Below are 51389 nucleotides of genomic sequence, written 5' to 3'. Positions count from 1 at the left end.
CGCCCCCGCCCGTTGCTCCGCTGATGCGCAGATGAACGATGCGTCAGCGCCTCCGCAAGAAGCGCCGGTTGCGCAAAGCGATACCCGATCCGCTTCTGCAGACTCTCCAGCACATCCTGTCCCACGATTTCCCCGACTGTCACGATGGTTCAGTGCACGACATGGAAAATCCGGGCCCACCGGATTTCTGTCGGCCAGGACCAGAATTGCCAGATGGGATGCGTCATATCCACCGAGAAAAAGATCATGCCAGCCCGTCCGACAAGATTTTCCATCGGCACGAAGCCCAGATCCTCATCGCCCGTGCCCATGAAACGGCTGTCCGCGCTATGGTCGCGGTTATCGCCCATGGCAAAGAAATATCCCTCTGGCACGACGTAATCCGGCGTATCGTTTCGCAAGCCGTCCTGAGGGAAGCGAAGAACCTGATGCTCGACGGGAGGCGCTCCGGCGCTTCCGGGCAACGTCTCGCGGCACAGACTGCCGGGACGATTCAGGTGATTCTCGTCTTCCTCGATATACTCGCCTTCGGGATCGCAGTTCACTGCCACGCCGTTCAGGTAGAGCTGCCCGCCACGCATCTGAACGTGATCACCCGGCAAACCGATGATGCGCTTCACGTAATCGATGGACGGGTCTTTCGTGAAACGGAAAACCGCCACGTCGCCCCGATGCGGTTCGGCACCCCAGACACGCCCGCTGAAAAGATTGGGCGAAAGCGGCAGGGAGTATTTCGAATAGCCGTAACTGTATTTCGAGACCCAGAGATAATCACCAACCTGAAGCGTGGGAATCATGGACCCTGAAGGGATGTTGAATGGCTCATAAAAAAAGGTCCGGACAACCAGAACCAGCACAACCACGCTGACGAGCCAGCGGATGAAATCGAGCGCACTTTCCTTCTTCGGAGGCGCATTATCCTGCGCTTCTTCGTCAGTCTTCTCGTCGATCCAGTTCATTCCGTCTCCTGTGCGCCGGTTTTCAACCCACCACAGGGTCGGGGCTGGCGGGTGACGGCGGATGAAGCCGCTGCGCCCCCACCCTGTCAAGCGAAAGCATCAGATCAGAGGTAATGCTTCGATCAGAACCTGCGACAGGGCATAGGGCGTATCGTCCGTCATCGACAGGTGCACGCGCGCTGTCATTCCCGCCGGGACCAGAACCTGCAATCGCGCCTGAGCCCCGCCGAGGAGGGTCAGAACCGGCTGCCCCGAAGGCAGATTGCTCACACCGATCGTACTGTGAAACACACCCGCAGAAAAACCTGTTCCAAGCGCCTTGGCGCAGGCCTCCTTGGCAGCCCAGCGCTTGGCGTAGGTGCCGATACGGGCCTGTCCGCTTCGCCGTTCGGCGCTTCGACGCTCGGTTTCCGTAAAGACCCTGTTCAGGAAGCGCTCTCCAAACCGTTCGATGGAACGCTCGATGCGGCGCATGTCGCACAGATCCATCCCCGTGCCGATGATCATGAACGTGCTCTCTCCACCTGCGAAATCCCTTCGGCAGAGCGCAGGCCGCCGATCACACTGGAAAGATGCTTCAGATCACGGACCTCGATATCGACCAGCACTTCCATGAAGTCGAGTTGCCGATGCACGATCTTCAGATTGACGATGGATCCGTGCTGCTTGGACACGGCATTGGTGATCGTCGCCAGAGCAGCCGGTTCATTCGCGGCGATTACGGTTACACGCCCGATAAACGGCTCCGCTGGTGTGCCCGTTCCACCCGCGCTTAGTGCGGCATAATCCCAGTCGACATCAAGGAAACGCTCGGGTGTGTCCGCGAAGGACTCCAGCGTCTGGCAGGTTGCCGTGTGGATGGTCACGCCTTTTCCAGTCGCCACCACACCCACGATCCGGTCACCGGGAAGCGGGTGACAGCAACCGGCGAAATGCACTGCGATTCCGGCACCAAGCCCCACCAGAGGCGCACTGCCAGCGCCACCTTTCGGTTTGGCGACAGGCGCACGTGCGACGAAACCGGGCACCATGCGCGGACCGCGCGGAGTACGACGCAGTTCCGGGTAGGCCGTATAGACCACGTCGCGCGGGCCGATATTGCCCGTACCCACGGCGACATAAAGGTCTTCGACGGAAGCCTGCTTCAGGTCTTTCAGCAGCGTTTCCAGCACCTTTTCAGCGCCATCCACGCCTTCCTGACGGAAGGCCTTGGCCAACGCCGCCTTGCCGGAGTCGAGCGAGACCTGCCGCTGCTGCTGCGCCACATAACGCCGGATACGCGCGCGCGCCTTGCCGGTAACGACGAACCGTTCCCACGAGGGAGAAGGCGCCCCTCCGCGGGCGGTCATGATCTCGACCTGATCGCCGTTCTGAAGTTCGTAACGCAGCGGCACCAGCCGCCCATTCACCTTCGCGCCGACGCATGAATCGCCCACCTGACTGTGGACGGCATAGGCGAAATCCACAGGCGTCGCGCCAGCCGGAAGAGGAATCAGCTGCCCTTTCGGCGTGAAGCAGAAGACCTGATCCTGATAGAGTTCGAGCTTGGTGTTTTCGAGGAACTCGTCCGGCGCAGCCGAATCTTCCAGAATTTCAAGCAGATCCTGCACCCAGCGCGGGCGCTTCATCTTGCCGACAACCTCGTCCGGTGCCACGCCGGTAGGAAGCTGCTTGTAGGCCCAGTGCGCCGCCACGCCGTTTTCGGCGATGTCGTTCATCTCCTCGGTGCGGATTTGAACTTCAATTTTCTGGTTACGCGGATGACGCAGCGTCACGCCCGTATGCAGGCTCTGATAACCGTTGGCCTTCGGCGTGGAAATATAGTCCTTGAAACGCCCCGCGATCATCGGAAACGCGCCGTGAATCGCGCCCAACGCGGCATAACAGGCTTCGCGCGTATCAACGATGATGCGGAATGCCATGATATCGGAGAGCTGTTCGAACGCCACATTCCGGCGCTGCATCTTTTCCCAGATCGAGTAAGGCGACTTCTCGCGCCCCTTTACCTCGACATGCTCGATGCCCGATTCGTGGCAAAGGCGCGTCAACTCCTGCTTGACGTCCTCAATGATGTCCGCACCCTGCCCGCGCAGATAGTTGAGACGCGCGCGGATGGTTGCATCCGCCTCCGGCTCAAGCTGCGCGAACGCCAGATTCTGCAACTCGGTCTTGACCCGATCCATACCAATGCGACCGGCCAGCGGCGCATAGATATCCATCGTTTCACGGGCGATACGGCGGCGGCGGTCCTCGCGCTGCACGAAATGCAGCGTCCGCATATTGTGCAGTCGGTCGGCCAGCTTGACGATGAGGACGCGAATATCCCGCGACATCGCCAGCACGAGCTTGCGGAAATTCTCGGCTTGTTTGGTGCGATCGGACTGGAGCTCCAGACGCGTCAGCTTGGTGACGCCATCGACCAGTTCGGCAATCGTCGGGCCAAACTGCTCACGCAGGGTCTCGACCGTGATGCCGGTATCTTCGATCGTATCGTGAAGGAGAGCCGTCGCAATGGAGGGCACATCCATCCTGAACCGGGCCAGAATCATGGCCACTGCCAAAGGATGGGTAATGTAAGGGTCGCCCGCATCGCGGAACTGACCCTCATGCGCATCCCGGGCCACAGTGAAGGCCCGCCGGATCACCTCGACATTGGCATCCGGATTATAGCGCAGGACACGCTGGATCAGCCGATCCGGCGATATTTCGGAAGGTTCGTCCTCGTGAAACCCTGCGGGAACCATTCCGCCCACAAAGGTTGAGACCCGCTGCGTTTCCTGCCCCGTGCTCATGAATGCTCCACCGGAAAGCCGGGAGAACAGAACAGCGGCACGGGGCGTATCACGGAAATAACGGACCTCCTGAACCTGAGAACTTCAGCAAGCTGCGCTGAAGTTTATGGGGAAGGGATCAAGCCCTTCAGCGTTTGCCACGCCCCGACATTTCGGCCTCGAATGCCGCCTTCATTTCTTCAGGCGACAGATCAGTAACTTCTTCTTCCGCAGAGCTTTCCTGCAGGCCAAAGATGTTCTGTTCGGTCGGAATGAGGTCCATGACCTCTTCATCAGCAGGCTCCGGCTCCGGCGCACGGGCCAGCGAGCGGACGAGGTCGTTACGAAGCGGCTCGAGCTGCACGGTCTGTTCCGCGATCTCGCGAAGCGCGACGACAGGATTCTTGTCGTTGTCGCGATCGATGGTCAGCTCTTCACCACGCGACAGGTTGCGCGCCCGCTGAGCCGCCAGCAGAACCAGCTCGAAGCGGTTCGGCACTCTTTCGACGCAATCCTCGACTGTGACGCGTGCCATGGGGGCAACCTCCAAAATTCTGGTTAAAGAAGTTTTCTACCATTAAGAACCGCCATTGTGAAGGCTTATCGCCGCTCCACCCCTTACTTCGGGAGGCGCCTTATTGCCTGTGGCGGAAGTGCTGCGATGAGTTCATCAAGGGATCGCCCTGATTGAGGATCTTTCCAGTCAGGCATGACATCGCGAAGCGGCAGGAGAACAAAGGCACGACTGACCGCCCTCGGGTGCGGCAAAATAGGCGAACTGTCAGCACGGATCATCCCCCCCATATCGATCAGATCGAGGTCGAGCGGACGCGCCGCGTTCACGACCGTTCTCTGGCGCCCGAAAACAGCCTCAATCCCATGCAAACTGCCAAGAAGCATCTCTGGCGACAAAGAAGACTTGCCCAGTACGACCCCATTTATGTAGGGAGGCTGACCAGAGGGTGGAATCGGCTCACTCTCGTACCAGGCAGAAACTGCATCGATATGTAGACCCACGAGGTTCCGAAGTGCTTCCACGGCTGCTTCACAGGTGGCAGCCGGATCAAGAACCTGTCCGGTGACAGGGTCACGGCCTGCAAGATTTGCGCCCACCGCAATCACGACAAACACCGCCATCCCTCCTTAAACCGTCTCCACTGCAATCCATCTGGAAATTTTATGATTCTCCAAGACGCATAACCAACCCTTAACTTCTGCACCATATACGTTTCGGCATTAAAGGAAGACAAACTTAAATGATCAATCACAACAATGAACGAACCAGCCTTTTTATTGATGGTTCAAGTCTTTATTCAGCGTCACGCGGACTCGGATTTGATGTTGATTACAGGAAACTCCTAGAATACTTCTCCAAGAGATATAATCTACTGCGCGCAAATTACTATGCCGCCATTCTCGATACGGAAGAATATTCTCCCATCAAGCCCCTGACGGACTGGTTGTCCTACAACGGTTACTTTCTCGTCACGAAAACAGCCCGTGAATACACGGACCAGAACGGTCGCCGTCGTATCAAGGGCAACATGGATATCGAGATCGCCGTGGACATGATGGAAGCCGCGCCCCGGATCGACCATGCCATTCTGTTCACAGGCGATTCCGATTTCCGCCGGGTGGTGGAAGCTGTGCAGCGTCAGGGCGTGCGTGTTTCCGTGGTGTCTTCCATGCGGTCATCACCTCCGCTGATCGGTGATGAGCTCCGCCGTCAGACTGACCAGTTCATTGATCTGGCCGATATCGCCGACGAAATCACACGCCGTCAGACCGAACCCCGCACCCGTCAGACCCCCATCCGTCATCCGGCCGATCAACTGAGCGAGCCGGAGGAGTAAAAAGCCCATCGGACCGCCCGCTCATCCCGGCGGCAAGGCGGTCCGGGCTTACATAGGAGCGCCGCAAACAATATGGGAGTCACACTCTCACCCGCTATCGATGCTCCAACTGCCGACCAGCCTGTTGCCGCATGTTCTCTCTGCCCGCGTCTTGTCCGAAGCAGAGAGAAACTCGTCTTTTCTTCTCCTATCGTCCCCCATGGACCTTCGGACGCACCCGTTCTGATCGTTTGTCATGCTCCGGATCACACGCGGTCATCCGCAAAAGGACCGGCGTTTCTCGATCGGGAAGCGGAAACGCTTCTCTACAAGACCCTCGTCGAGTTCGACCTCGCCAAGCGTCACGTCAATGACAACGGAGAAGAGTGCATCATCCCGACAGGGAGCCGGGTTATCAGCGCCGTGCGCTGTCCTGCCCCTGCGGGTCTGCCGCAGCCTTCAGAAATCACGACCTGCAACCAGTTCCTGCGATCAGAACTACAGACAATGCCCAATCTCCGCATTGTCGTGACCCTCGGCGTACTGGCGCATAACGCCACCCTAGCCGCCTGCGGAATCCCCCTCTCCCGTGTCAATTTTCAACATGGGCAGATCACCAGCATGCCCGATGGGTTGAAGATCGCGAATAGCCACCCGCTGTCACGTCATACGTTCGACACGGGACAAGCCACACCAGCCCACTTCCGCAGCCTGATGGCCGCCGTTCGTCAGGAATTGGGAACGGAAGCCTGAAGCAAAAAGCAGCAGCACTCCACCCATTCGTGAGCATTCCCTCACTGGACGAACGCCCGCCAATCGGAAACCTTGGCGCTCATGAATCATTTCGGAGCGTCTGCACATGACCAAACTCACGCCTGAAAACACCCCGCGAATCGGTTTCGTCGGTTTTGGCGCCATGGCCAGCCGGATGGGCACCCATCTACGCAAAGCAGGCTATGTGGTAAGCGCCTATACGCCCTCGGGAAAAAGCCCCGACCCGGCTGTTCATATGCTTCCCTCTGCCCGAACGCTTGCCGAGCAGGCGGACGTCATTATTGCCTGTGTGCCGGATGACGAAGCCCTCGCCGCCTCGATGTATGGCGATGAAGGGGCGCTGGCTGGCATGAAATCCGGGTCAATGCTGATCAACACCTCGTCTGTCTCGCCCGAGGCCACAGAAGAACTGCTGAAAACAGGCAAGAAACACGGCATCACCGTTCTGGATGCGCCCGTCTCGGGCAGCACACCCGAAGCTGATTCGGCATCATTGGTTGTTCTGGCCGGCGGCAATGCGGAAGATATCGCGAATGCCGCACCCATCTTCGACACCATCGGCAAGCTCACCATTCATGCTGGCCCTTCCGGTAGCGGCGCACGGCTCAAGCTCGTCATCAACGGCATCATGGGCGCAGGCCTGACCACGCTGGCCGAAGCCGTGGGATATGGTCTTGCCGCCGGTCTCGACCGCTCCATGCTGTTCGACGCGCTTGATCAGGTTGCAGTCATCTCGCCGCACCACAAACGCAAGCTCAAGGCCGCGAAAGCAGGCAATTTCGAACCGCAGTTTCCGGCACGCCTGATGCAGAAAGATATGCGTCTGCTGCTGGACGCCGCCGCGCGGGAGGCTCTCCCGGTTCCCACGCTTGCCGCAGCCACCCAACAATTGTCACTGACGCGTCGGCTTTCACCAAACGAGGATTATTCCTCCCTGATCCGCGTCATGGAGAAACTCGTCGCCAACGACGTGTAATGGTGAGGATCAGCGGCGTCTGATCCCTGCCCATATCACGGCGCAACGGTCACCAAGTCCGCGCGTCGCATTCACCCCGACAGGGTCGCGCCGCAGATCACGCACCGCAAGGGTGGCCGGCAGCATGGCCAGCCCACCCTTGCGAATCGTCTGACGGTCGGGAAGAAAAGCCACGCCTTCAGCACGCAGACGCTGCACGACACCCGCCAAGCGATTTCCGTCCAGCAGGGACGCGCCGTCCGCGTCATGCGAGAGGCCCGCTTCCATCAGACATTCTTCCGGAAGCGGAAAACGACCACTCAGCAGCACCTGCGGCAGATGCCGTATCAGCACACCAACACCAAAGGCTGTCCCAGCACGTTTCATGGCAAACAGAAGCGCTTCATCCTGCTCGCCAAGCAATGAACCAATCATGCGCTGCATTTCCCCGGCGCTGTCCAGCATCGCTTCACGCCAAGCCTGCCAGTCGGGCAGGCGGCTGAGTTCGGCTTCGCGCGCATCGATCAATGTCAGGAGAGAGGAACTGGACACGCGACCGCTTTCCAGCAGATCGGCAATCGCAATCGCAACATCGTGACGCGCCAGCCTTCCCCGCTGCGGCTCTTCCACAACATCCCGCCACCATTGCAGACGGATCAATCCAGCCATCGGCCCCGTCACCTGTCCTGACACCGGCAGCACCAGCGCCTTCACCAGTTCACAGTTCAGCGCAATCAGGGAAAAGGCCGCCTCCCGCGCCGCAGGGGGCAGGAACATGGCGCAGAAAAAACGGTCCGGATCACATAACCGTGCAATCTCTTCGCAGGCTTTTTCTGTAGTTTGCAAAGCATCCTTTTGCACGGTCAAAGCGTTCCACCTTTCGACAGTGCCATACGCCGCTCATCATGGAAGTGTCTCTTGACGACCATCCTGACGGCACATAGCTGTGAAGGGCGACATTGTTTCGCTCTGCAATCGTGATTGCACTCCAAGGAGATTATCATGGCGTTTGATCTGCCAGCCCTTCCCTATTCCTATAACGCACTTGCTTCCAAGGGAATGTGCCAGGAAACTCTGGAACTTCATCACGACAAACATCATCAGGCCTATGTGACGGCCCTGAACAAGTTCGTCGAGGAAAAGCCGGCCCTTCAGGGCAAGTCGCTTGACGAGATCATCCTTGCCGTCAAGGGTGACGCCTCTCAGGCTCCGGTGTTCAACAATGCCGGTCAGCATTGGAACCACATCCTGTTCTGGGAAAACCTGTCCCCGAACGGTGGCGCAATTCCGCCAGCCCTTGAAGCCAAGATCAAGGAAGATCTCGGCAGCGTCGAGGCGTTCAAGGAAGAATTCAAGAAAGCTGCTGCATCCCAGTTCGGTTCCGGCTGGGCATGGCTTGTTCTGTCCCCGAGCGGCAAGCTCACGGTCACCAAGACGGCAAACGGCTCCAACCCGCTGGCCGAAGGTCAGGGCAAGGCGCTTCTCGGCCTCGACGTGTGGGAGCACGCTTACTATCTCGACTTCCGCAACCGTCGTCCGGACTACATCACCAACTACCTCGACAAGCTCGCCAACTACGAGTTCGCCGAAGCACAGCTGAAAGCCGGCTGATCAGCAGGTTTGACGCAAAAGGGGCCGGAATAATGTTCCGGCCCCTTTCACATTGGAAAACAACTTTTTAAAATTAGCAGTCTCAACCGGGACGGTTTTCAATATAAAGCTTAAAAGTCTTGTCCGGAACCCTGCAATATCAGGTTCCGCAATAACCTCGGGACTTGAACAGCCCATCAAATAAAAACAAAAATCATTTACTGTAATGACTGCCGCGCAATGCGGCGTTGTAGTGATTTTGCATCACTACCAAAGTAGAGTTAAAATGTATCAGCCCTTGGCGCCCCATGCCGCCAGTTGGTCAACAATGGCCTGAGACGTCATCTGCTTCGCCTGCGACAGAGCCAGAACGTTATCGCTGTTCAGAAGTTTTCCGGCGGAAGACAGCACCAGAACGGTAGGCACCCCCTCGACAGTGACGCCATAGGTTTTGGCGATATCCATGTTCGTATTGAGCCGCCCGACATTGACCAGCGCCACCTCGAAATTCTGCGCTACCCACGCAGCCACGGAGGGAAGAGCCAGCACACCCGCCAGCGCCCAGCAATCGGGAGACCAGTTTCCGCCGAAGATCAGAAGAACCGGCCGCCCACTGGTTTTCGCACGCGCGAGGGCGGCGTTCACAGTCACGGTTGCCGTCTCCGATGCCGCGTAGGGCACGACGGAGGGCGTAACCGGATCTTTCGTCAGTGTAGGCGTTGCCGTCATCGTCCGCGCCTGTGCCGAGACAGTGACGAAGCCAGACAGAATCAGACAACTTGCAGAATAAACAAGAAAATTACGCAACCGCATCACAGCTCCTCTCTCCGTGGTCCGTGATGTCGTCTTTTCTCTGTCACAACCGGGTCATGCAACGATATAATTGCAGGATTCAGAAAATTCCGTTCTCCGCCCAGAAGAACGTCACTTCATGCTTGTTGTTGAACAGGTGCGCCAGATGCGCGCCGGGAATGGCGGCAAACTGATCCAGAATTGCGAAATCCGTTTCACCCTGAAACTTTACGCTCAGAACAATCCGCGCAGCTTTTTCCGCTTCAATCCAGCGCCGGACCAATGCCAGCAGGCGATCCGGATATGCGATCACATCGGAAAAAAGCCAGTCCACACGCGGCTCATTGCGAGCTTCAAGTCCGAATGCACTCTCCTGTCTGAAGGAAACACCGGGAAGAGCCGCAACCGATGGTGCCAACGGAGCACGGTCCACGGCCGTTACGGACGCCCCAAGCTGCGCGATGGCCCATGTCCATCCCCCGGGCGTTGCTCCCAGATCCAGGCAGGTTTCATTCGGCATCGGCCAGCGACCAAGATGCGTGCAGGCCTCCCACAATTTCAGATAAGCGCGTGAAGGTGGCCCTTCACGATCTTCCACGAACTTCACTTCTCCCATTGGAAAAGGGCTGGTTTTTGCAGGAGAAAATAAAATGCGGTCAGGAGCCAGCAGTGTCCATGCGCCCAGTGGACTGGATGGTGGCTGCTGCGGAAAGACCAGCGGCGCTGCTTTTACAGGCGGCAACTTGTCGACAATTAGAGCGGCGCGCCGAAAAAACTCGACCGGAACAGCAGACCAGTTGCGTTGGTAACTTCGTAAAAGCCGTGCTGCGTCACCGATCGATGCAATCGTGCGTATTTCCGGCGCTGTCCATATGTCGAGCGCCCAGATACTGGCCACGGGAGGGGATGCGCAGAGCGCCAACCGCCCCCACCATTCAATCGAGGTTACGCCAAGGCGCTCCAGTTCCTTATGCAGCACAGCCTCATAACCGGGAGGCGCAACGTAGACGCTGCCAATCATTTTATCGGCCTCAGTCATGGTCGAATACACACGCGATACTCAGCACCAGCCACGACAGGATCAACAGAGAGCCACCCGTAGGTGCTATCGCCCCCAGATGGCGACCGGAAAAGGCAGTGACGTAGAGCGCCCCACAAAACAGCAGAGCACCGGGCAGCATCATGCTGCCTGCCAGAGCCTGCACACGGGACGGACGGCGTAGACCTAGACCAAGCGCCACCAGCGCCAGCCCGTGCCACATCTGCATCTGCACGGCCTCCCGCATGATGTCGCGCCCCTCCGGCAGCCCAAATTTTTCTGCTGGCAGATGAGCGGCGAGCGCTCCCATCACCAGAGCGACGGACGCCATCAAGGCTCCCAGCACCCGCCATATCCGTGCAATGCGCATCTCACTCCCACTCACGCTGTCGTGTCCGGATGCTTTCACGTCTGAGCGTCATAATCACCCCGAAAACATCTCAATTATGCCAAAAACAAAGTTCGTGGTAACCGCGAGACGGGAAACCGGCAAGAAAAGCAAGCAAGACTGGCGGCGGTTTCCACAGACACACCTCTAGCCAAGAGTATGACCATGAAAACATTCAGCAAGATCGTAGCCATCGCTGCGCTGTCGAGCGTCGCAGCCTGCGCCACTACGCCGCCGCCGCCGCCGCCGCCGCCAGCTCCTGTCGCTCTGGCTGCAACGGATTCCTCTTTCGTGCAGAGTATTGCCCAGATGAATCTGGCGGAAACCGCTCTGGCCAAACTGGCGGTGAACAATTCCTCGACCGCCGGGGTCCGCAGCTACGCCCAGCACATCATTGCCGATCACACCAGTGAGCAGGATCGTCTCAAGACAATCGCTTCCGCCCACGGCATGTCTCTCCCGACAGATCCCAGCGCCGATGATCAAAAAACGATCAAGACATTGGGAGAAGAAAAGGGCCTGAAATTCAATCGCGCCTATATCGCCAATACGATCGACGCCCATAAAAAGGCTATCAAGCTTGCCGCTGATGAAGCGACCAACTCAACCGACGCGGATCTGAAATCCTTCGCCAGCGATTTCCAGAAGACGGCACAGGCCCATCTGGAATCAGCCAAGAAGCTCCAGGGCCACAAGGAACATTCCGGCATGTATCGTGGTCGGCGTCATCCGCACACGCATCCTCATTCACAGGCCAACTGACGATACCAAGGCGGGAGAACATCCCGCCTTTCCATTATTCCGCTTTTTCACTGGATATTTTGTCATTCAAGAGATGCGTTGAACATAGTCTCTCAGAGCAATAACTCTTCGAGCATATATTGATTTCCGCAATTCTTTCTGGAACAGAAAAGACTTTTCAGACGAGATTCAAACACTGATTTCAGAAAGTTTTTTCAACGCGCACGCCTCGGCGACAAGTGCTGGAACAAGGCACACACCCAGCGGAAAACCTATGACAGCAGTAGCAGCCATGTGAAAAATCAGAGTAGCCCAGACAGAAGATTTCATAGGCCGCTCAACGCCCGCAACGAACGTCACCAATCCAGCGACCACGAGCAGCACCGGCACATAGCGGGAAAGTACCACCTGCCAGAATGAGTGTGTGCCGACAGCATCTCCCAGTCCGGTCATTGCCGCTTCAATATGGCGTCCGGTTGTCAGCCATACGGCCAGATCGAACAGCAGCCTGAAAGGAAGAAACAGAGCTTCCAGCACAGTCTGAAGGAGCAGAAGAAAACCGGAGACCATTCCAGGGACAAGAAGAACAGCAATAGTAAAGGCGCAGGAAAGAACAACAACAAGGCGAAAAAGCCTTACGCTCTTCACCACATTCGTCTTCTCAGGCCCAGATGGAAAGACTGTCAGTCTTTCCACCATTTGACCGGCTGCTGTCCCTCTTCATCCTGCTCCAGAGCATCATCGGAAAACTGCAACTGACGTGGGGACTTTTTCGCCTTCTGCCGCAGCTCCCGCATTTCAGCGAGCACCTGCTGCATCGCCGCACGCTCGTTACGAAGTTCGACGTTCCTGTCAGCCAGTTCCATGTCACGCGTTGCCAGAGCCTGTTTCAGTTCAGAAACCAGAACTTCCGCATGCCCCAGACGTGTTTCGAGAGAACGCTGCGCTGCTTCCAGTTCATGCACCTGACGTTCAGCATCCTGCCGCGCGCGCTTTTCATTCTCCAATGTCTTATTTGCAGTTTTCACGCCGTTGTCACCTGACGACGTCAGGGGTGAAGGGCGCGATGGAGAACGGGAGAAGGAATTATGCTCCACCGGAATGTCGCCATCACGGACAAAACGCCGTTTACGCATCTGTCCCGTGGACTCCATCGTCGGCCGGGAGGAGAGACGAAGAGGTTCACTTTCATTACGGCGATTATTACTCGAAGGGGAAGCTGCCTTCTGAGAACCCATCCGGTTCAATGCCCGGAGGGCTGCCTGTTCAACATCGTGATCAATAAGATCGTCCTGCACGGACGTTTTCTCCGTACGGGTCATTTTCAACAATCGTTTTTCCACCAGTATTCTTTCAAAATATTTCCCGTCTCAGCATCCTGACGCGATACGAAAGAATGGCGAATGGCCCAACAGGTTGCTTAAGCCGCACCATACATATTTATGCGCCTGCCGCGCCGGAGACACGGGAATCAACGCTTTTTACCACGGGGTTATCCAGCCGTTAGCATGATACCGGATAGACAGCAAGTAATACGCGCTGCCTTTTTTCTTACATCGCGGAAGGATTCCGCGCTCTGCACCCTATGACAACCACCCGAGCAATCGATCAGTAAAAAGAGGCCTATCCTTCTTGGGAAAAGAACGAATGCCCCGGCTGCCACAGAATATCTTTTCGGCCATCCTCATTCAGATGCCTGCTGACGACAAAGAAGTAATCAGAAAGACGGTTGAGGATCGGCACCAATATCGGATTGATGGCCGTCTTGCGCGACAGAGCGACCAGACTGCGTTCAGCTTTCCTCACTGTCGTGCGTGCAAGATGCGCCCATGATGCCGCCGGAGAGCCGCCGGACAGCACAAAGCTGGTCAGTGGTTCCTGAAACGCACGCAGCCTCTCGATTTCCTTCTCCAGAGCGGGCAGAACCCCTTCACCCACACGTTTCGCGCGTTCGTTCCCCTCCGGCATGCAGAGATCGCCCCCCATGTCGAAGAGAAGATTCTGCACATCTTTCAGCCGCGCCGACAGATCGTTCTCACCTGCATCAAGGTGAGCGCGTAGCGCACCGACAATGGCGTTTGTCTCGTCCAGCATACCAATGGCCTCGATATGCAGATCGGACTTGCTCAGACGCGTTCCATCGCCGAGCGAAGTTTCACCTTTGTCACCGCCCCGCGTGAAAACCCGATCAATTCTGACAACCATGGAACACCTTTATCTCCGGATAGAAAACCATCTGTGTTCAACAGAAGGTTTTCCAATCATCGCCAATTACTTCTTGTCCTTGGCAGGCTTGGTCGGATCGGGCAGCGGTTTTGCGTCACGACTTGAATACCGCGTAATCATTTCTTCAACCGCCCCAGCGGCTTCATCCGCAGCGGCGACAGCCACATCTCCCCACATCTGATCCAGAGAATGAGCGGGAATGTCATGCAACTGGGTGGCAATACCGACTTCCTTGTCGTCCTTGTCGGTCACGCGCCAGTCGATCCGTATGTTCTGCTGGGGATTGTTACGCGATCCCGCCGGTCCATCCGTAATCTTGACCGTGGTGGCCACCATGAAATCCGCATCCTTTTTCGAGGTCTGGATCGTATCCTTCGTGCCCCGAAACGATACTGTAAAAGCGCGCGCCAACGATATGTTCCCGTCGCCGGGCGCACCCGTCACACCCTGAAACCAGATTTTGGCTCCACGATGTTTCAGACTGTGAGGATCTTCCTCCATGTCCTCGGCCATGATGCCGGTAAGGACATTGACCACCTGTCCCGCGCCCTGCTGGGACGCCGTGTGGATCGTCTCCGGACTGGCGGCTTTCCACAGAACCGTCGGCACAGCGGGCCCCTCTTCCGTCGCGCGGATGGCTCCCTGCGGTGTCATGACGGAATAGAGCGGCACAATCATGTCGCCGCGTTCTTCCGTACGCAATTTCAACCACCAGTCTCCCTTGCGGGGTTTCTGTGCAATAGCGGGCACGGACTGGTCGAGAAGTGCCTGCGTCACCTGGTCAGCCCAGATTTTTCTTCCCTCCGGGCTGAGAGATGTGTCCTCCGGCACCGGAACATCCAGTCGGGAAGTCGGCGCATTCGCAACACTTCCCTTGGACATCTTTCCATCATTCTGGAACGGGTGCGGCACGGAAAGGCAGCCCGACAGCAGACACACGGTCGAAAGAGAGAAGATGGGTGTAAAAAGTCGTTTCATCAGCGAAATCCCGCTCCGGTTCCAGCCGCGATCACCGAAATCTGGTGACCGATCGGCCCTCCACCCGCCAGCGTCCGCCGCCGATGGCTGAAAAAGCGCCGCTCGTCCGTCAGCGTGTCGCGCCCGACCGCTGCCCCGGCCACAAGGCCCCCACGACGCAAACGATCCTGACAGTAACCGGCAAGATCGAACTGAAAATGTCCCTCCCTCGCCCCTACGGCGAAGAACGGTTCTGCCTGCGCATCGGCTGACAGCGCCTCGTCACGCATGTCACCGCCTACTTCATAACTTTTCTGCGCAATACAGGGACCGACCACTGCGACGATCTCATCGGCCTTAACAGCCAGCGCGATCATTGCCGCCACTGTCGCTTCCAACACGCCACTAACAGCACCACGCCAACCCGCATGGGCTGCGCCGACCACACGTCCGTCTTTCGAAGCGAACAGCACCGGACCACAGTCCGCCGTGATGACACCGAGCGCCACATCCTCGCGGTCCGTCACCATCGCGTCCGCAGCCGCCCCCTCTCCCGGCTTCCACGGCTCCCGAACTGTAATCACGCCGTCGCCATGCACCTGCGTCACACCGAGCAAAGATTCACCGGACAGACCGAAAAAACCGGCGACACGGGAACGATTTTCCGCAATAGCCGCTGGATCGTCTCCGGATTTCGTCGAGCAGTTCAGGCTGGCATACGGTCCTTCCGACACGCCACCGACCCGTGTGAAGAACCCATGTCGCACAAAGGAAAGATAGGGACTCTGCACAACCGAGTCCGGCACCAGTCCTGCATTCATTCCTGTTCTCCCCATATCTTTTCCGGAAATCCGGGTAACGGCCCGATATCGGCCGACGTCACTGCCAGCGCCTTGAACAGACGCCCCATGCGATCCGGTCCGATCAATCGATCCAGCCCTGCATGGATCACGCCCGTCTGAGCGGGAGCAGCGGCACACAATGCTTTGGCCCGTTGAACCGCACCAAGGGAACGCAGGAGCGCGCCCTGTTCGACAGGGCCGTAACAACATGCCCCAGCCTGCGTCGCCGCACGCGCCATCGACGCAAAATCGACATGGGCCGTCAGATCTGCCGTGCCGGGCTCGACAAGCGCAGACACGGGACGGGCATCGCGGAGAGCCTGAAGGGACTCCCCGACACAGGATGTCGCCGTGCCATAATCGATAAACAGGGCCACACCCGGCGTCTTGCAAAAACGTTTTGTAATGGCACGCACAAATTCGATGGAAGCAGGAGAGATTTCGACAACATCCTCCGGCGCAACGTGCCGTTCCGCGACTTCGGGAGGCACATCGTCGCATGGCAACAGAAGCCATTGTCCATCACGCACGAACCGTTCCGCCCAGCCTGCCTCTGTCCGCACAAACTGTCTGATCGGCAGCGCATCGAGAAACTCGTTGGCCACCAGAAGCATCGGCCCCGGCGGCACTTCCTCGACATGATCGTGCCAACTGACGGAGAAGCCCATTCCGTCGAGCGCCTGTTTCTGTGCCGCCCGCAAACGGGGAGAGGTTTCGACGAGATGCACCGTAAATGCGGCAGAAGAACTGCTGGCGACAAAACGTCTCAGCACACGCAGCATGTCGACCATCAGCGTCCCGCGCCCGGGTCCGACCTCCACCAACCGGACATCGCCGCCGAGCGCCTGCATCACCACCGCGCACCATGCGCCAATCAGTTCGCCAAAGATCTGTGAAATTTCAGGCGCCGTGACAAAATCCGCGAAAGGATCACGGCTGGCGTAATAGGCCACGTTCGCCCGCCCCATGAACGCATCTAGTCGCTCGATGTCCTTTGCTTCTGTCACAGTCAGGCGCTTTTCGATTCCTCGTCCTCCGGCAATCCTGCATAGACCGGCGCATGGAATGCATGAAACATCAATGCGCCTCCAGCGAGGATCATCGGAATGCTCAGGATCTGCCCCATCGTAACACCGAAGGGAAAATAGCCGAGAAACGCGTCCGGCTCCCGGAAACACTCACAGAAGATGCGGGCACAGCCATATCCGGCCAGAAACAGGCCCGCCAGAAAGCCGGGACGCTCACGAAACTTCTGCTGCCGTGTCGCCAGCATCATGACAGTAAACAGCAGCAGACCTTCCGTCAGCGCCTCATAGAGCTGCGAAGGATGCCGGGGACGCCCATCAGTACCGGGAAACACCATCGCCCACGGCAGGCTTGGGTCCGCATAACGCCCCCACAACTCACCATTGATGAAGTTGGCGATACGTCCGAACCCCAGCCCAAGCGGCACGATCGCCGTCACGCGGTCGGCAAAGGCGAGAAAGTTCAGACCATAGCGACGGCTGAATAGGATCATCGCAATAATGACCCCCAGCGCTCCGCCATGAAACGACATGCCGCCATGCCACACCGCGACGATCTCGGTCGGATGCGCGAGAAAATTTTCCGGCTGATAGAACAGCACATAGCCAAGACGACCGCCGAGAACGATGCCAAGCGTCACCCAGACAAGAAAATCATCAGCCAGCAGAGGCGTGGCGGCACGCGGTGTCCATGTCACCAGTTTCTTGAGGACCTGGATGCCGAGGACGATGCCCGCGATGTAGGCCAGCGCATACCAGCGGATGGCAAGTGGCCCGAAATGGATAAGCACCGGGTCGAACTGCGGAAACATGAGGACGGGCAGCATGGATGATCTTTCTGAAGCGAACCGGAGGGTCAGAGGTAAGGATCGGCCTTCGAGAGATGATCGCGGACGTAACGCGCGATTCCGTCTTCAAGACTGGTGAAGGCGTCCGTATAGCCTGCGGCGCGCAGACGGGACATATCGGCCTGCGTGAAGGACTGATACTGCCCACGCAGACTTTCTGGCATATCAACGAACTCGACCGCCCGCTGTACTCCCGCTGCATCGCAGACGGCATAGGCCAGATCGAGATAGCTCCGTGCGACCCCCGTTCCACAGTTGAAGAGCCCGCTCACTTCCGGGTGGTCATAAAGCCAGAGCATGACCTTCACCACGTCGCCCACCCAGATGAAATCGCGCATCTGTTCGCCATCGGCGATATCGGGGCGATCCGAACGGAACAGGCGCGCGGGATGGCCAGCTTTCACTTCGTCGTATTTCACCTTCACGACGGAGATCATGCTGCCTTTGTGATATTCGTTTGGGCCGTAGACGTTGAAGAATTTCAGGCCGGCCCATTGTGGCGGCACTGTTTCCCCACGCTCCTGATGGCGTTTCACATGCAGATCGAAGACCTGCTTGGACCAGCCATAGAGATTCAGTGGCTCCAGCATGGAAAGTCGCGCGGGATCATCCGAGAACTGGTCAGGCCGATCCGCTGCGCCGTAAGTAGCGGCGGAGGAAGCGTAAATGAAACGCACACCGCGCTGGGCGCACCATGTCCAGAGCCGCTCCGACAACGCCACGTTCGTGTTCCAGACCAGATCGCCGTCACGCGCGGTGGTCGCGCTGATCGCACCTAGGTGGAACACGGCGTCCACAGTGATGCCATTATCGGCGAGCAGGGTTTCAAGGTCGTCGGGAGAGATGATCCGGACGGGGATATGGCGACGCAGATTACGCCATTTTCCACTATCGCGGAGCCGATCCACGACAATTACATCCTGCCCTCGGGCACAGAGAGCGGCAACGAGACATGAACCGATGAAGCCGGCGCCGCCGGTGACAATAATCATGGGACCAGCCTTATAACGATGCGTCGTGCGATACGACAGGGGCGATGGGTTGGATTAATCGTCTTTCAACGCTTATAAGCATAACTTCACAACAGGAGCGACGTAGGTCGCTCTGCCACACCGAGGAGCACCGGAATGGCTGACAGACCGCGTATTTTCGACGACCTAGCCGGTGTCGCTGGCGGCGCGATCTCCGCTTTTGCGGGCGTGCGGGAAGAAATCAACGCCATAGTGCGATCACGTGTCGATGAGGTTCTCGGCCAGCTTCAGGTCGTACGCCGCGAGGAATTCGAGGTCATCAAGGAGCTTGCGGCCAATGCCCGCCTTGCGGGAGAGGAAGCCGAGCAGCGCATCGCCGCACTGGAAAAGCGTGTGACGGAGCTGGAAGAAAGCACCACGAAACCGGCGGTTCACGAGACGCAGCCGATATCCAGCGGAAACAACGACCAGAATTTCGGCTGGAGCGGAGACAGCAGCGGTTTCCCGAACTGAGCCGTTCGTGACGAAATCATGTTGCAAAAACAGTCATGGCTCGTCTTGCCGTGAGCGAAACGGGTCCATAGGCTGCCAGAGTGGCGATTCGTTGCACCGTGACGCATAACGCCACTGATTCGCAGACGAAACCATTCTCCGGAATGGGATTCATGGCTTGGGAGGCCAGCATGACAGCTCTGACGATGACCACCTCCACTGCCAACTCCAACCCGCTTGATCTGATGGAACAGATTGTCTGCGGCTATGAATGGGCGTTCGACCGCCGCAATTCTTCCGAAATGGCCGCAGAGGCCCCCGGAAAGTGGTGCGATTACGGCCTCTATTTTTCATGGTCCGCAGAACTGAGCGCCATGCATTTCACATGCACCTTTGATCTGAAGGTGCCTGAAGCGCAGCGCAAAGCCCTGTTCGAACTGATCGCACTCGCCAATGAACGCCTGTGGATCGGTCATTTCGCCATCGACGTGGACAGCGGCACGCCGATGTTCCGTCACGCCGTCCTGCTCCGGGGCGCACCTGGCGCTTCCATGGAGAGCCTGGAAGACATGGTGGATATCGCGATCACGGAATGCGAACGCTTCTATCCTGCTTTCCAGTTCGTTCTCTGGGGTGGCAAAGCGCCGGCGGAAGCGCTGGAAGCCGCGATGCTTGACTGTATGGGCGAAGCCTGATGAGCGAGCCTCTCCCGTCCCTCCTTCTCATCGGCTGCGGCCAGATGGGAGGGGCTCTTCTCGACGCGTGGATGGAGAAGGGTCTCGCGCCGTCGGTTATTGTCGATCGGCATCGGAATTCCCTGCCAGCACCGCATCGTGTCGTCAGGTCTCTGGCCGAAATACCTGCTGATTTCACACCAGCAGCCATCATTCTGGCGGTCAAACCGCAGAAAGCGATGCCTGTTATTGAAGAACTCGCTGCACGGCGGCCAGATCTTGCATCAGTGTCCGTGTTTGTCTCCGTGATGGCGGGCCTGACCACAGCCTCCATGGCCGACGCCGTTCGGAAAAATGTTCCCGCCGCATCTCCGGCGATGGTGCGCGCCATGCCCAATACCCCATCCGCCATCGGACGGGGCATGACAGGGCTTTATGCCGCCCCTGACGTGAATGACGCCCAGAAGTCTCTGTGCAACACGCTGCTTTCCTCTGTCGGTGCCACGGTGTGGGTCGATGAGGAAGATCAGATCAACGCCGTGACAGCCATTTCCGGCAGCGGACCCGCCTATGTTTTCCTGTTCGCGGAACTGCTGGAAGAGGCTGGCGTCAAACTGGGCCTCCCGCAGGATGTGGCACGCCTGCTGGCCCGCAAGACGACGTCCGGCGCGGGCGAACTTCTGGACCACAGTTCGGAAGATGCTGCCGTGCTGCGTCATAACGTCACCAGTCCCGGCGGCACCACCGCTGCCGCGCTTGCCGTTCTGCGCGCACCCGAAAACTGGCCCTCAGATATTCTGGAGGCTGTCACAGCCGCCTTCAAGCGTGCAAGAGAGCTAGCCTCCTGACCCCTCCCTCAATCAAGAGCCCTTTTCCCATGCCTATGGAAGAAGACGACCAGTTCGACTCCACTCTGCTTGATGCAGCCATGTCCCTTGCTGCAACCAAGGGGTGGCAAAATCTGTCCATGCCGGACATCGCCCGTCATGCTGGCCTTGATCTCGGCGAGGTAAGACGACGCTATCCGTTCAAAACGTCGATCCTCCTGCTGCTCGGGCAACTTGCTGACCGCTCAGCCCTCATTGATGATGGCTCGCTCGGCTCCCCGCGTGAAACACTCTTCGATCTTCTGATGCGTCGGTTTGACGTGTTTCAGCAATATCGGGCTGGCGTTCTTGCCGTCCTCAAGACCCTACCATTCGATCCAGCCGTGACGCTCGTTCTTGGTGCCGCCACGCTGGATAGCATGCGCTGGATTGCTGGGGCTGCTGGAATTCGTACCACGGGACTGGAAGGCATTCTCCGCGTGCAGGGTGTCGTCGCGCTGTGGACCTACACGATCCGGGCATGGGAAAAGGATGAGAGCGAAGATCTCGGCACCACCATGGCAGCGCTTGAGCAGGCCCTCGACCGCGCCGAGCGGCTGGGGCTGTTCCGTGGCGCGGAAGAGCGCCTCTCAGACGATACGCATCAGCCATCGAGCCTGCCCGCTCCTGAGGCGCAGGATGCGAACTTCAATGATTTCTCGGATGGTGAATAGAAAAATTGCTCTTTACGCAGCAGTAGAGCCACATTAGAAGGTGGCACATGCGCTGCTGCTTTTGGGGTGTAGCCAAGCGGTAAGGCAGCGGATTTTGATTCCGCCATGCGGAGGTTCGATCCCTCCCACCCCAGCCATATCACGGCATGACGGTTCGCAGCCCGCCATATCCGCTATATTGGGTCAGACAGCCTTTTTCAGATTTGGGCTTGCCTTGAAACGAACGGTCTTACCAGCTTTCACTTTCACCGGCTCACCCGTGCGCGGATTAAGCGCCTTGCGTGCCTTCGTCTTCTTGACGGTGAAGGTGCCAAATGACGGAAGCGTAAAACCACCCTCGCGCTTCAGTTCCTTGATGATCGCATCCATTAGTTCTGCCGCCGCTTTGTTGGCCGCCACACCAGTGCAGTTGATTGAATCCTGGATCACCGCAGCAATAAAAGCTTTACTCATGGGCCTCTCACACTCCTGGAATATGATTCACCACCAAGCCCCCGGACCGGTGCTGTCCACAAGAAGCTCAATGGCTATTAATGCGGCTTTTAACGTGACACATCTAAAGAAACCAGAAAAAAATACTCATACACTTCTTCTATCGATAGAAAACCTTCTTCAAGCTTCGCAAAACAACGAAATGACGGATCAAAATCCTCTATTCATGGCGATCAGAACACACTCTCCCACCGAGAGTCACATTCATGCCTGATTCTGTCTGCCTCTTTGCCGCCTATGCCCCAACGGGGGAATTGCCACCCTATACAGCTTATTATTTGTCCGAATTGATCCAATGCGGCTTTACTGTTCACCTCGCCCTCTCGGGCTGCAAGCAAGCATCAAAAAAAACCACCACATTCTGCAATAAAAAAAACATAATTATTTGGTGCCGATCAAACTCAGGCTACGATTTCGGTGCGTGGAAGGATCTGATCCTTCAAGATTGCACCAAAAATACTTGTCGCGTTCTGCTTGCAAATGACAGTGTTTTTGGCCCTTTTACTTCTCTCTCGCTCATTTTCGACCGTATGGAAAAAGAGAACGGAGACGTCTGGGGACTTGTACACTCACAGTCAGTTATTCCCCATCTACAATCCTGGTTTGTCTGCTTCGAAAATAACAGTTTTCACTTACCAGCAGTGCAACGAACGCTTTTACAGAATTTCGACCATATGACACGTGATGAACTCATCTGGCATGGGGAACTCGGCCTAGCACTCGCCTGTCGGGTAGAAGGATTGAGCACAAAAGCAGCATGGAACGATCCTGGCCTGCTTGATCGCTTGTTCAAGACGAATGCCATGCACTCACAATGGCGGCAGCTCATCCGTTCGGGGAAGGTTCCGTTCATCAAAACGGAACTGCTGCGGGATAACCCGTTTCACCTTCGAAGCACATCCCGCTGGAAGGACATTCTCCCAGCAGAAACAACATTCAATCCAGAGTGGATTACGCACTATCTCAACATGAACGGCCCACGCGCCGGACGACCACAGATAAACAGGAAATGCCGCCTGCTCTATACACTTATCGAAAACATGACTGGATAAAGACAAGTTCAGTCTGAATGAAGAATAGCGGAAGTCGCTTTCCACATGCGTTGCCCCCGTGCCTCAATCATGGCTTCAAAAGCATGACGAATGCGCGCGATACACACTTTTTTATAAGGGAAAACATCTTCAGGATCACGATCATGCACAATCATTGCTGTTTCCACTTCAAACAGCAGCAAAGATCCGTCCTGTAAAACACCGAAGTCCAGACCAAAATACTCCAGCCCCACCCGTTCTGCGATAGCGCTTAATCCATTCATTACCGACAATGGAAAATAGCTTTTCATATCCGCCAAGAAGCGCGCCTCTTCTGCACGCCTCTCCGGAAAATTCTCCATTTTGGCGTTGTAATACCAAATCGCCCAGTCTTCGTGAATCGCCAGATGGACCGGATAAGGCACGCCATCAATAAATACCACCCGATATTTACGGTATAGTCCATCCACGCCCATATAATTCACAAACTGCGTGACATAATAATCAAGTTGAGAGTCATGCGTCTGTATATAATGATTGAAAGCCTCCCTATCATCGACCTTAGCAAGGTCATGTCCGGCATGAGAGGAAACAGGCCTTACCAGCAGGGGAAATGCAGGAAGATTTTCGAACGGGACACACACTTCTTTGCAGGCTGGAACAATAACTTTCGCAATTCCTTTCAATAAGTCAGGAACTCCTGAACGGGTAAGCCCAATGATCTGCGCCGCATTATTAAGCACTGGCGCACCACTGGACCGAGCAATGGCATCCGCCTCAAGAATTGCAGGCAGTTGCCGTTCATCTTCTCCCATTGCCAGAATAACGGCGTCTGGATTCAAATTCTTCACTGCCTGCACCAAGCTCTCACGCTGGTGACGCTTTCCCGATATCCAGACGGTATAAATGGCAACAGCTTCATCCAGTAACATCGCAATGGGTGCATTTGCCTGAAACGTTCCCAGGACATTCAAGACAACCAGGCGCATTCGGGAGGACGATTCTGGCGTAGAAGGCAACTGCACAGGGTCAAGCTGGACGGCAATATCCAGATGCCTGAGGGCCTCGGTCTCTTCACCGCAGGCCTGACACATTTCCCACAAGCGATAATGCAGGCCAGCGCGCTCTGTGGCAGTTGCAGCAGCTTTCAGTCTGGCTAGCAGAGTGTCGCGAGCCAGAACGGGATCATTATTGAATTCGACAAGATCAAGCATATTGGCAGGCTAAGCCAAACGCCTGAAGACCTTGTAAATCTGACAGCAAAAATACCGACGCACACCGCTTCATGGTATGCGTCGGTCAAAACATTCTTCAGTGCGTATTCTCTGAAACCACAGACTGAAGAAACATTTCCAATTCCTTGGCCTGACCTTCAAACGTCGGCAGATGATCCTTCAATGGATTAACGTAATCATCAAATCGGTCCGCCTGCGCAAGGAGCGCTTCGACTGCGGCCTGCAATGGTTCCGGCTGGCCGTTGAGCGGAATGAGCGTGCCGTTGACACCATCGACAATATCTTCTGCCTGTCCACCCGGCGCCGTGGAAATCACCCACACGTCACGAGCCAGCGCTTCACGAACAGTCAGCCCGTAACTTTCCATCCATTGTGAGGGGAAAAGCAGTACGTCGATCGATTCAAAGAATGCATCACGTGTCGTATCGCCATACGCAGGCTGGATAGTGATCTTGCCGTTCACCTTCCAGCCGGAAACATCCATGGAAGCATATCCAAGGTTGATTGTGTTATCGATCAGGACAAGCTCCCAGTCGCCCCGTTCCATCTTTTCGAAAGTCTCGCGCACAAGCGGGAAACCTTTAACCGCCTCCTGCCCACCGACAAATCCAAATCGAAGAGGCGTTCCGGGCACCCGTGGTGCACGTGGTTTTTTCGGCCAACTGAAGCCATTGCGATTCACCTTGACCTTGTCGGGCGCATAGCCATTAGCAAGGTACAATGCGCGATGAGACTCGCTGGGAGACAGCAGAAGCGTCGCCTGATCCAGCATGGATGTCAGCATGTTCTGACGCATTTCCAGATGAATGGCACCCGGCGCACAGGCGCGACAGACTTTCAGATCAATGCGACGCTGGAAACAATAATGCCCGTTTGCTTTCACCATGAACTGCCGCTCACACAGCCACCAGGCATCATGCAGCGTCACGACGAACGGAACACCGTGCTCCACACAGGCCTGTAGCAGCCCCACTCCCAAGCCCTGAATGGAATGGAAATGCACGACATCCGGTTGGTAAGCCTTGAGCCACGAGACGAACTGCGCCGTACATCGCGGATTATCCAGTCCTGCAATCGGATCCATATGAACTGGCAGAGGCGACGCAACCACTGGAATATTCTCAACTTCATAGCGAAGAGAAGATGAAAACAGACCGGGCTGAGGGAGACAGGACGTATAGATGCCTACCTCCACATTTTCCTGAAGAAGATGGCGCGCCATCTCCTCTGCAACCAGCGTGGCTCCTCCGAAAGATCGCGGCATGAAGAAGATATTCACGCCCATCACGCGCAATCGGTCGCGAGACTCTGTCTTCGGGGGAGGAAACCTCTGCGCCACCTGCTTGCGGGCGATCGCTTCCGGCTGGTAACGGGCCAGAACATCCTGTCGAGCCTGTTCACCCAGTCGTTGTCTGAGTGCGGGATCATGCGCCAATGCCAGCAGAGCATCGCGCCAACCCACCGTTCCTTCGGCGAGAAAACCGTTACGCCCTTCTTCCACCACATCCCGAAAAGTCGCGCAGGGCGAGCAGACAGATGGAACGTTCAGGATAGCTGCTTCAAGGAATTTAATATTGCTTTTGGCATCATTGAAAATGGAAGTTTCGAGAGGCGCAATCGCTATATCCGCCTCAGCAAGAACAGCCATGTAACCAGCATAATCCCGACCATCGAGATACTCTACGCGGGCGCCTAGTGCCGCGAACGCCTCAGGCAACGTCAGTTCACCTATAATACGCAGCCTGAGGCGTGGTTCCGCTTCCATAGCGGCTAGTAAACCCGGCGCACATTCGACAAAATCCTTGTCGTGCGTCCGTGTCCCGGAACCGTAAACAATAAAAATATCATCGTCAGACGATTTTTTATTATGGCGGTGTAGAATACTATCAGCTATTGCCAATGTTTCTTTATCAAGAGCGTTTTCAATAACACAGACATCTTTAACGCCTGCCTGCTGCATGATGTCTGCCAGCACTTGCGTGGACGCAATGCCACGACCACATAATTGCAGACAGTCACGATAAAGCTGTGCACCGTGGAGCAGATCTTCCTGCTCGGTTTTGCTCAAAGTCAGCAAATTGCTGTTCTGGCTGTAAAGCTCAAGATCAAAAATCAGATCATCAACTTCCCACCACGGGGAAATTCCAAATCTTGTGGCCTCTTCAATAATATCTTTAATAACCTGCACGGCTGGAACACGGTAGAAAATAACTTCCCATGCCGTCTGCATGGCCGACAAAGCAGCCTGCGGATCATGCCAGTTTATGACCTCAACATTCCAGCCTAATGTTTCCAGCTCTTCCTTCTTCTGCCACACCCTATATTTAGCACATTGTGGAATACTCAATTCCGCAACAATCACTACTTTAGGAGACAGGCCCGCTTCACGGGCGGTCTGTACAGAACGACGATAAGGACTGACTAAAGCCGCTTCCGGATTTTGATTTGCCGGCTGAAGAACGGGCGGCTGTTTTTTCTGACGGCGACGCTCAACATTTGCATCAATCCGTCTACGTACACGTCTATAAAGACTACCCAATCCGTCTTTTTTAACAATTTCTTTGGCACGGCGAACTGCCGTTTGTGCAGAGACGCCGCCAGCTACGTGCCCCCGTCGAAGCAGCCACACTGCCCGCACCATACGGGCCAAACGGGAAAAACCACTTTGATTCCAGTTGAACAACAGATGACGAACACTCTCAGCCTCAGCCGCATGCACATCAGCTCTGATGCTGTGGATGACAGACGTTGCCCGATAACATTCGAGTAATGCTTCAGCGTTCCGAAGACGCTGTTCCAGAATATCGCGGGATAATTTGTCAGTCACAATCGACCTGCTATTTCTGTAAAATCATGTTCTGAGAAAGGCCCAGAAACTAAACTCTGAGCCTTACGCAGAGAGTTGAAATATGTCCATCCATTAAATGACTAAGATTTAAAGCCGCCACATAGACGAAAATATAAAAAACTATCGAAAACAAAAATAATTACGAACCGCAGAAAAATCTAAAAATCAAAAAAAACCGGACCCTTTTGAGCCCGGCTTTTCGCAGTCCAAGATTTTCCAGAAATTACCAGATCTGGAAATCACCCGAGTTCAGAGACGTCACATTATTAAACGTGATTGTCGTATTGTCATCAAGTTTGATCGTTGTATTGCCGTTGGTGGTCGTCTGATTGTTCAGAGCATTCTGAAGGCCATCAGCCGAGTAGTTCAGCAGGGCCACAGAGTTACCAATCGCAGAACCAAAGTCAGTGATGACATAATTGCCACCGGCAATACCATCACGGAAAGCAAAGAGGTTTGCCGCACCCGTGCCACCCGTCATGGTCGCATCGCCAACACCGGCGACCAGAGAGTCTGCGCCCGTGCCACCGATAAACACCTGCGAACCTGACGTGCCCGCAATATTACCAAATGCGTGTACGCCGCTTGCCGATCCGGAAGCATCAAGCGTCTCGTTGCCGCTGTTTGCAACAAAGAGCGTCTCACCCGAACCCGTACCATTAACAACGGCATTCAGATCACCGGCACCAAAGATGGTGCTCTGCGCTGCCGTGATGGTGCTGGTACCCGTGCCACCAATAAAGGTGAGCGAACCGGAAACACTGACATTGGCGTTATCGGAGCGCGCAACCAGCGCATCTTCGCTTGCCGAAATCGTGTCATTCGAACCGCCCAGCACAGTGGAAGATCCACCATTCAGGGAGATCGAGTCGCCTGTGCCACCCATAACGGTGGAACCGCCACCAACGGTAACAGCATTTCCGCCAGCCGACAGGTCATCCACATAGGAGTCCTGACCGATTGTCACGAAAGAGCTACCACCGTACAGCGAGACCACCTGGTTACCTGCGCAGTTGGTGCCATAAATCGTGTCATGACCATACGAGTAGATCGTATTGGTGCCATTGCTGACATTGACGAAGTTATCACCAAGGCCGGTGTTAATGACGTTCTTACCAGCACCCGCAATGACAGTGTCATTACCAGCACCCGTAAAGACGTACCAATCGCCAGCGCCACTCATCTGGTCGCCCGTGAAGGCATTGTTGCCTGCACCAGCAACGAACGTGCCCGAAGAGCTGCCAGCCTGGAACTGAACGCCACCGGTGGAGCCACCTTCAACGCTGACAAAACTGGATGTCACACCAGAAGCGTCAATCTGGAAGTGACCACTCGGCACACCCTGCCCAAGCGCACCACCGAAGGAGATCGCATTCACACCACCGGTAACGGAATAAGCACCGGGGACCGTCGCCACGGCATACCCGAACTGATTTCCACCAAATGCCTGCGTACCCGGAACAAGATTGATACCATCAATGGCATCAATCTGCCCCTCGAGCGTGTTGCTGAAATCTGTTACCAGACTCGCCATCTGATCGCCGATTGCGCCATCAACCGTGACGACTACATGCGCCCCCGAAGATGCGCCCTGAACGGTAACTAATACCATACTCGTCAGTTCCCTTGTTGCACCTACATGATCCGTCGCAGCAAGTCAGGCAGGCAGCATTTCGTTACTTGCCGTTGTATTAAAAAGCCGCCATTCAAGCAACCACGAAATGAGCGGATTATCAAAAAAAAAGCGTGACAATTCCGCGCATCAGATCATTCTTTACCGCTGTGAAACTTATGTGTCACAGCGCTCCAGTCCATGATTCCAGCGCCTGTCACCACCTATGGAGCCTGACCATAAAATAGACAAATAGTTAAATTCGCATAAAGCAAATCCAACACATGTTTCACAAAACCTAGGCGTTTAGATGAATCCCCCACCTTCCGCTGCTTCTTTTTCTTGTAATTCTTTTATTGCTTTATCTTCTGCTGCCTGTAATGCCGCTTTTATTCCACCGTCATTCTGCGGAAGCGATCTCGTCGGTTACGCCCATCTTCCCTTTCTCGCGATGGCTCTCGTAACGGATGCGCCTTCCTGCGCAGCGTTTGTCGCCACAGGCCCCACACCACTCGCGCACGCTCGCACGCTCATTTCCACTCATACGCTCGGCACACAGATACTGGAGTTTCCTGAGGCCAATCTCCCTGAAGACATCAGGCTTCCCATCGATTTCCTCCATGTCGATAGCACCCGCACCACCGATGCGAGTCGCGTGATCCAACATCTCCGCACCTTTCTCAGTCCAGACGCACTCATTCTTCTACACGGAACCGAAACACCTTCGGGGCACGTGCTCTGGCAGGAATTAGCCAGCACCGGATCCACTTTTAGTTTTCCCCATGGAGCGGGATTGGGCATTCTGGCCACGGGACAAATTCCTGACGCCCTGCAACCTTTTTTAGGTACAGAAGAAACTCTTCTCGATCGCTCAGGGCTGATCCGCCTACGTGAACGGTTTGCCCAACTTGGCCTGCTTTGGGCCCGTACAGCCCGTCTGGAAACAGTCGACGCCACTGAAGCCGCGCTGAGGGAAGAATTACGCTCCCTCAAACTGACCCTGACGGAAACACGTCTGGCGCTCTCCAACGCCGAGGAGCATGTCCAGCACCCCCGCCACGAACTCCAAGCGACAACGCCCACACCGGCATCGCAGGCAGTAGATCTGGCACTCAAGGTCACCCAAGAAAACATTGAAGCGAATCGACGCATTACAACGCTTCAGCAGGGACTGAACGCAGCCGAAGAATGGATCAGAAACGCTATAGAAGTCGTTGGGCAGCATAATCAGCAGCAAGCGCAGCTACGTCTGGAGCTTGATGAAGGCACCAAACAGCTGGACAATGTTAAAGCTTATCTTGACCAGCAGGCAGCTGCCTCGGCAGCGTCTCCAGGTTTTCTGCGGACAAGGAAGCAACCTCCAGCACTTCCTGCGTTGCCCCATATATCTTTGACGGCAGCAGATATTACTCTTCCTCCTGTCCCGTCTGTTGAGTCATTATCGCCCGCTGCTCCCGGTTCAATGCCAGCAACGATTCCGACGAGTATCCTGCGCAAAAACATTCTGTTCGTGAGTGGTGAACCGAACACCCCCGGCACGCTCTATCGTTGTGAGAGGAATGCAGCTGCAGCGGCACTCACCGGGCACCAGGCTCGCACCATGCCCTGTCCGAACGTCGGCCCAGACGATGTCGCGTGGGCTGATATCATCGTTCTCTGGCGTGTTGAATACAGCGCCCATGTGTCGATCCTCATCCGGTTGGCCAAAGAAAAAGGGGCAACCCTTGTTTTTGACGCGGATGATCTCGTTTTCATTCCAGCCTTGGCCAGCGTCACCATCATTGATGGCATTCGCACGGTAGAATCGGCGACAGAGTCTCTTACGCACATTCTATTTCAGAACATGCGTGGCACCATGGACAGGGTTGATGCGTGTTTTGCCACAACCGACGCCATGGCGCGCGAGATGGGCCCCATCCGCTCACCAGCCTTCACGTTACCCAATATCTTTGATGCGTCCTGCCTGCGCCGTAGCCGCCGCGCGGCCCGGATTCTCGCGGCTGGCCCGCAGGATGACCTGATACGGATCGGCTATGCATCCGGAACTCGCACCCATCAGCGCGATTTCGCTGTCGCCGTGAACGCTCTCGCGCGAGTGATGCAGGCTCATCCAAACGTCCGCCTTGTCCTGTTCCGTGAAGCCGAGAATAAGCGCCCTGTTCTTCTTATGGATGAATTTCCGGTGCTGGAGTCGGTCGCCGAGCAGATCGAATGGCGCGACAAGGTGCCACTCGAAGAACTTCCGAATGAGTTTGCACGCTTCGACATCTCCATTGCGCCCCTCGAAGTCGGCAATGTGTTCTGCGAAGTCAAAAGCGAGATCAAGTATCTGGAAGCCGCTCTGGCGGGCGTTCCATCGGTCGTTTCTCCAACAGCCCCTTACCGCGCCTGCATCGAACAGAGCGTGACCGGTTTCCTCGCGCACAATGACGCAGAGTGGGAAGAAGCGCTGACGCAGCTTGTCACGAATCCGGCTCTCCGCAAGCGCATCGCCCGCAATGCCCTGAATCAGGTACTATGGACGTTCGGGGCAGAACGGCAGGCCATGCAGTTCGAGAAAATTGTCATGTCGTTCGGTGATGCCGCCCTCAGCGCACGGGCTGCCGAGACGATAATCGCTCGCGACGGATATCGGGGATATGGGGTGCCGGATGTTCCCGAGAGCCGCATACTGTTCTCGCACGATGCGCTGGGCGATGCGGATGTCACAGTCATCATCACCTCGCACAATTATAGCGGCGTGATCCTTGAAGCTCTCGAATCCGTCCGCAAACAGTCGCTCGCTGTCCTTGATCTTATCGTGGTGGATGATGCCTCCACGGACAACTCACCAGCGCTTGTTGTGGAATGGGCTCAGAAACATTTCGAACGCTTCAACCGTTTTTTGGTGCTGGAAGCGGAAACGAATGTCGGACTGGGTGGTGCGCGTAATATCGGCGTCTCTGCCAGCGAAACACCATGGTTCCTTTCACTTGATGCCGATAACCGCCTTACGCCCGATGCCTGCGCCATGCTGCTCGCCACAGGCACGCCCCTGACAGCCTATGTTTATCCGGCCATTCGTCAGTTCGATGCAGCACATGACGTGGTGTCCACCGCTCCTACTCCCCCTATGCGGCTGCGTAACGGCAACACCATTGACGCAATGGCACTCATCGCCAAATGGGCCTGGTCGGCAGCGGGCGGATACTATGTGAAACGTGATGCCATGGGCTGGGAAGACTATGATTTGTGGTGCTGTTTTGCTGAACTGGGCTTAACAGGTCAGCATCTCCCACAACCGGTTGCAGAATATCGTATTCACGGAAACTCCATGACCAACAACGTCACGGAACGACAGGCGCATAAAAACCGTATTATCGCCTATATAAAAGAACGCCATCCATGGCTGGCAGTCCACCATGAAGCGTACGGGCGCGCCTGAAAAACCGTCATTTTTGAAATTTACTCAGGGGTCCAGAAATTTTTCTGGGCCTCTGTTTTATATTTACGCATTACAAGTACAGTTTTACATAACCAAACCTGTTATCGATCTACTTACATACTGTACGGTCTCATTTTTTCTTTTCTGTCTTCGGGCTACGCTTCAGTAACCGCGTAATGGACCGCTGCACAGACAGGCGCTCACCAACATCAAGGCTGCGGTAAAGCCGCAACAGATCCACCTCGTCGATCGTCAGGTGAACAACCGCTTCCTGCGTCGCCATGCCCGTCAGAAAAACTTCAGCAGGCACCTGAAACAATTCCGCCAGTTGCGGCAGATATTCTTTCACTCGTCCGTCGCGATCAGTTTCCCAATGGGCAATAGCGCTTCGCGAAAGCCCAAGGGCTTCTGCGAGCTTAACCTGTGTCATGCCCGCATATTGCCTTAACGCCCGAATACGTTGTCCCAGCGTTTCGTGACTGCCCAAACTCGCCCCAAGATCAGAGGGCGCCTTTTTTGTCATCTCATCATCCCGAAAAAGCGACAACCGTATGTCGCCGGGATAAAACCTAGGCGTAAGAAGAAAGTTCCGGACACGCACAGATCAAATTGCGATCACCGTACGCGTTATCAATCCGCCCTACTGGTGGCCAGTATTTCACAGAAGGCTCCACATCGCCAGGAAAACAGCCAGCCTCTCGGGTATAAACTCTGTTCCACTCTTCAGCCGTAACATCCTGCGCAGTGTGCGGAGCATAACGCAGGGCAGAATTGTCAAGAACAGTGATCTTGTCTTCAATCTCCCTGATTTCTTCCCGTATCGTTAACATCGCGTTACAGAATCGATCCAGCTCACGCTTCCCTTCGGACTCCGTGGGCTCGATCATGAATGTACCCGCCACAGGAAAACTGACGGTCGGTGCATGGAAGCCAAAATCGACCAGACGCTTGGCAATGTCATCGACTGTCACGCCCGTCGCATCCTTGATCGGACGCAGATCGACGATGCATTCATGCGCGACACGCCCGTTCGCACCGCGATACAGAATAGGATAGGCAGCAGAGAGACGCGCCACAATATAATTCGAGTTCAGAATGGCCATCGTCGTCGCACGCGCCAGCCCTTCATCGCCCATCAGGCGGATATAGGCCCACGAAATCGGCAGGATAGAGGCCGAACCAAAGGGCGCGGCGGACACCGCATGCGCTTCACCCAGTTCCGGACGTCCCGGCAGGAACGGGGCAAGATGCGCGCGAACACCGATCGGCCCCATGCCCGGACCACCGCCACCATGCGGAATGCAGAAGGTCTTGTGCAGATTGAAGTGGCTGACGTCTGCGCCGTATTTGCCCGGCTGTGACAGGCCAACCTGAGCGTTCATGTTCGCGCCGTCGAGATAGACCTGACCACCCGCCCCATGCACCAGTGCGCAGATGTCACGCACGGATTCCTCGAACACACCATGCGTTGAGGGATAGGTGATCATAATCGCCGCCAGCGTATCGGCGTGCTGCGCGATCTTCGCTTTCAGGTCGTCCATATCAACGTTGCCGTCATCATCGCATTTCACGACGACGACCTTCATGCCCGCCATCTGGGCGGAGGCCGGATTGGTGCCGTGCGCGGAGGCCGGAATGAGGCACACATCTCGCTGGGCCTGACCTCGGGCATGATGATAGCCGCGAATGGCCAGCAATCCCGCATACTCGCCCTGCGCGCCGGAGTTCGGCTGAAGCGATACGGCGTCATAACCACTGATGGCACAGAGCCATGACTGAAGATCACGGAACAGTTCGGCATAGCCTTCGGTCTGATCGGCAGGAGCGAACGGATGCAGATCACAGAAACCGGGCCACGTGATGGGCATCATCTCGACCGTGGCGTTCAGCTTCATCGTGCAGGAGCCGAGCGGGATCATCGTTCGATCCAGCGCCAGATCCTTGTCAGCGAGGCGACGCAGATAGCGCAGCATGTCCGTCTCAGAGCGATAGGATGAGAAGACCGCCTGCTGCATGAACGGCTTCACACGGCGCAGAGTGGCCGGAATACATGAAGGCAACCCGGACGTCGGATTGGCGGCGGAGGCAAGCGCTTCGACAGGTGCTGCCGGATCAAAGCAACGCCAGATAGCTTCAACCACCTCAGGCGTGGTCGTCTCATCGAGAGACAGACCGATGACCCCGTCGCCAGCACAACGGAAATTCATGCCCGCTGCCACAGCCCGTTCGTGAATTATTTTGGCGTTTTCAGGATCAACACGAACCGTCAGCGTGTCGAACACCACATCCGTATCAACCGTCACACCCAAGGCGTGAAGACCCGAGGCCAGCACTGCCGCCAGACCGGCCACACGCCCGGCGATGGCCTGCAACCCTTCAGGCCCATGATAGACAGCATACATCGCCGCGATATTGGCCAGAAGAACCTGCGCGGTGCAGATGTTGGACGTCGCTTTCTCACGACGGATATGCTGCTCCCGCGTCTGGAGAGCCAGACGGTAGGCTGGTTTTCCGTTGGCATCGACCGACACGCCCACAAGACGCCCCGGCATGCTCCGCTTGTAGACATCACGCACGGCCATGTAAGCCGCGTGTGGGCCACCAAAACCCATCGGCACGCCAAAACGCTGCATGGAACCAATGGCAATATCAGCGCCAAGATCTCCTGGCGACTTCAACAGTGTCAGCGCCAGAGGATCAGCCGTTACAGCGGCAATCGCTCCCGCGTCATGAAGGGCAGCAATCGCCCCCGATGGATCACGCACCGCCCCTGAACTGCCGGGATAGGAGAAAAACGCTCCGAAAACCTTCGATGGCTCAAGGTCTTTTTCCGGATCACCAATCTGGATTTCATACCCTAACGGCTCAGCACGCGTTTGCAGCACAGCGAGCGTCTGCGGGTGTGTATCCGCATCGACGAAAAAGATATTCGCTTTGCTCTTCGCTACGCGTTTTGCCAACGTCATGGCTTCAGCCGCCGCCGTGGCCTCATCAAGCAGGGAGGCGTTGGCGATATCCAGCCCCGTCAGTTCAGTAACCAGCGTCTGGAAATTCAGCAGCGCTTCGAGGCGCCCCTGACTGATTTCAGGCTGATATGGCGTATAAGCGGTGTACCATGCAGGATTTTCCAGAATGTTGCGCTGGATGACACCGGGCAGGATCGTGCCGTAATACCCTTGCCCGATCAGGGAAGTCATCACCCTGTTACGTCCGGCGATCTCGCGCAGACGATTGAGAACCTCAACCTCGGACCAGCCTTTTCCAATCCCCATCGCTTCTTTCGAGCGGATAGCGGCAGGAATCGTTTCCTCACGCAGCGCTTCCTCGCTGGATACCCCTATGGTCTCCAGCATGACGGCGATCTCCGCCTCACGCGGACCAATGTGACGGGAAGCGAAAGCATCGGAAGAGGGCAGAAGGCCGGACCAGATCGCCACGGATAATCCTCATATACAGAAAGAATATTTCAGAAGTGCCGGAGATATCTCTCCGGCAGCGGTCAGCCGATCAGCGCCGCATAGGCATCGGCATCCAGAAGACCGGACAACTGCCCTTCCTTCGTCAGCTTCATCTTCAGCATCCAGCCATTCCCTTCCGGATCACAGCTGATCAGTTCAGGATTGTTTGCAAGGTCTGGATTACCTTCTGTAATCACGCCATCAACCGGAGCATAAACGTCAGATGCGGCTTTCACGGACTCGACGACCGCGATGGAATCTCCCTGCTGCACTTCTGTGGCTGAAACATTCAGCTCAAAGAACACGATTTCACCAAGCTCTTCAGCCGCGTGCTTCGTGATACCCACAATCGCGATGTCACCTTCAACGCGTAGCCACTCATGTTCTTTCGTGAAGTAAAGCGTCATCCCACCCATCTCCCTGTCAGCCAGCGTTACTGCACGCTGGCATTTCAATAATGTCAGCGTTTGAACCCGGCCGGAACGAACGGCATGGTCGAGACCGTTACCGGAATGCGACGCCCCCGCAGTTCAGCAAAAACCTTTGTTCCGGGTGCGGAAAAACCGGTTTCCAGATATCCCATGGCCACAGGCGCCTGTAATGTCGGCCCGAACGCGCCAGACGTCACCACGCCGATCTTCTCGCCACCTTCCGCAGCCGAAAACAGTTCCGCGCCGTGCCGCACGGGCGCGCGTCCCTCCGCGAGAAGTCCCACGCGGCGACGGCCTGCTCCGTTTTCCAACTGGGCAAGAATCAGATCGGCGCCCGGAAACCCACCGGCACGCGCACCACCATTCCGGCGCGCTTTCTGAATAGCCCACTCCAGCGCACCTTCTACAGGCGTCGTGGTCTGATCGAGATCGGAACCATACAGGCACAGACCACCTTCAAGACGCAGGCTGTCACGCGCACCCAGACCAATAGGCTTGACCTCAGGCTGCGCCAGAAGCGCCTTGGCCACGCGCTCCGCATCGGCTGTCGGGACGCTGATCTCGAAACCATCCTCGCCCGTATACCCCGAACGCGTGATGATCACCGCTGCGCCATCCAGTCGGCTCTCTCGGGCATCCATGAATTTCATGGCTCCCACATCCGGCACCAGACGGGCCAGAGCCGTTTCGGCCTGCGGTCCCTGAAGCGCCAGCAGCGCCCGGTCTTCCAGCACTTCCACCACGCAGTCGGACGACAGTTCGCGCTGCATCAGGGCAATGTCCTGCGCCTTGCAGGCCGCGTTGACGACCACAAGGAACCACGTGCCCATATTGACGAGCATCAGGTCGTCCAGAATGCCGCCCTGATCGTTCGTCAGAAAGCCATAACGCTGGCGGCCCGGCTTCAGACCCAGCACATCAACCGGCACGATGCGTTCCAGAGCCAGCGCCACACGCGCCATATCGCCTTCGAGGGGACGCAGTGCGACCTGCCCCATATGCGACACATCGAACAGCCCGGCGCTCGCACGGGTATGCTGATGTTCGGCCATGATGCCCGTGGCATATTGCAGCGGCATGGCGTAACCCGCGAAGGGCACCATTTTCGCGCCAAGTTCTTCATGCAGGGAAAACAGGGGGGTGTGCAGGAGCTCGTCACTCATGCGGCATCACTCCGGGAGAGAAAAAACAGGACAGCATAAGACGCGTTTCCTCCGGCAAAACCGGGTCAGATCCAAGCGCCCCCTTCTGTCCGTTTGCCTGAGATCGCTATCCCGTCGGCGGGCGCCCGAAGCGCCTCTCTCCAGAGTGTTCCATCACCAGGTCCTTTTGCCTGAGAGATTCCAAGGGCTGTTGCTCCTTCGGCGCCGGCCGCGAGCCGGTCTCTCCCTGTGTGATGACTGTACCCTCTCGCATTCCGACATGTCGCTGTCAAACAAATATTCCCAAAGATGTTCCGGGAAACAAACAGTCTTGGAGAGCCGATATTCTTTCCTCACGAATGTTTGCTGAAACCAGCAGGAAAGGTTTGACACCCTCCACCCCGGAATCCACGGACACCCTCTGCGTTCATCACATGTTTCGTAGTATTTTCAATAGATTGCAGGGCGCAAAGAAAATAACACATTTCAATGTCGCGATTTTACTTGACCCTCGGCGAGCAAACATCTTATGCACCGCGCTTCTTGGCCCAAGGGGGCGGTTTCGCCCAACAGGCTGTCTACTGGTTTGGGGGTACGTCGTGAACGCACTTGCTCAACTGGGGATGGTCTCGGAACTCCCGAGCAATAACCAGACTTCTTCCATCGCAGCCTCTCACGAAGAGGAGCGGACGGACTATTTCGTCGAACGGGATGGCGAAAAATTCGCAGGCATGCATCTGCTTGTCGACCTGTGGGAAGCCGTGAATCTTGATGATCCGGCAAAAATCGACGCGACGCTTTGCGAAGCAGCCGTTACGGCGGGCGCTACGATTCTGCACAGCCATTTCCACCATTTCTCCCCTAATGGTGGCGTTTCCGGTGTGGTGGTGCTGGCTGAAAGCCACATTTCCATCCACACATGGCCGGAGCGCAACTTTGCTGCCGTCGACATCTTCATGTGTGGCGCATGCGATCCGCATCTCGCCATTCCAGTGATGCAGCGGCTGTTTCAGGCCCAGCGTGTGCTGGTTGACGAGCAGCGCCGCGGTCGCACGTCGGTCTGATCTTCTTCTGAATTTCGAATCTGTCGAGAGTTCTGTCCGCCTTTCGGGGCGGCAGGACTCTCTTTGCGCATTTTATGGAGCACCCCATGGCTGAAGAGTGGCTGAACGAAGGACTGTACGAAAGCTGGGGGCAACGCTTCCGGGTCCGCAAGGAACTCGCCCGCGTCAAAAGTCCTTTTCAGGACATCGTGGTTTTCGAAAGCGACTCACACGGCCGCGTATTGATGCTCGACGGTGTCGTGCAGATCACCGAAGCGGATGAATTCGTCTATCAGGAAATGCTGACGCATGTTCCGCTGTTCACCCATCCTGATCCACGCCGTGTGCTGATCATCGGCGCGGGCGATGGTGGCGTTCTACGCCGTGTGCTGGAGCATAAAGCCGTCGAAAAAGCCGTCATGGTGGAAATCGACGGAGATGTGATCGAACTTTCCAAAAAGCACCTTCCGTCCATCGCAGGCGACGCGTGGAACGATGCCCGCGCGGAAGTGATCGTCGGTGACGGCATCACCTATGTCGCTGAAGCGGCTGATGCGTCGTTCGACGTCATCATCGTGGACAGCACGGACCCGATCGGCGTGGGCGAAGTCCTGTTTACAGACTCGTTCTACCAGCATTGTGCCCGCATTCTCGGTCCCGACGGGCTGATCGTGAACCAGTGCGGCGTGCCGTTCATGCAGGCTGACGAACTGCGTGACACCAGCCTTCGTCGCGCGAAGTTCTTCCCGCAGGTTTCAGCCTATGTGGCTGCGGTTCCGACCTATGTCGGCGGCTTCATGACACTGGGCATCGCGGGAAAAGGTGCCGATCCGACAACACAGGATGTGGCTTCCGTACGGACACGGGCCGAGCAATCCAGCATTCTCGGCAATACGCAGTACTGGACGCCGGAAATCCACGTCGGATCATTCAACCTGCCGCCTTATATCGCAAAGCATCTTCCCAAAAAGGGATAAGTGCTTTTCTGACGAGCCGGAGGGAGGCCCCGCTTCCCTCCCCTCTGCGCTTCAGACAACCGGACATGTCTGAAGCCAAACGTAATCCCGAATGCTTATTTCGGTGCCTTACCGAGTCCTTCGCCTCCCCTCTGAGCGCACCAGCCTCACCACCGCCTCGATGCCCTGAAGGCGTGGTCGCTGATAATCACCCCAATAAAATTGAGACACGGCAGCCCATTGACCCATTGTCATCGGCCGATTGCCCGCTAGCCCGCATCGATTCCGTGTGTCCTGTGGCTCATAGGGGCAGCACAAACTAGCTCAACGCATATTTCTTCCTGCGAACATGACGCCCTGAATGGTCAAATTATTCTGATAAGACGCGGTACGGTGACCGTGCCAGCAAGGCATGCGTTTTTTGCACAGACCACACAAATATATTCCGTCAAACATATATCCTTATGAATTAGAACAATATTTTTCCGCACAAAGTGACACCAAGTGTCACATTCACAATTATGTGATGCTGAAACCGATTGCTGCGGCCCAGCTGACAATATACGTCAGGATACAGTTATCACGACCGATTTGGTCCTGATTCCCACTTCGTCGCGTCTCTGGATGGCGCACAAACCAGACATATGGAGCCACCCATGTCGGTTACTCAGGAACCTCCTTTCAAAGCCCGTTACGCCAACTACATAGGCGGCGAGTGGAAAGCGCCCGTCAAAGGCGCCTACATGAAGAACATCTCGCCGGTGGACGGCCGCACGCTGTGCGAAGTTCCGCAGTCCACGGCCGAGGATATCGAGCTTGCTCTCGATGCGGCGCACAAGGCGTTCAAGACGTGGAAGCACACGTCCATCACCGAGCGTTCCAATCTGCTGCTCAAAGCCGCAGACCGCATGGAAGCGAATCTGGACCTGCTCGCCCGTGCGGAAACATGGGACAACGGCAAGCCGATCCGCGAGACGCTGAACGCTGACATTCCGCTGGCCATCGATCATTTCCGTTATTTCGCGGGCTGCATCCGTGCTCAGGAAGGCAGCATCACCGACATCAACGAACAGACGGTCGCCTATCATTTCCATGAGCCGCTGGGTGTGGTCGGTCAGATCATTCCGTGGAACTTCCCGCTGCTGATGGGCGCATGGAAGCTGGCTCCGGCTCTTGCTGCCGGCAACTGCATTGTCATGAAGCCCGCCGAGACGACGCCCGCCAGCATGCTTGTGCTGATGGAAATCATCGGTGATTTGTTCCCGGGTGGCGTAATCAACATCGTCAACGGTCTGGGTCGCGATGTCGGCGCCGCGCTTTCGACAAGCACCCGGATCGCCAAGATCGCCTTCACCGGCTCCACGCCGACCGGCAAGATGATCGCTCATGCCGCAGCCGAAAACCTGATCCCGGCCACGCTGGAACTGGGCGGCAAGTCGCCGAACATCTTCTTCGCCGATGTCATGGACCATGACGACGATTACCTCGACAAGGTTCTCGAAGGCTTCACGCTGTTCGCGCTCAATCAGGGACAGATCTGCTCCTGCCCGAGCCGCGCGCTGGTTCAGGAATCCATCTATGACAAGTTCATGGAGCGCGTTCTGCCGCGTGTGAAAGCGATCAAGCAGGGCAACCCGCTCGACCCCGAGACCATGATGGGCGCCCAGAACTCGCTCATGCAGGAAAACAAGATCCTCGAATATATCGACATCGGCAAGAATCAGGATCACGCTCAACTACTCGCCGGTGGCGCTCGCCCGGATCTGGGTGCCGCTTTCAAGGATGGCTTCTACGTTCAGCCGACCGTTTTCCGTGGTGATCGCAATATGCGTATTTTCCGCGAGGAAATCTTTGGCCCGGTTCTCACGGTCACCACCTTCAAGGACGAAGCCGAGGCGCTGGCCCTCGCCAACGACACCGAGTTCGGTCTGGGTTCAGGCGTCTGGTCCCGCAATGGAAACACCTGTTTCCGCGTTGCAAAAGGACTGGAAGCTGGTCGTGTGTGGGTGAACTGCTACCACGTTTATCCGGCAGGCGCTGCCTTTGGCGGCTACAAGAAGTCGGGTATCGGACGTGAGACCCACAAGATGGTGCTTGAGCACTATCAGCAGACCAAGAACATTCTCACCAGCTACTCCGAAAAGAAGCTCGGCTTCTTTTGATCGCAATCGAACGGAGCGTGATATGACGCTCCGTTCAACGTCCGCTACCTTGCCCCGACGTTCCCATGACGACGCAGGAAAGATATATGAGCAACAAACCAGAAATCCTGATCGTTGGTGGCGGCGTCGCTGGCCTCGCACTTGCCACGCGTCTCGGAAGTTCTCTGGGACAGCGTGGACAGGCGCGCATCACGCTGATCGACAAAAGCTTTTCCCATGTGTGGAAACCCATGCTGCACTGTTTCGCAGCCGGGACGGCGAAGAACGAAAATGACCGCATCAGCTTCATGGCGCATGCCAGCCGCCATCATTTCGAATTCTGGCCCGGTGAAATCGTCGGTCTCGACCGCACCAATCGGCAGGCGGTTCTAGGTCCCTTCCACGCCTCTGACGGCTCGGTCGTGCTTGAAGGTCGCACAGTCAGCTACGACGCGCTGGTGCTGTCTATCGGCAGTTGCGCCAATGATTTCCGCACACCCGGTGTGGCGGAACACTGCCTCTTCATCGACAATCTGGTCGAAGCCAACAGTTTCAACGAAAAGTTTCGTATGGAACTGCTCCGTGCTTACGATGCTGGCAATGAACTCGACATCGCCATCGTCGGTGGCGGCGCAACCGGCACGCAGCTGGCCGCCGAGCTGCACAAGGCGCTGGAGATCGTGCACCTCCACTCCTTCTCGCAGACACCGCCAAAGCTGAAAGTCACGCTGCTTGAAGCTGGTCCACGCATTCTTCCCGCCTTCCCCGAAGAAGTTTCCGCCGCCGCACAGAAGCAGCTCGAAGGCATCAATGTGGAAGTCCGCACCTCCGCCATGGTCTCCGGCGCTGACGAACAGGGTTTCATTCTAAAGGACGGCACCCGCATTCCAGCCACCCTCCGTGTGTGGGCGGCAGGGGTCAAAGCCCCGGAAGTCACAACAGGTTTCGGTGGCCTGTCTCTGAGCCGCTCGGGTCAGATCCTCGTCAAGCCGAACCTCCAGACGGTTGACGATCCAGCGATTTTCGCCATGGGCGATTGCAGCTTCATCGTTGACGATCCGCTGCCTCCTACAGCGCAGGTCGCCCGCCAGCAGGCGCATCATCTGGCCCGCCATCTGCCGAATTTCATTCTGAACAAGCAGGATATTCCAAACTGCGTGTTCAACAACAAGGGCGCTATCGTCGCTCTTGGAAATTATAACGGCTGGGGCACATTGCCCGGTGGATCTGTTTTCGGCGGTGGTTTCCTCAAGGGGCTCTCGGCCCGTCTGGGTCATCTGATGCTTTATCGACAGCATCAGGTGGAGCTGTATGGCTTCACGCGCGGCATGATCGCGTGCTTCGCCGACTGGATTGACTCTCTGGTCCGCCCCTCCGTCCGTCTCGACTGACGGACGTTTCCATCCTGTCAGGCGTGCAGATATTCGAGTTGCAATGCGAAGACACGCCGCAGGATGGAAATCAGGCCCACGCGGCCCTTCACCCGAATCCACTCATCGATTCCGGTTCTGAAGGCCGCGGTCCCTGACCGCGCCACCACGCGGGCCGCCAGTATCCTGTCTTCCGTCTGAGGCAGACGATTCGTCATTGCCACAGCCAGACTCTCCTCCCACTGGGCATATTTCTGTAGGCTGACGGATCGCAGGCCGGGTGTGCGCTCGATAAGACACACGAAGGCCAGCGCTTCCGAGCGTGTCTTCGCCATATGCGGAACCACCGCTTCCAAAGCCGAACTGATGACTTCATGCGGCGGCATGGCCTTGTCACACTGATTGACGTGATCGGTCAGAACATCCGTCATTTTCTGCGCCCACGCCGTGACGATATCCGCCTTGGTGGGAAAATGACGAAATAGCGTCCGACGTGAGATTCCCGCGGCAGCGGCAATCTCGTCCGTGGTCGTTTCCTCGAAACCTTTTTCGGAAAGCAGCCGCATGGCGGCTTCAACCAGAGCTTCCTGTGTCTCCTGCCTGCGCAGTTCACGACGGGTGGGAGGTGTCAGATCGCTGGACCGCAAGCCGGACGGAAAATGAAAAGACGTGGCAGATACAGGCAAGATATCCTTCTCCTGCAAGCCTGAAAGGAAAGGTCATCACATGTCAGGACATCGCCAACGACCGTGATCGCCTTTCCTTAACACGTTCTTGGCCGAAAGGAGAAAACTCTCACGACAAAACTGTCGATAGCCTACTGGTCTGCGGCCCGATTGCGTAAGTCGGCTTCAGGTGAAGTCACCAGCAATGAGAAAATATGCTGACGCTCAGGAGTCATCTGGCGTGGACCGACCCATTCCCTCAGCCGATCCAGCGTGCCCCAGTCATTGGCCCGGGCGGCGTCCGTGGCAAGACGAATGCTCAGTTCCTGCTGAGGAACAGTCAGATTGCCGGTTTCAGGTAACAGTTTTGTCGCCAACCGCCCCACAACGAGAACGGCCTCGGGCCATTTGCGCTGTTCCTCAAGTATTGTCCCCCGCAGATCGAGCGACTCATTACTCTCATCCTGCTCAAGCATGTGCAGGGCCTGCTCGCGGTTTCCCTCATTGGCAAGAAGACTGGCTTCAATGACCCGACGCCGGGAGGCCAATGAGCCATCAGCACCCGGATCCTGCGTCGCTTCAAGGGCACGCCTTGCCTGCCCAAGTCGCTGGGCAGCGATGTCCGCCTGCGCCAGTTCAGCGCCCCAAGCGGCGCGGCTCGCATCGTCGGGAGCCAGAGGAAGCGCCCGCTCAAACGCTGTAGCCGCTTTTGCGGGAAGTCCCAGCGCCTGCAGACGCCCACCAAGACCAGCCAGAACGCGCCCCTTGTTCGGTCCGTCCGGAATCTGATCAACATGGCTCTCGATCATGGCGACTGAATCCACCAGATTCGCTGGCTGGCCGCCATTCGAGGACGCTGTATCATTTGCAAGATGCACCAGTATTTTCTCAATCTGTGGTGCCATCACAATCCGCTCTTCGGGGAAGCGTGCGATCTGTTCATCCGCCGCCATCAGGGCTTTCGGCCATTCGCCCGCCTGCATCAGGGCATTGATGTAAGCAGATCGCACTTCCCTTTCCGAACCAGCCTGACGCGCCAGCAGAAGCTGTCGCTCATATCCTGTGGCTGCTTCGGCTGGGCGTATTTTCCCCAGAGCCAGTTTCTGCTTCAGCATTTCCACCGCGGCTGTCGAGGCGACGACAGGATCACGATCCGATGCAAGGTGGGAAAACTGCTGTAAGGCTTTTTCCGGCTCGCCCTGCCGCAGCGCAAGAAACGCACGCGCGAGATCGTAGCGTTTCTCGGCAGGAAGCGGCTGCAGAATATCCCTGTCTTCTGCGCTGCCATAATGGGCGATGAATGTTGTGACTTCCGGTAGAAGCAGCCGACGCAGCGGTTCGGGATAGTTTTTGAGATTCGTGAACCCCTGAGCCATTAAGGCTGCCGCTTTGGCGGAATCCCCCCCGCTCCGCGCCAGATAAAGGCCGCGCCAGAAAACGCTATCCGCACCCATGATCGGATCAGCCAGTGCGGACGCAGCGCCGGTATTTCCAGCCAGTAGTTGCGACGCCGCCTGCAGGAACTTCACATTTGGCTGAATGGCCAACTCCGGATTGTCCTCAATGGCCGTCCCGAGAATCGCATTGGCTTCCCGCGGATCGCCCATTGCAAATGCGGCGCGGGCCGCAGCAAGCCGGGCCGGACCACGCTGTTCCGGAGGAAGCTGCGCCGCCTGTGTCCAGCGCCGCCTGTAATCTTCACGCAACATCGCAGGAGCCAGAGGGCGAAGGCCAAGCCATGACCAGTCGACGCGATCATCCGCAATGGCACTATTGGCTGCTGAAGCAACAGGAATGGCGTCAACGCCGACGACATCGACAAATGCCCCCCCGTCACCTTTCCTTACTTCGATCTGATCTGATTCAGTCGCAAACACCAGCCCTTGCACGGAGGGCCAGATTTCATACCCCAATTTGTGACGCCCGAGCACCGGCCCGGGCTGTTCAACCGGAGAAGGCACGACCAGAAGCCGCGCGCCAGATGCCGGATCCGCAATCTCCAGAACACGACCGGGACGGGAGAGCGGATACAACACGCCACCATCCTTGAACTGGGGTTCAAGGCCAGCGGAAGGTGCCGGATCGCCTTCCCCCCTGACCGCCAGAATCCAGCCACCCGTCTGCTTGCTCATACTCAGCGGCACGTAACGATCGATATGGAAAACGATAAGCGTCGTGTTGCCCATTGGCTGGACAGTCGCCTGTGAAAAGACGCCAGTGCCCATAAGGGCACTCGTATCCATCTCGGTCGCACGATCAGCGACGATAATGAAATTGGCTCCGCTCCAGAAAGCCGCCACACCGACATCATCGCCCACGGGCAGAAAGATCTTGTTTGCTGGTTTTGGCGAAGCAACCTGTGTTCCTGCGCCTGACGGAGCGGTCTGGGATGCCCCTTTATGATTTTGGTCAGTCGCCGATGTATCTTTTTTTAAAGCAGCAGAATTCTTTGTTCCGTCTGTAGGAGCTTCATCCGTTTGAATGCCGATTCTATCAGACTGCCACCCTGCAGGAAGACCACCTTGTGTAATCGTTGCAGGTGCGTTCTTTTCCGCCGTGACAGGAGAGGCCTCTGTCGTTTTCCGCGTTTTTCTGGTTGATCGCCGTGAAGGAGAAACGTGACGATTATTCTGGCCCACAATGACCGGCGCAGTTGATTCGACATTTCCCGATGCAGTAGGAGACGGCGATCCACTTGCTGCTTCTTGTGCATATACAGAAACCGGGCAGGTCAGACAGGTTGCAAGCCATAATGCCAAAGAAAATCTAATCCGCACGCTTTATTCCCGTTCTGCAATGCCACATGTCAAAAATCAGAACCGTAGCAAGGCGCATACTGTAATGCTCAAACACTTTGGCCGTTTAACCGTTTGTGCCTGCCCTTGTCACCGTTGATTTTCTTGGCATTCCAGCAAGAAGTTGCGTCGCCATCATGGCACGCTCCGGCAACATTCCCGCAAGAATAGCTGATGTCTTGCGCGGATTCATTTTGATCATCACTGGCACCATGACCTTGAAATCCAGTACATTAAATATCGAAGCTGCTTCACGCGGAGCCATTGCTTCATAAATCTTCACCAATCGGTCGACGTCTTCGTCACTCAGCTGCTTCTTGCGCTTTTCTTCCTGCGCCACATTGGACTGCGCTTCGGAATATTTCTTCATGCGCTCATCAAGAACACTCTGCGAGGCTTCAATAGCGCGCTTCAGTTCTTCCAGCTTGCGGCTTTCTTCATCAAGCTGTTTCGTCCGACCAGCCAGATCCTGCAGAAGTGCCTGACGTGCGGCATCCACATGCTGATCGACATCCGCATCCGGTTTTTCTTCCTGTCCAATGCACTTCATATCCCCCGTGCAGGGAGCAGAAGCAGCGGACGTTTGTGCCGGAACGGATGACTCTTCCGCCTTTTCCCCGGTGGGTACAGACTGCACCGCTTCGGATGGCACGGCAGATGCGGCCTGTCGCGCCGCTGCAACCGCTTTAGCTGCTCCCGCCGCCCCTTCTGGTGTGTTGGCAAAGAGCACTGAACTCGTCAAAAGATAGAGTTTCAGTGAGAGCAGCCCTCCCATCAGACAGGATGAGAGTTGAAATATCCGGGAAAATGGCAGTTTGGGCATGCTGTCAGCTCATCCGCAGGGCCCTGATCAGGTCCTGTTCCGCTGCCGTTCTCTGTCGGCGTTTCTGTTCATAGTCTCGGGAACCAACGGTCGGACTGGCTGGCAAGGATGGCAGCGGCGCACGTTCCATCTGAGGCGGTGTATCCATATCGGCATTCCCCCAGACTTCCGCTGGCGCCGCCTCTTTCTCCAGACTTTCTTCAGCAACCATTGGCTCATCCCCTTTACGGGTGGACACCATTGTCAGCTCTGGAAATTCCTCTCGGCCCTTGCGGATCAACCCTTCCAGGCGGCCGGCAAGCACATCCGCACGTTCCGAGAGCATTTCCAGTTCGTGCTGCAAAATTTTTGACTGATCGATCATCCGGCTCAACGCACGTCCACTGATATCACCAGCAGTCTGAAGTTTCTCGATACCAGCATCCGCCCGTTTTCCACTCTCATCAAGACGAGCAACCAGATCCGCCAGATCTCTTCGATCACGACGCAATATCGTCAGGGCACGACCGAGATGAATACTATAGAAAATACCAAGAACAAGCAGAAAACAAAGCGTTATTTCAATAATATACTGAGATAAAGTCATGCCACCCTCCACATCAGGAGTACAGTCCCTCAGGAGACTGCATAATCTCCTTTACGGACAAAAGATCTTCTTCAATTCTGATCGCCATCTGCTCTTTTTTCCGACCCGTTTTGCCTGAAAAAAGCGGCACAGATCCGCATCGCAGTTTGACGGGTGCCCCCAATTCCTGATTGAGCATGAGCACAGACCCAGGCTTCAACTCTGCAAGTTCTGAAAACTTCATTGTCTGCTCGGCAAGTACCGCATCGAGAACGACACTCGTATCACGCAGATGATCGCCGAGATTGTTCTCCCACACAGAATCCCGCCCGAACTTTTCTCCCATGAACTGCTGCACCAGAAGATCACGCACAGGCTCAAGTGTGGCGTAAGGCAGGATCACATCGATCATCCCGCCACGATCATCCATTTCCACACGCATCCGCGTCAGGAAAACAGCATTCGAACTCCGGCAGATCGCGGCAAACCGTGTATCGACCTCAAGCCGCTCGAATTTGAAATTCACTGCGCAGATCGGATCGAAACCGATACTCAGATCAGTCAGGATCAGCCGCACCATCTTTTCAACAAGAGCACGTTCGATCGTCGTATGGGGGCGTCCTTCCACATTGAGCGGTCGTGGATTGCGCGAACCACCCAGCAAAACGTCCACCATGGAATATGTCAGGGCCGAATCGATCACCATCAGCCCGTAATTTTCCCATTCCTCCGCCTTGAAAACGGCAAAGATACAGGATGCCCTTACCGAATTGAGATAGTCGCCAAACCGCATCGAGTTGATGCCATCCAGAGAAACATCCACATTATCGTTTGTGAAGTTTCGCAAGGATGAGGACACCACACGCATGAGGCGGTCGAACACCACCTCCAGCATCGGCAGCCGCTCATAGGCGACAAGCCCCGCATTGATGATGCGCTCCAGGCCATTGGCCGTTTCAGTCGGATCGTCCGGAGCCGCGCCATCACCGAACAGCGTATCGATCTGCTCACGGCTCATGTTGTCCGAACCTGCAGACCGCCCACGATCATTCAGAGATGCTGTCGGCTCGGGGCGCGGAATGGATGCGCCCGGCTCTCCCTGATTTTCGCTCATTGAATCAAGAACTCTGTAAAGAGAAGATCCCGCACTTCGATTGGCGCCAACTGGACGGCGATTCTGTCCAGAAGCGCCTCACGAAGACGGTAGATCCCGTTACCTCCCAGATCAGCCTGAGAGCTTTCATGCAGATAGGACTGAAAGATATTCTGGATCTCTGGCATCATCGCCGTGACCTGCTGGGATGTCGTGCCACGAACCTGCAGTTTCGCAGAAATCTTCACAAACATCGGACGGCCCGATGAACTGTCAAGATTGGAAATTACAGTTGGTATATCGACAAGAAAAGGCTCTTCCTGCACGACAGGCTCAACCTTTTTCGTCATCTTGGCGGTGTGCTGCTTATAGTACCAACCTCCTCCGCCCAGTGCGGCAAGACCAAGCACGGCACCGACGATAACAATCAGTTTCTTTTTACTTTTGGGCGGCGGCGCTTCCGCACCTGCCGTCTCGTTTTCTTCCGCCATCAGTGCCCCGAAGCCACTCCACTTCAACCACCGATCGAAGAGAACACCCCGAAACCGGAGATGCCCGCCCCGCTGGATAAGAATCGCCCCAGCAATCATCGGCTACAGACACAAGGCGTAAGACCTGAGCCTTAAAAATCATCTAATTTTGATGAGAGTCGGGACCGAAGAAATTTTTATGGAAGGCTAGGCGTGGAAGCATCCACAATACCTTCCCATAAAAGCGCTACAGAACTGATTTTAGAGAAGAATCAGCGATGCCAGCCAATCAGTGACCTCTCAATGATCAGCACCCACACACGCCTCCACGAGCGCATGATTTTTCAAGCATCTCTTAATATCTACAGCTTCTAATAGGGCGTTTATATGCAGCACACAGCTTCTGCTATCGTAGAGCCGAAGCGAGAGCAGTCATATATCTGAATTTAGGGGATGTTGGTGAGCCGGGTGGGAGTTATCATATACATGTATAACAATGGGTTATGATTTATAATACCCGATTCGCGCTTACATAAAATCAATAACTTATGGCGATTTTGTATAACCTTTTCACTGCTCCGAATCGCCCCGCAAGCATCCCCTCACCACACCAGCACACGCCCCGTCCTTCCCGGCCAACGTCGCGCTAGGACCGGAATACGTCACCCGCACGACGCGCCCCTCACGAAGCGCCACGGTCGCCCGGCATGTGCCATGGCCGCCCACGCTCAACTCGAACGAGAACGGCGTCTTGAGATCGAAGGGGCCTTGAACAGCCTGGTCCTGCCGATACGTCAGTACCTCCTGCCCGTCCCGATTCTCCTGCATGTCCGGCACGCCAGCGCAGGCAACGAGATCGGCGCGGGATAGGCCGAGCATGTCGTGGCGCGCGCGGGTGGGGATTGTGGTGCATGCGGATAGAGCGGCAAGCGAAAGGACGGCAGCTACGCGCATTTTTCTCTGTACTTTGTCGGCGGGATATCGGATTATGTGCGGACTGCGGCGGCGTGGAAGGACACGCTTGCTCTCTTGGAGGTTCGCCCTTTGCGCGAGGGAGAGGGAAGGACAAGAATGCGAAAGCAGGGCAAATATCGGATTTAATCCGACGCAATAGCCGGTATCGAGTCCGGCCCGCAGTAATACAGTCCGGTGCTAGGCGCAAAGGCGTGTAGGCGCTTCTGATCGCGGATCAGATAAAAGCGCGGCGAAAGCCTGAACAGGAGAAGCATATTCTCCGACCGGAACCAGTTTCAGGTCTCAGTTATTCGGAATTTCCGAGTAACTGACGTGTGCCGGACACGCAGGCGGTAAAGCCTTTCCGGAAGCCGTCGGATGCATACGGCGCAGAGATGAACTACCGGCTATCCAGAAGGACTACCGGCATCGCAGAGGGTGGAAGCCCCTCACCCGTCAAGGAATCCTTGACCGCTCAACTCATCAGGATTTCTTACAAGTTCGAACTGTTGAGGATTGCTCAATAGTTCACTTGAACACGTCATCGTTCTTCCGCATGCGCTGGAAACACCACGTGAGCGCCGGGATAAGGACGGCCATCCCGCCAGCACCGACGAGGACGGATACGGGATCAAGCATCACTCACTGCCCTCATCTCCACCACGAGCGCATCGAGCGCCTCGCCTCTCGGGCTGACGCCATGAACGTCCGACCAGTGCTGGCGCGCCACGAGCCCGTACGCTTCATCACAGAACCGGGCGAGGAAATCCCACGACATGCGCCGGTTCATTCCCCACGTGTTGAGTTCCAGGCCTGTCGCGTCGTAGCCGTGCAGCCAGACTGCATGGCCGCCCGCGATGGTGTTGTCGCGCTGTGGGTCATAGATCCAATCGTCGTCCGTCTCGCAGCACCATTCCGGCAGGGATAGTCCGATATACAGGCCACCAAGGAACGCGATGGCGCGTTGGACGGCCTGCTGGTTGCGCGGGTCGATTGAGCCATAGGCGGTGAGATACGACCGGCCCGGCTGCATGCCCGGCATTGCCAGCCCGTCGCGAATCCAGCGGTTGAGCACGTCCAGTTCGACGGCGCCCCGATCCGTTGCCGGCTGACCAGGCACGTAATCACTGGTCGCCGCGTAATTCGCCACAACCTCATCATCGCTCAGCAGGATGGGAGCCTGCGCGGCTCCTGTCCAAGTGCGAATGGCAGAGGCGACCGAGACAGCGGTACAGCAGCCTAGGCGGTCATTGCACCACATGGGCCACTGAACGCCCTGCGCCCAGTTTGCGGACGGCGGGATCACCGGCAGCGCGCGGGCCAGCGGTGCGGACATGCGGAACGTGCGGGGATCGTGCTTTGGGGCGAGCTTGCCGAGTCTGCGGATCACCATACGTTGGCGTCCTCATTGCGGGTGCGGAAATA

General features: G+C 56.4%; 48 protein-coding genes, 1 tRNA gene and 1 riboswitch. Of the genes, 16 read left to right on the top strand and 33 right to left on the bottom strand.

The genetic code is table 11. The features are described 5' to 3' along the window. Window positions 1-149: 149 nt before the first annotated feature. From lepB to folK, 5 genes are all read right to left on the bottom strand, one after another. The gene (gene lepB / locus ABF824_RS04420) at window positions 150-959 is read right to left on the bottom strand and encodes a signal peptidase I (RefSeq protein ID WP_415486675.1); all 810 of its coding nucleotides are present in this window, start codon (window positions 957-959) and stop codon (window positions 150-152) included. Between the two features lie 99 nt (window positions 960-1058). After that, the gene (acpS, locus tag ABF824_RS04415; protein ID WP_415486674.1) at window positions 1059-1466 is read right to left on the bottom strand and encodes a holo-ACP synthase; all 408 of its coding nucleotides are present in this window, start codon (window positions 1464-1466) and stop codon (window positions 1059-1061) included. Next, window positions 1463-3703 (bottom strand): RelA/SpoT family protein, encoded by a 2241-nt coding sequence (locus ABF824_RS04410; RefSeq protein WP_415486677.1) that lies wholly within the window; start codon window positions 3701-3703, stop codon window positions 1463-1465. The genes acpS and ABF824_RS04410 overlap by 4 nt, the downstream gene beginning before the upstream one ends. Before the next feature lie 175 nt (window positions 3704-3878). After that, window positions 3879-4265 (bottom strand): DNA-directed RNA polymerase subunit omega, encoded by a 387-nt coding sequence (gene rpoZ / locus ABF824_RS04405; protein WP_415486673.1) that lies wholly within the window; start codon window positions 4263-4265, stop codon window positions 3879-3881. 83 nt (window positions 4266-4348) lie between these two features. Continuing rightward, window positions 4349-4867, bottom strand: a complete 519-nt coding sequence (gene folK / locus ABF824_RS04400) for a 2-amino-4-hydroxy-6-hydroxymethyldihydropteridine diphosphokinase (protein WP_415486672.1) — start codon at window positions 4865-4867, stop codon at window positions 4349-4351. Window positions 4868-4986: 119 nt separating this feature from the next. On the opposite strand from folK, the gene ABF824_RS04395 reads away from it, so the two are divergent. The 3 genes from ABF824_RS04395 to ABF824_RS04385 all read left to right on the top strand — a co-directional run bounded on the left by ABF824_RS04395 (window position 4987) and on the right by ABF824_RS04385 (window position 7312). Then, on the top strand, window positions 4987-5583 hold the full coding sequence (locus ABF824_RS04395; RefSeq protein WP_415486671.1) for an NYN domain-containing protein: 597 nt from the start codon (window positions 4987-4989) through the stop codon (window positions 5581-5583). A 72-nt stretch (window positions 5584-5655) separates the two neighbouring features. After that, window positions 5656-6315 (top strand): uracil-DNA glycosylase family protein, encoded by a 660-nt coding sequence (locus ABF824_RS04390; protein WP_415486670.1) that lies wholly within the window; start codon window positions 5656-5658, stop codon window positions 6313-6315. A 106-nt stretch (window positions 6316-6421) separates the two neighbouring features. Continuing rightward, window positions 6422-7312 carry an NAD(P)-dependent oxidoreductase gene (locus ABF824_RS04385; protein WP_415486669.1) on the top strand — a complete coding sequence of 297 codons (891 nt, stop codon included), beginning with the start codon at window positions 6422-6424 and terminating at the stop codon, window positions 7310-7312. Window positions 7313-7321: 9 nt separating this feature from the next. On the opposite strand, the gene ABF824_RS04380 is transcribed toward ABF824_RS04385, so the two are convergent. Then, window positions 7322-8152, bottom strand: a complete 831-nt coding sequence (locus tag ABF824_RS04380) for a squalene/phytoene synthase family protein (protein WP_415486668.1) — start codon at window positions 8150-8152, stop codon at window positions 7322-7324. Between the two features lie 141 nt (window positions 8153-8293). Between ABF824_RS04380 and ABF824_RS04375 the strand changes: the two genes are divergently transcribed. Beyond that, window positions 8294-8902, top strand: a complete 609-nt coding sequence (locus ABF824_RS04375) for a superoxide dismutase (protein ID WP_415486667.1) — start codon at window positions 8294-8296, stop codon at window positions 8900-8902. Window positions 8903-9172: 270 nt separating this feature from the next. On the opposite strand, the gene ABF824_RS04370 is transcribed toward ABF824_RS04375, so the two are convergent. The 3 genes from ABF824_RS04370 to ABF824_RS04360 all read right to left on the bottom strand — a co-directional run bounded on the left by ABF824_RS04370 (window position 9173) and on the right by ABF824_RS04360 (window position 11097). Then, a complete protein-coding gene (locus ABF824_RS04370; protein ID WP_415486666.1) occupies window positions 9173-9610 on the bottom strand; it encodes a thioredoxin family protein in 438 nt (145 codons plus the stop codon). Between the two features lie 163 nt (window positions 9611-9773). Beyond that, window positions 9774-10712, bottom strand: a complete 939-nt coding sequence (locus tag ABF824_RS04365) for an SAM-dependent methyltransferase (RefSeq protein WP_415486665.1) — start codon at window positions 10710-10712, stop codon at window positions 9774-9776. After that, window positions 10705-11097 (bottom strand): DUF423 domain-containing protein, encoded by a 393-nt coding sequence (locus ABF824_RS04360; protein ID WP_415486664.1) that lies wholly within the window; start codon window positions 11095-11097, stop codon window positions 10705-10707. Before ABF824_RS04360 ends, ABF824_RS04365 begins: the two co-directional genes overlap by 8 nt. A gap of 168 nt (window positions 11098-11265) precedes the next feature. On the opposite strand from ABF824_RS04360, the gene ABF824_RS04355 reads away from it, so the two are divergent. Further along, window positions 11266-11862: a DUF4142 domain-containing protein gene (locus tag ABF824_RS04355; protein WP_415486663.1), complete on the top strand. Its 597-nt coding sequence runs from the start codon at window positions 11266-11268 to the stop codon at window positions 11860-11862. Between the two features lie 168 nt (window positions 11863-12030). Here the strand turns inward: ABF824_RS04355 and ABF824_RS04350 are convergent, their stop codons facing one another. The 8 genes from ABF824_RS04350 to rfaD form a co-directional block, all read right to left on the bottom strand. Continuing rightward, window positions 12031-12540, bottom strand: coding sequence for a hypothetical protein (locus ABF824_RS04350; protein ID WP_415486662.1), 510 nt, complete (start codon window positions 12538-12540; stop codon window positions 12031-12033). Continuing rightward, entirely contained in the window at window positions 12525-13163 is a 639-nt protein-coding gene (locus ABF824_RS04345) for a hypothetical protein (RefSeq protein ID WP_415486661.1), read from the bottom strand. The genes ABF824_RS04350 and ABF824_RS04345 overlap by 16 nt, the downstream gene beginning before the upstream one ends. A gap of 301 nt (window positions 13164-13464) precedes the next feature. Beyond that, the gene (locus ABF824_RS04340) at window positions 13465-14046 is read right to left on the bottom strand and encodes a cob(I)yrinic acid a,c-diamide adenosyltransferase (protein ID WP_415486660.1); all 582 of its coding nucleotides are present in this window, start codon (window positions 14044-14046) and stop codon (window positions 13465-13467) included. A gap of 66 nt (window positions 14047-14112) precedes the next feature. Then, a complete protein-coding gene (locus tag ABF824_RS04335) occupies window positions 14113-15045 on the bottom strand; it encodes a hypothetical protein (protein WP_415486659.1) in 933 nt (310 codons plus the stop codon). After that, window positions 15045-15845, bottom strand: a complete 801-nt coding sequence (pgeF, locus tag ABF824_RS04330) for a peptidoglycan editing factor PgeF (RefSeq protein ID WP_415486658.1) — start codon at window positions 15843-15845, stop codon at window positions 15045-15047. Before pgeF ends, ABF824_RS04335 begins: the two co-directional genes overlap by 1 nt. Then, window positions 15842-16834 (bottom strand): class I SAM-dependent methyltransferase, encoded by a 993-nt coding sequence (locus ABF824_RS04325; protein WP_415486676.1) that lies wholly within the window; start codon window positions 16832-16834, stop codon window positions 15842-15844. Before ABF824_RS04325 ends, pgeF begins: the two co-directional genes overlap by 4 nt. A gap of 41 nt (window positions 16835-16875) precedes the next feature. Further along, window positions 16876-17718: a prolipoprotein diacylglyceryl transferase gene (gene lgt / locus ABF824_RS04320; protein WP_415486657.1), complete on the bottom strand. Its 843-nt coding sequence runs from the start codon at window positions 17716-17718 to the stop codon at window positions 16876-16878. A 29-nt stretch (window positions 17719-17747) separates the two neighbouring features. Beyond that, entirely contained in the window at window positions 17748-18731 is a 984-nt protein-coding gene (rfaD, locus tag ABF824_RS04315) for an ADP-glyceromanno-heptose 6-epimerase (RefSeq protein ID WP_415486656.1), read from the bottom strand. Window positions 18732-18866: 135 nt separating this feature from the next. Between rfaD and ABF824_RS04310 the strand changes: the two genes are divergently transcribed. The 5 genes from ABF824_RS04310 (at window position 18867) to ABF824_RS04290 (ending at window position 21553) form a co-directional block, all read left to right on the top strand. Then, window positions 18867-19223, top strand: a complete 357-nt coding sequence (locus tag ABF824_RS04310) for an accessory factor UbiK family protein (protein WP_415486655.1) — start codon at window positions 18867-18869, stop codon at window positions 19221-19223. Between the two features lie 170 nt (window positions 19224-19393). After that, the gene (locus tag ABF824_RS04305; protein ID WP_415486654.1) at window positions 19394-19897 is read left to right on the top strand and encodes a YbjN domain-containing protein; all 504 of its coding nucleotides are present in this window, start codon (window positions 19394-19396) and stop codon (window positions 19895-19897) included. Then, entirely contained in the window at window positions 19897-20724 is an 828-nt protein-coding gene (proC, locus tag ABF824_RS04300) for a pyrroline-5-carboxylate reductase (protein ID WP_415486653.1), read from the top strand. Before ABF824_RS04305 ends, proC begins: the two co-directional genes overlap by 1 nt. Window positions 20725-20753: 29 nt before the next feature. Next, window positions 20754-21416: a TetR family transcriptional regulator gene (locus ABF824_RS04295; RefSeq protein ID WP_415486652.1), complete on the top strand. Its 663-nt coding sequence runs from the start codon at window positions 20754-20756 to the stop codon at window positions 21414-21416. 62 nt (window positions 21417-21478) lie between these two features. Further along, a tRNA-Gln gene (locus tag ABF824_RS04290) sits at window positions 21479-21553 on the top strand. 46 nt (window positions 21554-21599) lie between these two features. Here the strand turns inward: ABF824_RS04290 and ABF824_RS04285 are convergent. Continuing rightward, window positions 21600-21869, bottom strand: a complete 270-nt coding sequence (locus ABF824_RS04285) for an HU family DNA-binding protein (RefSeq protein ID WP_415486651.1) — start codon at window positions 21867-21869, stop codon at window positions 21600-21602. Window positions 21870-22114: 245 nt separating this feature from the next. On the opposite strand from ABF824_RS04285, the gene ABF824_RS04280 reads away from it, so the two are divergent. Continuing rightward, window positions 22115-22960, top strand: a complete 846-nt coding sequence (locus ABF824_RS04280) for a rhamnan synthesis F family protein (RefSeq protein WP_415486650.1) — start codon at window positions 22115-22117, stop codon at window positions 22958-22960. Window positions 22961-22968: 8 nt separating this feature from the next. Here ABF824_RS04280 and ABF824_RS04275 read toward each other — a convergent pair whose 3' ends face one another. The 3 genes from ABF824_RS04275 to ABF824_RS04265 form a co-directional block, all read right to left on the bottom strand. Next, window positions 22969-24153: a hypothetical protein gene (locus ABF824_RS04275; RefSeq protein WP_415486649.1), complete on the bottom strand. Its 1185-nt coding sequence runs from the start codon at window positions 24151-24153 to the stop codon at window positions 22969-22971. Window positions 24154-24250: 97 nt separating this feature from the next. After that, window positions 24251-27001, bottom strand: coding sequence for a glycosyltransferase (locus tag ABF824_RS04270; protein ID WP_415486648.1), 2751 nt, complete (start codon window positions 26999-27001; stop codon window positions 24251-24253). A gap of 244 nt (window positions 27002-27245) precedes the next feature. Then, window positions 27246-28634 (bottom strand): beta strand repeat-containing protein, encoded by a 1389-nt coding sequence (locus ABF824_RS04265; RefSeq protein WP_415486647.1) that lies wholly within the window; start codon window positions 28632-28634, stop codon window positions 27246-27248. A 310-nt stretch (window positions 28635-28944) separates the two neighbouring features. Between ABF824_RS04265 and ABF824_RS04260 the strand changes: the two genes are divergently transcribed. Beyond that, entirely contained in the window at window positions 28945-32058 is a 3114-nt protein-coding gene (locus ABF824_RS04260; protein WP_415486646.1) for a glycosyltransferase, read from the top strand. A gap of 130 nt (window positions 32059-32188) precedes the next feature. Here the strand turns inward: ABF824_RS04260 and ABF824_RS04255 are convergent, their stop codons facing one another. The 4 genes from ABF824_RS04255 to gcvT all read right to left on the bottom strand — a co-directional run bounded on the left by ABF824_RS04255 (window position 32189) and on the right by gcvT (window position 37110). Continuing rightward, entirely contained in the window at window positions 32189-32581 is a 393-nt protein-coding gene (locus ABF824_RS04255) for a helix-turn-helix domain-containing protein (RefSeq protein ID WP_415486645.1), read from the bottom strand. Window positions 32582-32627: 46 nt separating this feature from the next. Then, on the bottom strand, window positions 32628-35495 hold the full coding sequence (gene gcvP / locus ABF824_RS04250) for an aminomethyl-transferring glycine dehydrogenase (protein WP_415486644.1): 2868 nt from the start codon (window positions 35493-35495) through the stop codon (window positions 32628-32630). A 62-nt stretch (window positions 35496-35557) separates the two neighbouring features. Further along, the gene (gcvH, locus tag ABF824_RS04245; protein WP_415486643.1) at window positions 35558-35923 is read right to left on the bottom strand and encodes a glycine cleavage system protein GcvH; all 366 of its coding nucleotides are present in this window, start codon (window positions 35921-35923) and stop codon (window positions 35558-35560) included. A gap of 53 nt (window positions 35924-35976) precedes the next feature. Beyond that, window positions 35977-37110, bottom strand: a complete 1134-nt coding sequence (gene gcvT, locus ABF824_RS04240) for a glycine cleavage system aminomethyltransferase GcvT (protein ID WP_415486642.1) — start codon at window positions 37108-37110, stop codon at window positions 35977-35979. A 148-nt stretch (window positions 37111-37258) separates the two neighbouring features. Then, window positions 37259-37349, bottom strand: a riboswitch (glycine riboswitch). A 339-nt stretch (window positions 37350-37688) separates the two neighbouring features. On the opposite strand from gcvT, the gene speD reads away from it, so the two are divergent. The 4 genes from speD to ABF824_RS04220 all read left to right on the top strand — a co-directional run bounded on the left by speD (window position 37689) and on the right by ABF824_RS04220 (window position 42620). Then, the gene (gene speD, locus ABF824_RS04235) at window positions 37689-38153 is read left to right on the top strand and encodes an adenosylmethionine decarboxylase (RefSeq protein ID WP_415486641.1); all 465 of its coding nucleotides are present in this window, start codon (window positions 37689-37691) and stop codon (window positions 38151-38153) included. Between the two features lie 86 nt (window positions 38154-38239). Then, window positions 38240-39109 carry a polyamine aminopropyltransferase gene (gene speE, locus ABF824_RS04230; protein WP_415486640.1) on the top strand — a complete coding sequence of 290 codons (870 nt, stop codon included), beginning with the start codon at window positions 38240-38242 and terminating at the stop codon, window positions 39107-39109. A gap of 635 nt (window positions 39110-39744) precedes the next feature. Continuing rightward, the gene (locus ABF824_RS04225) at window positions 39745-41250 is read left to right on the top strand and encodes an aldehyde dehydrogenase family protein (RefSeq protein WP_415486639.1); all 1506 of its coding nucleotides are present in this window, start codon (window positions 39745-39747) and stop codon (window positions 41248-41250) included. 86 nt (window positions 41251-41336) lie between these two features. Beyond that, window positions 41337-42620 (top strand): NAD(P)/FAD-dependent oxidoreductase, encoded by a 1284-nt coding sequence (locus tag ABF824_RS04220; RefSeq protein ID WP_415486638.1) that lies wholly within the window; start codon window positions 41337-41339, stop codon window positions 42618-42620. Between the two features lie 17 nt (window positions 42621-42637). Here ABF824_RS04220 and ABF824_RS04215 read toward each other — a convergent pair whose 3' ends face one another. From ABF824_RS04215 to ABF824_RS04180, 8 genes are all read right to left on the bottom strand, one after another. Continuing rightward, the gene (locus ABF824_RS04215; RefSeq protein ID WP_415486637.1) at window positions 42638-43285 is read right to left on the bottom strand and encodes a TetR/AcrR family transcriptional regulator; all 648 of its coding nucleotides are present in this window, start codon (window positions 43283-43285) and stop codon (window positions 42638-42640) included. Window positions 43286-43416: 131 nt separating this feature from the next. After that, the gene (locus ABF824_RS04210; protein ID WP_415486636.1) at window positions 43417-45582 is read right to left on the bottom strand and encodes a tetratricopeptide repeat protein; all 2166 of its coding nucleotides are present in this window, start codon (window positions 45580-45582) and stop codon (window positions 43417-43419) included. Window positions 45583-46126: 544 nt separating this feature from the next. After that, window positions 46127-46882 carry a MotE family protein gene (locus ABF824_RS04205; protein WP_415486635.1) on the bottom strand — a complete coding sequence of 252 codons (756 nt, stop codon included), beginning with the start codon at window positions 46880-46882 and terminating at the stop codon, window positions 46127-46129. 4 nt (window positions 46883-46886) lie between these two features. Beyond that, a complete protein-coding gene (locus ABF824_RS04200) occupies window positions 46887-47468 on the bottom strand; it encodes a DUF6468 domain-containing protein (RefSeq protein ID WP_415486634.1) in 582 nt (193 codons plus the stop codon). 13 nt (window positions 47469-47481) lie between these two features. Further along, window positions 47482-48561, bottom strand: a complete 1080-nt coding sequence (gene fliM / locus ABF824_RS04195; protein ID WP_415486633.1) for a flagellar motor switch protein FliM — start codon at window positions 48559-48561, stop codon at window positions 47482-47484. After that, a complete protein-coding gene (locus ABF824_RS04190) occupies window positions 48558-49031 on the bottom strand; it encodes a flagellar basal body-associated FliL family protein (RefSeq protein ID WP_415486632.1) in 474 nt (157 codons plus the stop codon). Before ABF824_RS04190 ends, fliM begins: the two co-directional genes overlap by 4 nt. Window positions 49032-49580: 549 nt before the next feature. Further along, complete coding sequence (locus ABF824_RS04185) at window positions 49581-49964, bottom strand: hypothetical protein (protein WP_415486631.1); 384 nt, start codon at window positions 49962-49964, stop codon at window positions 49581-49583. Window positions 49965-50595: 631 nt separating this feature from the next. After that, entirely contained in the window at window positions 50596-51225 is a 630-nt protein-coding gene (locus ABF824_RS04180) for a hypothetical protein (protein WP_415486630.1), read from the bottom strand. Window positions 51226-51389 lie beyond the last annotated feature (164 nt).

This window comes from Acetobacter sp. (genome assembly GCF_047721705.1).
Classification (GTDB): Bacteria; Pseudomonadota; Alphaproteobacteria; order Acetobacterales; family Acetobacteraceae; genus Acetobacter.
Note: the sequence above shows the minus strand (reverse complement) of the source record. Positions and strands in the feature narration are given on the sequence as shown.

Excerpts from the sequence above, each read along its gene's own strand:
- lepB (WP_415486675.1), bottom strand. The coding sequence starts at position 959 with ATGAACTGGATCGACGAGAAGACTGACGAAGAAGCGCAGGATAATGCG.
- acpS (WP_415486674.1), bottom strand. The coding sequence starts at position 1,466 with ATGATCATCGGCACGGGGATGGATCTGTGCGACATGCGCCGCATCGAG.
- ABF824_RS04410 (WP_415486677.1), bottom strand. The coding sequence starts at position 3,703 with ATGGTTCCCGCAGGGTTTCACGAGGACGAACCTTCCGAAATATCGCCG.
- rpoZ (WP_415486673.1), bottom strand. The coding sequence starts at position 4,265 with ATGGCACGCGTCACAGTCGAGGATTGCGTCGAAAGAGTGCCGAACCGC.
- folK (WP_415486672.1), bottom strand. The coding sequence starts at position 4,867 with ATGGCGGTGTTTGTCGTGATTGCGGTGGGCGCAAATCTTGCAGGCCGT.
- ABF824_RS04395 (WP_415486671.1), top strand. The coding sequence starts at position 4,987 with ATGATCAATCACAACAATGAACGAACCAGCCTTTTTATTGATGGTTCA.
- ABF824_RS04390 (WP_415486670.1), top strand. The coding sequence starts at position 5,656 with ATGGGAGTCACACTCTCACCCGCTATCGATGCTCCAACTGCCGACCAG.
- ABF824_RS04385 (WP_415486669.1), top strand. The coding sequence starts at position 6,422 with ATGACCAAACTCACGCCTGAAAACACCCCGCGAATCGGTTTCGTCGGT.
- ABF824_RS04375 (WP_415486667.1), top strand. The coding sequence starts at position 8,294 with ATGGCGTTTGATCTGCCAGCCCTTCCCTATTCCTATAACGCACTTGCT.
- ABF824_RS04370 (WP_415486666.1), bottom strand. The coding sequence starts at position 9,610 with ATGACGGCAACGCCTACACTGACGAAAGATCCGGTTACGCCCTCCGTC.
- ABF824_RS04365 (WP_415486665.1), bottom strand. The coding sequence starts at position 10,712 with ATGACTGAGGCCGATAAAATGATTGGCAGCGTCTACGTTGCGCCTCCC.
- ABF824_RS04355 (WP_415486663.1), top strand. The coding sequence starts at position 11,266 with ATGAAAACATTCAGCAAGATCGTAGCCATCGCTGCGCTGTCGAGCGTC.
- ABF824_RS04350 (WP_415486662.1), bottom strand. The coding sequence starts at position 12,540 with ATGGTGGAAAGACTGACAGTCTTTCCATCTGGGCCTGAGAAGACGAAT.
- ABF824_RS04345 (WP_415486661.1), bottom strand. The coding sequence starts at position 13,163 with ATGACCCGTACGGAGAAAACGTCCGTGCAGGACGATCTTATTGATCAC.
- ABF824_RS04340 (WP_415486660.1), bottom strand. The coding sequence starts at position 14,046 with ATGGTTGTCAGAATTGATCGGGTTTTCACGCGGGGCGGTGACAAAGGT.
- ABF824_RS04335 (WP_415486659.1), bottom strand. The coding sequence starts at position 15,045 with ATGAAACGACTTTTTACACCCATCTTCTCTCTTTCGACCGTGTGTCTG.
- pgeF (WP_415486658.1), bottom strand. The coding sequence starts at position 15,845 with ATGAATGCAGGACTGGTGCCGGACTCGGTTGTGCAGAGTCCCTATCTT.
- ABF824_RS04325 (WP_415486676.1), bottom strand. The coding sequence starts at position 16,834 with ATGGGGCGGGCGAACGTGGCCTATTACGCCAGCCGTGATCCTTTCGCG.
- lgt (WP_415486657.1), bottom strand. The coding sequence starts at position 17,718 with ATGCTGCCCGTCCTCATGTTTCCGCAGTTCGACCCGGTGCTTATCCAT.
- rfaD (WP_415486656.1), bottom strand. The coding sequence starts at position 18,731 with ATGATTATTGTCACCGGCGGCGCCGGCTTCATCGGTTCATGTCTCGTT.
- ABF824_RS04310 (WP_415486655.1), top strand. The coding sequence starts at position 18,867 with ATGGCTGACAGACCGCGTATTTTCGACGACCTAGCCGGTGTCGCTGGC.
- ABF824_RS04305 (WP_415486654.1), top strand. The coding sequence starts at position 19,394 with ATGACAGCTCTGACGATGACCACCTCCACTGCCAACTCCAACCCGCTT.
- proC (WP_415486653.1), top strand. The coding sequence starts at position 19,897 with ATGAGCGAGCCTCTCCCGTCCCTCCTTCTCATCGGCTGCGGCCAGATG.
- ABF824_RS04295 (WP_415486652.1), top strand. The coding sequence starts at position 20,754 with ATGCCTATGGAAGAAGACGACCAGTTCGACTCCACTCTGCTTGATGCA.
- ABF824_RS04285 (WP_415486651.1), bottom strand. The coding sequence starts at position 21,869 with ATGAGTAAAGCTTTTATTGCTGCGGTGATCCAGGATTCAATCAACTGC.
- ABF824_RS04280 (WP_415486650.1), top strand. The coding sequence starts at position 22,115 with ATGCCTGATTCTGTCTGCCTCTTTGCCGCCTATGCCCCAACGGGGGAA.
- ABF824_RS04275 (WP_415486649.1), bottom strand. The coding sequence starts at position 24,153 with ATGCTTGATCTTGTCGAATTCAATAATGATCCCGTTCTGGCTCGCGAC.
- ABF824_RS04265 (WP_415486647.1), bottom strand. The coding sequence starts at position 28,634 with ATGGTATTAGTTACCGTTCAGGGCGCATCTTCGGGGGCGCATGTAGTC.
- ABF824_RS04260 (WP_415486646.1), top strand. The coding sequence starts at position 28,945 with ATGAATCCCCCACCTTCCGCTGCTTCTTTTTCTTGTAATTCTTTTATT.
- ABF824_RS04255 (WP_415486645.1), bottom strand. The coding sequence starts at position 32,581 with ATGACAAAAAAGGCGCCCTCTGATCTTGGGGCGAGTTTGGGCAGTCAC.
- gcvH (WP_415486643.1), bottom strand. The coding sequence starts at position 35,923 with ATGACGCTTTACTTCACGAAAGAACATGAGTGGCTACGCGTTGAAGGT.
- gcvT (WP_415486642.1), bottom strand. The coding sequence starts at position 37,110 with ATGAGTGACGAGCTCCTGCACACCCCCCTGTTTTCCCTGCATGAAGAA.
- speE (WP_415486640.1), top strand. The coding sequence starts at position 38,240 with ATGGCTGAAGAGTGGCTGAACGAAGGACTGTACGAAAGCTGGGGGCAA.
- ABF824_RS04225 (WP_415486639.1), top strand. The coding sequence starts at position 39,745 with ATGTCGGTTACTCAGGAACCTCCTTTCAAAGCCCGTTACGCCAACTAC.
- ABF824_RS04220 (WP_415486638.1), top strand. The coding sequence starts at position 41,337 with ATGAGCAACAAACCAGAAATCCTGATCGTTGGTGGCGGCGTCGCTGGC.
- ABF824_RS04205 (WP_415486635.1), bottom strand. The coding sequence starts at position 46,882 with ATGCCCAAACTGCCATTTTCCCGGATATTTCAACTCTCATCCTGTCTG.
- ABF824_RS04200 (WP_415486634.1), bottom strand. The coding sequence starts at position 47,468 with ATGACTTTATCTCAGTATATTATTGAAATAACGCTTTGTTTTCTGCTT.
- fliM (WP_415486633.1), bottom strand. The coding sequence starts at position 48,561 with ATGAGCGAAAATCAGGGAGAGCCGGGCGCATCCATTCCGCGCCCCGAG.
- ABF824_RS04190 (WP_415486632.1), bottom strand. The coding sequence starts at position 49,031 with ATGGCGGAAGAAAACGAGACGGCAGGTGCGGAAGCGCCGCCGCCCAAA.
- ABF824_RS04185 (WP_415486631.1), bottom strand. The coding sequence starts at position 49,964 with ATGCGCGTAGCTGCCGTCCTTTCGCTTGCCGCTCTATCCGCATGCACC.
- ABF824_RS04180 (WP_415486630.1), bottom strand. The coding sequence starts at position 51,225 with ATGTGGTGCAATGACCGCCTAGGCTGCTGTACCGCTGTCTCGGTCGCC.